Genomic DNA, 56513 nt, shown 5'->3' on the forward strand with positions numbered 1-56513 from the left:
GCGCCTGAAGGCATCGAAGTGGTGGAGAAAGCCCACCCGGACGTCCAGATCTACACCGCCTCGATCGACCAGCGCCTCAACGAACACGGCTATATCGTTCCGGGCCTGGGCGACGCCGGTGACAAGATCTTCGGCACCAAGCAGAAGGACGCCTGACCATGCAGGACGGCTTCAACGACCCGCTATGGCGCCAGGTCGTTTCGGGCGCGCAGATGCTCTTCGTGGCATTTGGCGCGCTGGTGCTGATGCCGCTGATCACCGGCCTGGACCCTAACGTCGCGCTGTTCACCGCGGGTATCGGCACCCTGCTGTTCCAGCTGGTCACCGGCCGTCAGGTCCCGGTATTCCTGGCCTCGAGCTTTGCCTTCATTACTCCGATCATCCTCGCCAAAGGCCAGTTCGGCCTGGCCGAGACCATGGGCGGCGTGATGGCCGCAGGCTTCGTGTACACCTTCATGGGCCTGATGGTGAAGATCAAGGGCACCGGCTTCATCGACCGCATGCTGCCACCCGTGGTGATCGGCCCGGTGATCATCTCCATCGGCCTGGCCATGGCACCGATCGCGGCCAACATGGCAATGGGCAAGGGCGGTGACGGCGCGGTACTTATGCCGTACAAGACCGCCATGCTGATTTCCATGCCGGCGTTGCTCACCACCCTGATCGTCGCGGTATTTGGCAAAGGCATCTTCCGCCTGGTGCCGATCATTTCCGGGGTGCTGGTAGGGTTTGCCCTGGCGTTCGCCTTTGGCGTGGTCGATACCGCCAAGATTGCCGCCGCGCCTTGGCTTGAGATCCCTAATTTCACCGCACCGGCGTTCAACTGGCAGGCCATCCTGTTCATCGTACCGGTCGCCCTGGCCCCGGCGATCGAACATATCGGCGGGGTGATCGCAGTCGGCAGCGTGACCGGTCGCGACTACCTGAAGAAGCCTGGCCTGCACCGCACCCTGCTGGGTGATGGCCTGGCCACCACGGCAGCCGGCCTGTTCGGCGGCCCGCCCAATACCACGTATGCCGAAGTGACCGGCGCCGTGATGCTGACCAAGAACTACAACCCGAAGATCATGACCTGGGCGGCGGTCTTTGCCATCACCCTGGCCTTCATCGGCAAGTTCGGTGCGTTGTTGCAGAGCATCCCGGTGCCGGTGATGGGCGGCATCCTCTGCCTGCTGTTCGGTTCGATCGCGGCGGTGGGCATGAACACCATGATCCGCCACAAGATCGACCTGGGCGAAGCTCGCAACCTGGTGATCGTGTCGGTGACCCTGGTGTTCGGTATCGGCGGCGTGCTGATCGGCAGCGGCGACGGCCCTGATGATTGGGGCCTGAAGGGCATCGCCCTGTGCGCTATCGTGGCCATTGCCCTGAACCTGATCCTGCCGGGCAACGATGGCTGGAAAAAAGAGAAGCTGGATGTATAAGAGCGGCCTTGCGTCGCTAAGGGGCCGCAAAGCGGCCCCTTCAATTCAAGCCTTTTCACACATCCGCGCCAGCACCCTCACCCACTCCGGGTGATCATTCAGGCACGGCACCAGCACCAACTCTTCGCCCCCTGCCTCGATGAACTGCTCCTTGCCGCGATCGCCAATTTCCTCCAGCGTCTCGATGCAATCGGCCACGAATGCCGGGCACATCACCAGCAGCTTCTTCGCCCCGGCCTTGGCCAGTTCATCCAGACGCGTCTCGGTATAGGGTTCGATCCACTTGTCTCGGCCTAACCGCGACTGGAACGAGACAGACCACTTGCCGTCCGGGATGCCCATCCTGGTGGCGAACGCCTTGGCCGACGCCAGGCACTGCCCCCGGTAGCACACCGCCCGCACTTCGGCACTGGCGTCCTTGCAGCAGTCCGCTGCCCGCAAATCATGCTTGCTGCCAGGCATGAGCTTCTTCAGGTGCCGCTCCGGCAAGCCATGGAAGCTCAACAACAGGTGGTCGTAGTCCTGCTCAAGATAGGGCCGTGCACTGGCCACCAGGGCATCGATGTATTCAGGGTGGTCGTAGAACGGTTGCAGCACACGCAACTGCAACGGCAAGGCGCGTTCGGCGACAGTCTGGTTGGCCAGTGCCACTACCGTAGTCACCGTGCTGTCAGCGAATTGTGGATAAAGCGGCGCCAGTGTCACCTTGCGCACACCTTGAGCGGCGAGGCGCTCAAGCACCTGCGCCAGTGCTGGCTCGCCATAGCGCATGGCGATTTCCACCGGACCATGGGGCCAGTGCTCGACCATCGCGGCCTGCAGGCGACGCGTCAACACCACCAAGGGTGAGCCTTCGTCCCACCAGATCGAGGCATAGGCATGGGCAGACTGCTCTGGGCGCTTGATCAGGATCAGCGACACCAGCAAGCGCCGCACCGGCCATGGCAGGTCGACCACGTAAGGGTCCATCAAGAACTGGTTGAGGTAGCGGCGTACATCGGCTACCGAGGTGGAAGCCGGAGAACCCAGGTTGACCAGCAACAGAGCGTGATCGGTCATGCAGCGTCCTATGTCAGAGGCGCCTGGACAGGTTGTCCAGGGCCGATTGCAGATCGTTGTAACGGAACGTGAAGCCCGCGGCCAGCAAACGCACAGGGCGTGCCCGCTGACCACCAAGCAACAACGTCGACAGCTCTCCGAGGCCCGCCTTCAGCAGCAGGCCAGGCACCGGCAGCAGCGCCGGCCGGTGCAGCGCCCGGCCCAGGCGCCGGGCGAATTCGCGGTTACGCACAGGCTCTGGCGCGCAGGCATTATAAGGACCGCTGGCGTCCTTGTGCCGCAAGAGAAAATCTATCAGGGCGACCTGGTCGTCTATATGCACCCAAGGCATCCATTGCCGACCATTGCCCAGCGGGCCGCCCAGCCCCAGCTTGAACGGCAGGCGCAGGCGCGACAGGAAACCGCCATCGCTGGCCAGCACCAGCCCCGTGCGCACCAACACCACGCGCAGCCCAAGGGCCTGCGCACGTTGCGCTGTTTCCTCCCAGGCAATGCACAGCTGGCTGGCGAAATCCTCGCGCACCGGCGGCGATGCCTCGGTCAATTCACGCTCACCGCCGTCGCCATACCAGCCCACCGCAGAACCCGAAATCAGCACTTCGGGACGTTGCTCACGGGTACCGAGCCAGCCCAGCAATTGCTCGGTAAGGCTGATACGGCTGGCCCAAAGCACATTACGCCGGGCGGCGGTCCAGGGCCGGTCGGCAATCGGCGCGCCAGCCAGGTTGATCACGGCGTCCACCTGCTCGTCAGCGGCCAGTTCCTCCAGTTGGGCAATCCCGCGCACTCCGCTGCCACAGAGGCGCGCAACCTGATCAGGGCGCCGGCTCCACACGGTCAGGCGATGACCCTGGGCGAGCCAGAACGGGCAAAGATGCTGGCCGATCAAGCCAGTGCCGCCTGTCAGCAATATATGCATGGCTGTGTCCTCACAGAGTGCGGCGATGGTCTATTTTTACAACAAGGCACTTTTTTAACCCAACGCTCTCAGATAAACATAGGCCAACCTGCCCTATGAAGCGGAATAACCTTATACAAATTTTAAGTATTGTACAGGTTTGCCTGACAGCGTAGTCTGCTTACAGCACGGTTCGAAGAGGCCATCATGACAGTACCTATTGCCATCATCGGTGCCGGTATCGCCGGCCTTTCCGCTGCCCAGGCCCTGCAAAAGGCCGGGCAGTCCGTTCACCTGTTCGACAAAGGCCACGGCAGTGGCGGGCGCATGGCCAGCAAACGCAGCGAGGCCGGTGCGCTCGATCTGGGTGCCCAATACTTCACTGCGCGCGACCGTCGCTTCGTCGAGCAGGTGCAGCAATGGGTAGCCGCCGGCTGGGCTGAACAGTGGAAGCCGCAGCTGTACAACTACCGTGACGGCGAACTGACGCCCTCGCCCGACGAGCAGACGCGCTGGGTCGGCGTGCCGCGCATGAGCGCGATCACCCGCGGCATGCTCAAGGACGTCACGGTGAACTTCGGCTGTCGCATTGCCGAAGTGTTTCGCGGCAAGCAGTACTGGCACCTTCAGGATACCGAAGGCTGCAGCCATGGCCCATTCAGCCGCGTTGTGATCGCCGTCCCCGCGCCCCAGGCCACGCCGCTACTGGCAGCCACCCCAAAACTTGCCGCCGTGGCAGCGGGCGTGGTGATGGAGCCTACATGGGCCGTTGCCCTGGCCTTTCAGACACCGCTGGACACACCGATGCAGGGCTGCTTCGTGCAGAACAACCCGCTCGACTGGCTGGCACGCAACCGCAGCAAGCCAGGCCGCGATGAGCAGCTCGATACCTGGGTGCTGCATGCCACTTCCACGTGGAGCAAGCAGCATATCGACCTGGCCAAGGAAGAAGTGATCGAGCAACTGTGGGGAGAGTTCGCCGAATTGGTCGGCTGCGTGGTGCCTGCAGCGTCCTTCTCCGTGGCACATCGCTGGTTGTATGCACGGCCGGCCGGCAGTCACGAATGGGGCGCGCTGGCCGATGCCGACCAAGGGCTCTATGCCTGTGGCGACTGGTGCCTGTCGGGCCGCGTGGAAGGCGCCTGGCTCAGCGGTCAGGAGGCGGCACGACGCCTGCTGGAGCATCTCGACTAAACAAAACTGCAAAACTATACAAAAATACTAGTTTGCATAAGTTTGTGGCTGTGCTGGAATAACCTTGTACACGCGCGAATCAATGTACAAGTTTTCGGAGACAGCCATGCACGATCCATCCGCCCACAGTAAGCCCCGCATTGCCATCAGCTCATGCCTGACAGGCCACAGTGTGCGCTACAACGGCGGGCACAAGTCGTCCGATCTGTGCCGCACCCAGCTGGAAGAACACTTCGATTGGCTACCGGTCTGCCCCGAAGTCGCCATCGGCCTTGGGGTGCCCCGCGACCCGATCCGGCTGGTCGGTGACCCCGAACACCCGGCCGTGGTCGGGACACGCAACCCTGGCATGGACGTCACCGGCCCGCTCGCCAGTTACGGCGAACAGATGGCCGCCGAGCTTGACGATATCTGTGGCTACATTTTCATGCAGAAGTCGCCGTCCTGCGGGCTGGAGCGGGTCAAGGTCTACCAGGATAACGGTCACCCGGCAGTACAGGGTGGCAGAGGTGCCTACGCAGCGGCTTTCTGTGCCCGTCGCCCGGACCTGCCGGTCGAGGAAGAGGGGCGCCTGCACGACCCGGTATTGCGCGAGAACTTCATCAGCCGCGTCTACGCCTATGCGGACTGGCAGCGCCTGCTGGCCAAGGGTTTGAGCCGTGGCGCACTGGTGCGCTTCCATTCACGCTACAAGTACCTGCTCATGGCCAACAACCCGCAGGCTTACCGACAGCTTGGGCGCCTGCTTGGCAGCATGAGCCGGGACGATGACCCTCAGGTGATCGGGCCCCGCTATTTCAGCCAGTTGATGCAGGCGCTGCGTCGCTGCGCCAGCCGCGGCACACATGGCAACGTACTGCAGCACCTCAGTGGCTACTTCAAGGACGCGCTGACGCAGCAGGACAAGGCCGAGCTGCAACACATCATCGACCAGTACCAGCAAGGGGTCGTACCGCTGGTAGTTCCGCTGACCTTGCTCAAACACCATTTGCGCAAGCACCCTGACCCCTACCTGCAGCAACAGACCTACTTACAGCCGCACCCCGATAGTCTGGGGCTACGCAATGCAGTCTGAAGCGCCCATGCCCATCGGTGAACTGGCACGCCGCACCGGTGTGAATCCGGTGACCCTGCGCGCCTGGGAGCGGCGCTACGGGCTGCTGAAGCCGCAACGTACCGCCAAAGGCCACCGCTTGTATGGCCGCGACCAAGTCGAACGTGTCGAAGCGATCCTGGCCTGGCTGGAACGCGGCGCATCGGTCGGCCAGGTGCGCGAGCTGCTCGACAAGCCACCCGGCGTTGCCCCGCAAGGCGACTGGCAAACCCGCCAGCAACAGTTGATAGAGGCCATCGCCAACCTGTCCCAGCGCAGCCTCGACCAGCAACTCAATCAAGCCATGGCGCTGTATCCGGCCATCACCCTGTGCGAGAAATTGCTGCTGCCATTGCTCGATAGCCTGGGGCAACGTTGGTGCAATTACTTCAATGCCAGGCTCGAACAGGTGTTCTTCCACACTTGGCTGCGCAGCAAGCTGGGCGCACGGGTCTATCACGACAATCAATCACTGCACGGCCCGGCCGTGTTGCTGGCCGAAGACAGTGAGCACGCCTTCGACCCCAGCCTTTGGCTGTATGCCTGGCTGCTGAGCAGCAGCGGCATCCCTGTCGAAGTGCTTGAAAACCCCGTGAGCGGAGTGGAGTTGCAACGTGCCGTCACCGCCCTGCAACCTCGCGCCCTGCTGCTGCACCTGGGCCCGCGCATCGATGGCCGGGCCCTGCTGCGTACCCTGCAGGGGATAGCAGGCACCAAGCTGCTGGGCGGCGCCACGATTTCCCTCCACAAAGCTCAACTGCACGGCTACGGTCTGCCCGAGCTTTTCCTGTTCGATACCCCGCAGGCGGCATTGCGCACGCTGCAAGGCAATGACCGCCCGCCTGTAGAGTAGATGCCCATGCAACTGATCTGGCTGCGCAGCGACCTGCGCGTCAACGACAACACCGCCCTGAGCGCCGCCTGTGAACGTGGCCCTACCGTGGCCTTGTGGCTTGCCAGCCCAGGCCAGTGGCAGGCGCATGACGACGCTGCCTGCAAGGTCGACTTCTGGCTGCGTAACCTGCGCGACCTGCGCCAGTCACTGGAGGGCCTCAATATTCCGTTGCTGGTCCGCAGGATCGACACCTGGGAGCAGGCGGCCCAAACGCTGCTCGACGTGTGCCGCCAGCACAACATCGAAGCGGTGCACTGGAACGATGAGTACGGCATCAACGAAAACAGCCGCGACCAGGCGACCCGCGCGTTACTGGAAGCCTCCGGCGTTCAGGCTCACAGTTACCTCGATCAGCTGTTGTTCCGCCCCGGCACCGTGCTGACACGCAGTGGTGATTACTTCCAGGTCTTCAGTCAGTTCAAGAAAGTCTGCCTGGAGCACCTGCACCGAAGCCTGCCGTCACAAGCAACTCGGGTAAAGCGCCAGGCCCCCGTGGACATCGCCAGCGACCCCATTCCCCAGCACATCGATGGCTTCGACAAACCATCGCGCACCCTGAGCGAATACTGGCCTGCGGGCGAGGACGAGGCACAAGCCCGACTGGCACGCTTCGTGGACGAAACCATCGAGGACTACCATCACCTGCGCGACCTGCCGGCAAAACCTGGCACCAGCCAACTGTCGGCCTACCTGGCGGCCGGGGTGGTCTCGCCCCGCCAGTGCCTGCACGCCGCACTGGCGAGCAACCGCGGCGAGTTCGACAGCGGTAGTACCGGCACCCAGACCTGGATCAACGAATTGCTCTGGCGCGAGTTCTACAAGCATATCCTGACCGGTTATCCACAGGTGTCACGCCACCGAGCATTCCGCACACACACCGAATCGCTGCCTTGGCGCGACGCCCCTGCCGACCTTGAGGCCTGGGAACAGGGACGCACCGGGTTCCCGATCATTGACGCGGCCATGCGCCAGTTGCTGCACACCGGATGGATGCACAATCGCCTGCGCATGATCGTCGCCATGTTCCTCAGCAAGAACCTGCTGATCGACTGGCGCCTGGGCGAACGGCACTTCATGCGCCACCTGATCGACGGTGATCTGGCCGCTAACAATGGCGGCTGGCAGTGGAGCGCCTCCACAGGCACAGACGCGGTGCCCTACTTCCGTATTTTCAACCCCGTTTCGCAGTCGCAACGCTTCGACCCACAGGGGCACTTCATTCGCCACTGGGTACCCGAGTTACGCGGGCTGGATGAAAAAAGTGTCCATCTGCCTACGCAAAACAAGGATCTTTTCGCCGAAAATTCGTACCATCGTCCTATAGTTGACCTCAGTAGTAGCCGCCAGCGTGCACTGGAGGCCTTCAAGGGGTTATCGCGCAGGTAGGGTGAGGGGTCCGCGTATTGAATCATCCGCGAATTTTCTGGGTTACGGGAGCAGGTAGTGGTCTGGGTTTGGCCTTGGTGGAGCAATTGCTCGGGCTAGGGCACCGGGTAGCGACAAGCGGGAAGGATTGCCAGGCGCTCGATACCTTGGCAGCGCACCACGGTAGCCGCCTGTTGCGCCTGCCATGGCAGTTGCATGACGAAGACCAGGCGGCCAGCGCCTGCCTTGAGCTTTGTCATGCCTGGGGCGCGCTGGACAGCCTGATCATCAATGCAGGGGCCACCGATTATCTGCCGGATGCGGTATCGGCCACAGACGTGTTCGAGACGATCGTAAGCAGTAACCAGCTGGCGGCCGAGCACTGCCTGGGCCAGGCTGTACCGTTGCTGTTGAAAGGCGAAAAGCCGCAGGTAATGGCAATCTTCAACCGTTATTCGGCCTTGCAGTTGTATGCGCCCACGCGCGTCACAGCAGGCTGGAACAACACACCGCAGTGGTTTCGCGAGGCGCGTCAGTCGCTGAAAAATCAGGGCATTGACCTGACGGTGGTGGCGCCACATTCGTTGAAGACACCGGTCACCTCAGCTACGGCCTTTCCTGAAGACTGGACGCCGCAGAGCGCCGCGCAGGAGCTGCTGCAACGCTTGCCACTGCGCGAGCCGGAGCTTGTGCTGGAGGTCACGAACCTGAGTAGCTTGTGGCCATTGTCACGCTAAGTGATGAGGAGGCATTGCCACCCGCTTCGCGGCCCCGCGAAGTGGGTGGCAATGGCAAACTCAGAGTGCCATGCGGTAATGCAGGCTGTAGCTCTCGACCCCATCGTTGGGCTGCTTGATGCCGGCGTTGGAATAGTGGATTGCCCGCACGCCAATCTCATGGCCACCTGCAAAGCGCAGCCCGAAACCGATTCGGTCTTCGAACTGGAACGACGAACCCAATTCGTTGCTTTCAAGCTCAGTGCTGGCAAATGCAGCCACGCCGATGCCCGCCTCAATGTAGGGCTTCACTGACTCACCAGCGAACTCATAGACGAATACCGGTGCGAAAGACAGGCTGTGGTTGCTCGCCGTCTCGTCGCCGTCCCAATAGGTGTAAGCCCCATCCCAATAACCGGTCAGCCGACCGACGCTCGTCCGCCACCAGCTGGCATCCCAGTTGGACTGAAGGCCCAGGCGGTAAACCTGGGTGGAGTCACCCGTCTGCCCTACCGATAACGAAACATCGGCAGCTTGCACTACCGCGATCTGTCCCAAAGTGACGGCGGCAGCCGCCGCCAAGCCAAGCAGTTTCCTCATGAGAAACATCCTTCTTTCCAATGCTGTTGTAAGTGTTCGCCTCATGGCAGGCAAAAAATAGAAATCAGGAGTGGGACGATAGTTCAGCTGTTTTTCACGTTTTTTTTACAACTGAAAACGTTGCACACTGCCCGACTTGTTCCACAGCACAGGGAGGATGTTTTCCAAAGATCGCGGATCGGCACTGGTCCAGAATGCAGCTTCGCGTGCCGGCCCCTCGGCCAGTAGTTCGCGCGCGGCCAGTAACCGTTGCAGTTGGCGCGCCACCGCCGCACCGGTATCGATGATAGCGACGTCGGCGGGCACCATCCCGGCCAGCAACGGGCGCAGGAACGGGTAATGGGTACACCCGAGAATCAGCGTATCGCAACCTGCCGCAAGCAAGGGCTGCAAGTAACCAAGCAACAGCTGGCGCAATTGCAGGCTGCCAAGGTCACCCGTCTCGATCAGCTCGACCAGCCCAGGGCAAGGCTGGGTGACCACGCGCACATCGTTGGCGAAGCGGTCGAGCAAGGCGGCGAACTTGGCGCTCTGCAAGGTGCCGGTAGTGGCCAGCACACCGACCACGCCGGAACGGGTGGCAGCAGCGGCAGGCTTCACCGCCGGCTCCATCCCTACCAGCGGCCAGTCGGGATACAGCTCACGCAGGTCGGCAACCGCTGCCACGGTAGCGGTGTTACAGGCCAGCACCATCGCCTTGGCGCCCTGCGCCTGGAAGAACTCGGCAATGCGCCGGCAGCGCTGGCGGATGTAGTCGGGGGTTTTCTCGCCATACGGCACATGCCCGCAATCGGCCACATAGAGCAGCGACTCGCTGGGCAGCAAGCGCTGGATCTCGGCCAGGACCGACAAACCGCCGACCCCGGAGTCCATCACGCCGACCGGTGCCGAGCGCTCAGCCATCGCGCTTGCCACATACCGCACAAGCCGGGTCACGCTTGACCCGCAGTTCCCGCAGGCGCGTGCCCAGTGCGTCGATCAGCAGCAAGCGGCCCACCAGCGGCTCGCCAAAACAAGCCAGCAGTTTCATGGCTTCCAGCGCCTGCAGGCTGCCGACCAACCCAACCAGCGGGCCAATCACTCCGGCTTCGCTGCAGGTCAGCTCGTCTTCGCTGCCATGGCCATACAGGCAATGGTAGCAAGGGCTGTAATCGCGCCGAGGGTCGAACACCGACAGCTGCCCTTCGAGGCGGATGGCTGCACCACTGACCAGCGGCTTGCCGTGGGCGAAGCAAGCTGCGTTGACCGCCTCCCGGGTACCAAAGTTGTCGGAACAGTCCAGCACCAGGTCGACGGCCGCCACTGCAACGGCCAGGGAGTCTTCATCCAGCGCCTGACGATGGGCGACCAAGGTAATTTCAGGATTGATGGCCTCAAGCCGTTGCAGCGCCGAGTCCACCTTGCTCATGCCAACGCTGCCACTGTCATGGATGACCTGGCGCTGCAGGTTGGTCAGGTCGACGGTATCGAAATCAGCCAGGTGCAGCTCACCTACACCGGCTGCTGCCAGGTAGAGCGCCACCGGTGAGCCCAGACCACCCAGCCCGATGATCAGCGCCTTGCTCTGCTTGAGGCGCAACTGGCCTTCGATGTCCACCTGTGCCAACAAAATCTGCCGGCTGTAACGCAACAATTCCTGATCGGTCAGCATGGCAAGCGCCCCAGGGAAATACGTTCATGACCGCCCAGGTCCTTGCGGCTGGCCACCTCGATGAAGCCTTGCCCGCTCAGCAGCGCGCGCACGGCAGGTGCCTGGTCGTAGCCGTGTTCGAGCAGCAGCCAGCCACCGGGCAGCAGATGCGCCGGCGCCTGGCCAACGATCAGCCGCAGGTCGTCCAGGCCATCGGCCCCGGCCACCAGTGCACTGCTGGGTTCGAAGCGCACATCACCGGCAGCCAGGTGCGGGTCTTCGGCAGCGATGTACGGCGGGTTGCTGAGGATCAGGTCGAAACGTTCAGCGTCCAAGGCACTGAACCAGTGGCTGGTGAGCACCTTGACGTTGCCCAGGCCCAAGCGCTGACGATTACGCTCAGCGAGCGCTACCGCTTCCTCGACCCGGTCCAGCGCCGTGACCTGCCAGGCCGGGCATTCGCTGGCCAAGGCCAGCGCTATCGCGCCGGTTCCGGTGCCCAGGTCGAGCACCTTGGCGGGCGTTGCAGGCTGCAACTCAAGCGCCGTCTCGACCAGAAGCTCGGTATCAGGGCGTGGGATCAACGTGTGGGGTGCCACTTCCAGGTCGAGTTTCCAGAAGCCCTGTTGGCCCAGAATGTAGGCAACCGGCTCACCGCCGCGGCGCCGATGCAGGTAGCCCGCGTAGGTCTGCGCATCCTCGCTGCTGACGATGCGTTCAGGCCATGTGTGCAGGTAGCTGCGCGACTTGCCGATGGCTGCCGCCAGCAGCAGTTCGGCGTCCAGGCGTGCGGTGGGCGAATCCGGCAGTTGCGCGTTGCGCAGCAGGCTGGCAATGATGGTCATCAGTCCCCCAATGCCGCCAGCTGATCAGCCTGGTATTCGGCCAGCAACGGTTCGATCACCGCGTCAACGCCCCCGGCAAGGATATCGTCGAGGGAATACAGGGTCAGGTTGATACGGTGATCGGTCACCCGCCCCTGTGGATAATTGTAGGTACGGATGCGCTCTGAGCGGTCGCCCGAACCTACCAGCAGTTTACGCTCGCTGGCGATGGCATTCTGCGCGGCGCTGGTCTGCATGTCATTGAGCTTGGCCGACAGCCAGGACATGGCTCGGGCCCGGTTCTTGTGCTGCGAGCGCTCCTCCTGGCACTCCACCACGATGCCGGTAGGCAAGTGCGTGATGCGGATGGCCGAGTCGGTCTTGTTGACGTGCTGGCCACCGGCGCCGGATGCGCGGTAGGTGTCCACGCGCAAATCAGCCGGGTTGATCTCGATTGCCACCTGTTCGTCCGGCTCGGGCAGTACCGCGACGGTGCACGCCGAGGTGTGGATTCGGCCCTGCGATTCGGTTTCAGGCACCCGCTGCACACGGTGCGCGCCAGACTCGAACTTGAGCTTGCCGTAAACGCTGTCGCCTTCGACGCGGGCGATGATCTCTTTATAGCCGCCGTGCTCGCCCTCGTTCTCGGAAAGAATCTCGAGGCGCCAGCCACGCCGTTCGGCATAGCGCGAATACATGCGGAACAGATCGCCCGAGAAGATGGCCGCCTCGTCGCCACCGGTGCCGGCGCGAATTTCGAGGAACACGTTGCGCCCGTCATTGGGGTCTTTGGGCAACAGCATGCGTTGCAGCTGCGACTCCAGCACCACCAGATGCTCCTTGGCTTCGCGCACTTCCTCCACGGCCATTTCGCGCATATCGGGGTCGGCGTCCTTGAGCAGCGCCTGGGCGCCTTCGAGGTCGTCCTGCACCTTGCGCCATTCTTTATAGGCGCCGATCACCGGCTCCACTTCAGCGTATTCGCGAGAATAGGCGCGAAAGCGCGCCTGGTCGGAAATGACTTCGGCATCACCGAGCAAGGCGGTGAGTTCCTCGAAGCGGTCCTGGAGCGTGTCCAGTTTGTTCAGCAGCGACGCTTTCATTGCAAGGATTTGTCCGTCGAGCCCTCGTTGAGGGCAAAGAGTTCCTGGGCCATGGCCAGCGCATCGAGGCGGCCCTCGGCCGAGAGCTTTTTCAGCTGCACGCTGGGCGCATGCAGGAGTTTGTTGGTCAGCCCCCGGGCCAGTTGCGCCAGTACGTCCTCGGGGTTGCCACCGTTGGCCAGCAGACGCTGGGCCTTTTGCAGTTCTTCGTCGCGCAGGCGCTCGCTTTGCTGGCGATAGGCGCGCAACACGTCGACCGCGGCCAGTTCGCGCAGGCGCACCATGAAGTCTTCGGCGCCCACCGAGACCAGCTCTTCGGCCGCCTGGGCTGCGCCCTGGCGGCTCTTGAGGTTTTCCGCGACCACTTCGTGCAGGTCATCGACGGTATACAGGTACACGTCGTCGAGCTCACCCACCTCGGGCTCGATGTCGCGCGGCACGGCGATGTCGACCATGAAGATCGGCTTGTGCCGGCGCTGCTTCAGCGCGCTTTCCACCGCGCCCTTGCCCAGGATGGGCAACTGGCTGGCGGTGGAGCTGATGACGATGTCGCTGTGCGCCAGCTCTTGTGGGATATCGGCCAGCAGCACGGCGTGAGCACCGAACTGCTCGGCCAGCAGGCTGGCCCGCTCCAGTGTACGGTTGGCCACGACGATACGGCGCACGCCCTGCTCATGCAGGTGGCGGGCAACCAGAGTGATGGTTTCACCGGCGCCGATCAGCAGCGCCTGGCTGCGGCCCAGGTCGCTGAAGATCTGCCGCGCCAGGCTAACCGCAGCAAACGCCACCGACACCGGGTTCTCGCCGATCGCGGTGTCGGTACGCACCTGCTTGGCGGCGCTGAAGGTGGCCTGGAACAGGCGCCCAAGCAGCGGGCCGACGGTGCCAGCCTCGCGCGCCACGGCATAGGCCGACTTCATCTGGCCGAGGATCTGCGGTTCGCCAAGCACCAGCGAGTCGAGGCCCGAGGCCACGCGCATCATGTGCCTGACGGCATCATGCTCTTCATGGATATAGGCGCTGGCCCGCAGTTCATCCAGGCTCAGGCGGTGATAATCGGCCAGCCACTGCAGGACCGCCTCGGCGGACAGCTGATCCTGCTCTATATAGAGCTCGCTGCGGTTGCAGGTCGACAGGATCGCCGCTTCACGGCTGGCGGTCAGTCGGCAGAGCTGCTGCAGGGCGTCGACCAGCTGCTCTGGGGTAAACGCCACGCGCTCGCGTACGTCTACCGAGGCAGTCTTATGGTTGATACCAAGTGCAAGAAAGGCCATGCAAGGTCGCTGGTTGTGACGAGAAGCCGATAATTGTCCTCTTTCGCAGGTTTTAGAACAACCACCGTTCGCTATTGAGGTGATAGCACCTGCTCGCCCGACCTGCTTTCGCGCGGGGAACACAGCCGGCAAGCACACCGGGCACCCTCTGGGAGCCGGCTTGCCGGCGATGCAACCCCCACGATCATGGCACCGGCTTCGCCGGTGAGCGCCGGCAAGCTGGCTCCCACAAAGTCGGTGCCGGGTTAGGGTATATCTCCTAACAAGATAAGGAGCGAAATGACAACTTTCGATACATTCAAAGCGGTTATTCCACAAACCTGTAGTCCGTTTCTGAAACACATCCTTAGGTATTGCCCCCTCTCAATTCGAAGCCTAGCCTAGCCCCTCACTGACCGGGCCAAGCTCCCGCCTGCGGATAAAACCTTAACACCCAATGACTGCCAAGGAGAGGTAAGCATGGCTTTTGACGCCTATTTGAAAATCGACGACATCCCGGCGAAGCACTGGATGAAAAGTACAATAAATGGATTGAAGTCACCGGCTACAACTTCGGTGTCAGCCAAACCACTTCAGCCACGGCCAGCTCCGCAGGCGGCGCCACCTCTGGCCGCACCGCCGTCAGCAACTTCACCTTCACCAAATTTCTCGACAGCGCCAGCTGCAAACTGATGGAGGCCAGTTGCGCTGGCCAGCACTTGAAAGAAGTCAGACTGGCACTGTGCCGAGCCGGCGGCGACAAGCTCAAATATTACGAAATCATCCTTGAAGAAGTGATCATCGCCGACTATACGCAGAGCGCAGACGATGGCATTCCAATAGAAGTGGTCCAGCTCGACTACGGCAGAATCAAGACCACCTACACCCAGCAGAAACGCATCGACGGCTCTGGCGGCGGTAACATCGCTGGCGGATGGGACCGGATCGGTAACAAGAAACACGCGTGAGGTCACTGCCATGTCTGAAGCACGTGCGTTTATCAACCCCAAGATGCAGAACTACCACACGATCAAAGCAGGCCTTGCGCTCAGTGGGCATTCGGCCAGCAAGTTCGATGTGTTGAATTCGCATATTTATAACACCGTGGTGAAAAGTGGCGAACTGGTTATCGTGGGCGATTGGTCTACGCCTACTTGTACCAGCCATGAGGCCTTCCTGATGTCGAAGGCCCACGTCATACATATCGGCCTGGCACGCAGCGGCCAGGGTGCTGATGAGTTTTTTCTGGAGAATTTCGAGCTACTTAAAAGCTTACTCACTCATGCCGCAACGGGCGCTGGGGTGGCGAGTGATGGTTGGAGCAGACAATTGAAAGCCATACAGGAGACGTTGCTTGAAATTGAAAAACTGCACAAGGAATATCTCAGTTCCGGCACCCTCAAGGCCCGTGACCAATTTTATGCGAGGCGGTCGACGCTCTTCATGAAACTTGATGAGCAACTGAGCAAAATGACGGCCTTCGGTGCTGGCCTGCGCAATAAAGGGTCGATCAAAAGGACGCTGGCGATTTCCACGAAGAGCTACCTGCATACGGGGGAGATTGCAGGATATGCAGATAAGGTTGCCGGGGTAGGCAAGGCTGCCAAGCTGATCAAAAAGGGCACGTATATAGGCATAGCACTTGAGGTTGCAGCTACTGGATTAGAGATTCAGAGGGCATGCACATTAGGACGTGAGGAGGCCTGCAGAAAAGCAAAATACATCGAGGGCGCTTCATTAGCGGGAGGTCTTAGCGGTACCGCTGGCGGAGCGATCCTTGGCGGGTACGCTCTCGGGCAAATATGCCTCGCCTTTGGTGTTCCAAGCGGCGGGGCTGGATCACTTGCATGCGTAATTATTGGAGGCGCCGCAGGGGGAGTACTGGGGGGCGAGTACGGCAAGGCCGAGGGCAAAAACCTTGGAGAGCTTGTTTACGAGGCTCTGAACAAATGACAAACATATTATCAATGGCAGCTTCACTCATCATAGTGACCTCACTATTAATTAGTGTAACCGCACTTACCTACATTGCCTACCGGCAGATCGAAACATTGGAATCCCAACTTACAAATTGCAGACTTGTACAAGGAAACCGCTCGCTCTTTGCCTCCGCAGGTATGCTTGGCAAAACCATGAGACTTTGCATGATCGCCGGCATGCTATCAACCCCCAACTTTTACTTGCGGCGCAATCTGGCAGACGCCAATGACATTCGCAACATCCCGCAAAAAACCAAACGAGTGATTTTATTCTTCTGGTACTACCTTATACTTTCCTGTTCATTGCTAGCCATATCCCAAGGCCTCACCTCATGCATTGACAGTCACTAACCAATTATGCAGGTAACATTGTTGGCGTGGCGGCTTGCGGCATAGTATCGGGCATTGCTACGGGTGGTCCCGGAGCCCTTACTTGCGGTGTAGCGGGTGGAGCTTTCGGAGGCATGGTAGGCGGCGAAATCGGAAGCAAGGGAGGAGCTATGCTGGCAGACCTATTATATGAGCGGGTGATGAAGTGACCACCTCTGACCAAATTCTCGGCGTAGCGTTCGCCATCATTATCACGGCGATTTTCGTGAGCATGTCGTTGACATTATATTTATCACATCGAATGATTGAACATATCGAATCGCTTTTACCTAACTCCAAGCTAATTAACGACAACATAAAATTATACGCCGGGCTTGGCCTGCCTGGCAAAGCTGCAAGGTTCGGGGCAATATCCTTCATGCTTATTTTCCCCAAAGCGTACGCACGCAGAGGATTGATAGACATCCACGAAGTAAGTCAACTACCCGATCACATCAAGAAACCACTTACCAGACTAGTCATTATCTGCCTGGCACTGGCCCTGGCATTACTAGCATTTGGCGCATGTCTTTATGCTGCAGAAAATTATACAACTTTGTAAAGATGGCGCCCTCTCGCGGCTACCGACAGTTGATACGGGCTGCTCACCTGTGCATTTCCTGAAGAGCTACGAAAACCAAAATGAGCACCGTGAAAACGGGAGTAGCAGCCCTTTCATTCCTGCCACATATCAATAACGCTAATCACACATCCTTCACGAGCGCCTGAGATGAACGCGACTGAGCCCGCCACGATAGTGTTTTCATCCTTGCTCTTATGGCAACTACATTCATCATTCGGTGTTACGTCGCTTACAGATACACTGGGATCCTTGAGTCGCACCTGCCAAACTGCAAATACATTTCAGACAATAAAACCACCTACAAGCATGCCGGCTTACCAGGCAAGCTGATGCGTACAGGCCCGATTTCAGTTACCTCGGTAATCCCCAGACTATTCATATAGAGAGAGGTGGGCCGAGCAGAGGAAATCAAAAAAATTACCGCCACAAAAACGGCGTATACTAGTTAGCCTTTTGACCCTGCACTTCACGCTACTCATAGCACTTATGCTTTCTGACTTCCTCTTTCCAACCCTGTAAAACGGCCAACGGCGGAGGAAAATTGTCACGAAACACTGCACCGAACCTCTGCCCTGCCCCGCTGTCCCACCTATCACCACCACGCTGTAAACCACGACCTTCGCAGGTGGGTTTGCATCCGCGCTTGTGTCATCATGCTCCGACCGCCGGTAAGTCCTTCTAAGCCTCTTTATATGAACAGACCCTACGCACTGCTGCTTGCCTTCGCCCTGCTCCAGGGCTGCCAGAGCCTGGCCCCGCAAAAGGCCGAGCCTCCCGTTGCCGAAGCCGGCAAGGCCGAGGCCGAGAAGCCCGTGGTGTATGGGTCGTTCAAGCAGGACACGCTCTACAGCCTGCTGGTGGCCGAGCTGGCCGGCCAGCGCAACCGGTTTGATATCGCCCTGGCCAACTACACCGACCAGGCCGAGAAAACCCAGGACCCGGGCGTGTCCGAGCGTGCCTACCGCATCGCCGAGTACCTCGGCGCCGACGAGCCGGCCCTGGACAGCGCTTTGATCTGGGCCCGCAACGACCCGCAGAACCTCGACGCCCAGCGCGCCGCGGCCATCCAGCTGGCCCGCGCAGGCCGCTATGACGACTCCATGACCTATATGGAGAAGGTGCTGCAGGGCCAGGGCGACACGCACTTCGACTTCCTCGCCCTGTCGGCCGCAGAGACCGACCAGAGCACCCGCGACGGCCTGATGCAGAGTTTCGACCGCCTGCTGGTCAAGTACCCCGACAACAGCCAGCTCGTGTTCGGCAAGGCCCTGCTGCTGAACCAGGACGGCAAGGCCGAAGAAGCCCTCGAACTGCTTGAATCACACCCGGCACAAAATGGCGAGATAGCCCCGACCCTGCTTCGTGCCCGCCTGCTCCAGGCCCTGGACCGCGGCCCGGAAGCCCTGCCGCTGCTGCGCGGGGCGATCCGCGACAACCCGGAAGACAAGCGCCTGCGCCTGACCTATGCGCGCACCCTGGTCGAACAGGACCGCATCGCCGATGCCAAGGCCGAGTTCATCAGCCTGGTCCAGCAATACCCCGACGACGACGAGCTACGTTACTCGCTGGCGCTGGTGTGCCTGGAGAACAAGGACTGGGACGAAGCCGAGAGCTACCTGCGTGAGCTGATCGAGCGCGACAGCAACGTCGACGCCGCCCACCTGAACCTGGGCCGCATCGCCGAAGAACGCCACGACCCGGCCGGCGCCCTGCGCGAATACGCACTGGTCGGCCCGGGCCCCGACTACCTGCCTGCACAATTGCGTCAGTCCGACATCCTCATCGCCAATGGTCGCGGCACCGAAGCGTCACGCCAGCTCGCCGAGGCGCGCGAGGCGCAGCCGGAACTCGCCATCCAGCTGTACCTGATCGAGTCTGAAAGCTACAGCAACAACAACAAGGACGCCCAGGCCAACCAGGTGCTGCAGCAGGCCATTCAGCGCTACCCGGACGACCTCAACCTGCTTTACACCCGCGCCATGCTGGCCGAAAAGCGTGACGACCTGCCGCAGATGGAAAAAGACCTGCGCGCCATCATCGCCCGCGAACCGGAAAACGCCATGGCGCTGAACGCCCTGGGCTATACCTTGGCTGACCGCACGACCCGTTACGCTGAAGCCAAGGCCCTGATCGAAAAGGCCTATCAGCTGACCCCGGACGACCCGGCAATCCTCGACAGCATGGGCTGGGTCGCCTATCGCCTGGGCAACCTCGAAGAGGCCGAGCGTTACCTGCGCCAGGCCCTGGAGCGCTTCCCCGACCATGAAGTGGCTGCTCACCTGGGCGAGGTTCTGTGGGCCAACGGCAAGCGCCGTGAAGCTCGCCAGGTCTGGGCCAAGGCCTTCGAGGCCCAGCCCGACAGCCCTATCCTGCGCAAGACCGTCTTGCGCCTGACCGGATCCGAGACCCTTTAACGCCATGTTTTTGCGCCATTGCATCACCTTTACCCTGATCGCCCTGCTGGCCGGCTGTGCCGGCTTCGGTAGCCGGGAGGCCCTGCAGGGCCACGGCGACCCACAGCAGTGGCGCGCCCATAAAGAGCAACTGAGCAGCCTTGACGGCTGGCAGATCAACGGCAAGGTCGGCATCCGCGCCCCGCGCGACTCCGGCAGTGGCACGCTGTTCTGGTTGCAGCGCCAGGACTATTACGACATCCGTCTGGCCGGCCCGCTGGGCCGAGGCGCAGCACGCCTGACCGGCCGCCCCGGCGGCGTGGTACTGGAAGTGGCCAATCAGGGCCGCTACGAAGCCGCCAGCCCCGAAGCGTTGCTGGAAGAACAGCTGGGCTGGCAATTGCCGGTGTCGCACCTGGTCTGGTGGGTGCGTGGCCTGCCCGCCCCCGACAGCAAGAGCAAGCTGACCCTCGATGGCGACAGCCGCTTGGCCAGCCTGGACCAGGACGGCTGGCAGGTGCAGTACCTGAGCTACACCGAACAGAACGGTTACTGGCTGCCCGAGCGCCTGAAGCTGCACGGCAAGGACCTCGACGTGACCCTGGTGGTCAAGGACTGGCAGCCACGCCAGCTGGGGCGCTGACCGATGCACAGGCTCACCCTGCCCGCCCCGGCCAAGCTCAACCTGTGGCTGCACATCATCGGCCGCCGCCCGGACGGTTACCACGAACTGGAAACCGTCTTCCAGTTCCTCGATCACGGCGACGAGCTGACTTTCGCCCTGCGTGAAGACGGCGCGATCCGCCTGCACACCGAGATCGAAGCGGTGCCCCACGACAGCAACCTGATCGTGCGCGCCGCGCGCAAGCTGCAGGAACAGTCCGGCACCGGCCTTGGCGCCGATATATGGCTGACCAAGGTGCTGCCCATGGGCGGCGGCATCGGCGGCGGCAGTTCGGATGCAGCGACCACACTGCTGGCGCTGACGCACTTGTGGCAACTGGATTGGGACAAAGATCGCCTGGCTGCCCTGGGCCTGACACTGGGTGCCGACGTGCCGGTGTTCGTGCGTGGCCATGCAGCATTCGCCCAAGGAGTGGGTGAGCAATTGACCCCGGTCGACCCGGCCGAACCCTGGTACGTCGTGCTGGTGCCGCAAGTGTCTGTCAGCACAGTAGAAATTTTTTCACATCCACAGTTGACACGTGATTCCCTCCCCCTTAAGATGCGCCCCGTTCCCGAGGGAAACAGTCGAAATGACTGCCAACCGGTGGTAGAGCAGAGTTACCCGGAAGTTCGCAACGCGTTGAATTCACTGGGTAAATTCACTAAAGCTCGATTAACCGGCACTGGAAGTTGTGTGTTTGGGGCCTTCCCAAGCAAAGCCGAAGCTGATAAAGTTCTGGCCCTTCTTTCAGCGACCCAAACAGGGTTTGTGGCGAAAGGAAGCAATGTTTCGATGTTGCATCGTAAGCTGCAAAGTCTGGTCAAGAAGTCGAGTGCCTAGCGCTCGCAGCAACAGATACAGGGGCGTCGCCAAGCGGTAAGGCAGCAGGTTTTGATCCTGCCATGCGTTGGTTCGAATCCAGCCGCCCCTGCCATTTTCCTTATACTCATCCAGGTATACCCTCAGCCTCCAGGTACTGCGCGTGTCCAAGATGATGGTCTTTACGGGGAACGCTAACCCCGATCTGGCTCGGCGTGTCGTACGTCAGCTGCATATCCCTCTCGGTGACGTCTCTGTCGGTAAATTCTCCGACGGTGAGATCAGCACTGAGATCAATGAAAATGTCCGCGGTAAAGACGTCTTCATTATTCAGCCGACCTGTGCCCCGACCAACGATAACCTGATGGAACTGGTAGTGATGGCCGACGCCTTCCGCCGCTCCTCAGCATCCCGAATCACCGCCGTGATTCCTTACTTCGGATACGCCCGCCAGGACCGCCGTCCGCGTTCGGCACGTGTAGCCATCAGCGCCAAAGTCGTCGCTGACATGCTCACTGTCGTGGGTATCGACCGTGTTCTCACCGTCGACCTGCACGCTGACCAGATCCAGGGTTTCTTCGATATCCCGGTCGACAACATCTACGGTTCGCCCGTACTGGTCGACGATATCGAAGACCAGCGTTTCGAGAACCTGATGATCGTCTCCCCGGACATCGGTGGTGTCGTGCGCGCACGTGCCGTCGCCAAGTCCCTGGGTGTCGACCTGGGTATCATCGACAAACGCCGTGAAAAGGCCAACCACTCCGAAGTGATGCACATCATCGGCGACGTCGAAGGGCGCACTTGCATCCTGGTAGACGACATGGTCGATACCGCCGGCACCCTGTGCCATGCGGCCAAGGCACTGAAAGAACACGGCGCGGCCAAGGTTTATGCCTACTGCACGCACCCTGTCCTCTCGGGCCGTGCGATCGAGAACATCGAGAAGTCGGTACTGGACGAGCTGGTGGTGACCAACACCGTTCCGCTGTCCGCCGCTGCTCAAGCCTGTGACCGTATCCGCCAGCTGGATATCGCACCGGTAGTCGCTGAAGCGGTGCGCCGCATCAGCAATGAAGAATCGATCAGTGCGATGTTCCGCTAAGCGGAATACGTGTTGATATGAAGCGCCCCGCCCCAGCATGTGTTGGGGCGGGGCTTTTTTGCCATCCCCGTTGGCGCTGGTCGCAAACGCCCTCGGGGGGCTATTTTGGAGAAACAAAATGACTGATTTCACTCTGAACGCCCAAGTGCGTAGTGACCTGGGGAAAGGTGCGAGCCGCCGCCTGCGTCACTCGCTGAACATCCCGGCCGTTGTATACGGTGGCGATAAAGAAGCTCAATCCCTGACCATCGTGGCCAAGGAAATCGCCAAACTGTTCGAAAACGAAGCTGCCTTCAGCCACGTTATCGAGCTGAACGTCGACGGCGCCAAGCAGAACGTCGTAGTCAAGGCCATGCAGCGCCACCCGGCCAAAGGCTTCATCATGCACGCCGACTTCGTTCGCGTCGTTGCTGGCCAGAAGCTGACCGCTGTTGTTCCAGTGCACTTCATCAACGAAGAAGCCCCGGTCAAGAAAGGCGGCGAGATCTCGCACGTTGAATCGCAGATCGAAGTTTCCTGCGAAGCCAAAGACCTGCCTGAGTTCATCGAAGTCGACCTGGGCAACGCTGAAATCGGCACCATCATCCACCTGTCGGACCTGAAAGCTCCGAAAGGCGTAGAGTTCGTCGCTCTGGCCCACGGTGATGACAAAGCTGTTGCCAACGTTCACGCGCCACGCGTTGCTCCAGAAGCTGAAGAAGGCGCCGCTGAGTAATCCACTCGCGCGCCGGTGTTGATCGGGTTACAGTGCCGCGCACCGTAACCCACCAACTCCAAGGAAGAGCCCCTACGTGACCGCCATCCAGTTGATCGTCGGCCTGGGTAACCCCGGCCCCGAATACGAACAGACCCGGCATAACGCAGGGGCTCTTTTCGTTGAACGCATTGCCAGCGCCCAGCGCGTCTCCTTGACCGCTGACCGCAAGTATTTCGGCCTGACGGCTAAATTCAGCCATCAGGGCAACGACGTTCGTCTGCTCATCCCCACCACCTACATGAACCGTAGCGGCCAGTCCGTGGCGGCTTTGGCCAATTTCTTCCGCATCAAGCCGGAAGCGATCCTGGTGGCGCATGACGAACTCGACCTGCCTCCAGGCGTCGCCAAGCTCAAGCGCGGCGGTGGCCATGGTGGGCACAACGGCCTGCGCGACATCATCGCGCAGCTCGGCAACCAGAACGACTTCCACCGCCTGCGGCTTGGCATCGGCCACCCGGGTGACGCCAAACTGGTCTCCAACTTCGTCCTGGGCCGCGCGCCGCGCGCCGAGCAGGAGAAGCTCGACGCCAGCATCGATTTTGCCCTCGGCGTGCTGCCGGACGTGCTTGCCGGCGACTTCGCCAAGGCAATGCGCGAGCTGCACAGCCAGAAGGCCTGATTTCCTAGAGAGGGGAATACCCATGGGTTTCAATTGCGGCATCGTCGGCCTGCCCAACGTCGGCAAGTCCACCCTGTTCAACGCCCTGACCAAGTCTGGCATCGCGGCGGAGAACTTCCCTTTCTGCACCATCGAGCCGAACAGCGGTATCGTGCCGATGCCAGACGCGCGCCTGGCTGCGCTGGCGGAAATCGTCAAGCCTAATCGCATCCTGCCGACCACCATGGAGTTCGTCGACATCGCCGGCCTGGTGGCCGGTGCCTCCAAAGGTGAAGGCCTGGGCAACAAGTTCCTCGCCAACATCCGCGAGACCGACGCCATCGCCCACGTGGTGCGCTGCTTCGAAGACGAAAACGTGATCCACGTTTCCAACAGCGTCGATCCCAAGCGCGACATCGAGATCATCGACCTGGAGCTGATCTTCGCTGACCTGGACAGCTGCGAGAAGCAACTGCAGAAGGTCACCCGCAACGCCAAGGGCGGCGACAAGGAAGCCCTGGCGCAAAAGGCAATCCTGGAAAAGCTGATCCCGCACTTCACCGAAGGCAAGCCGGCACGCAGCCTGATGAAGAACATGGCCGACGACGAGAAAGCCGTCATCCGTGGCTTCCACCTGCTGACCAGCAAGCCGGTGATGTACATCGCCAACGTGGCTGAAGACGGCTTCGACAACAACCCGCACCTGGACGTGGTCAAGGCCATCGCCGAAGAAGAAGGCGCTGTCGTGGTGCCGGTGTGCAACAAGATCGAAGCCGAGATCGCCGAACTGGACGACGGTGAAGAGAAGGACATGTTCCTCGAGGCCCTGGGCCTGGAAGAGCCTGGCCTGAATCGCGTGATCCGCGCCGGTTACGAGCTGCTCAACCTGCAGACCTACTTCACTGCCGGCGTGCAGGAAGTGCGTGCCTGGACCGTCCGCATCGGCGCCACCGCGCCTCAGGCAGCGGGTGTGATCCACACCGACTTCGAAAAAGGCTTCATCCGCGCTGAAGTGGTGGCCTATGACGACTTCATCCAGTTCAAGGGTGAAGGCGGTGCCAAGGAAGCCGGTAAGTGGCGCCTGGAAGGCAAGGACTACATTGTCAAAGACGGCGATGTCATGCACTTCCGCTTCAACGTCTGAGTTGTAAGCACGGGCTTGATACAAGCCGAGTAAAAAACCCTTGAGCCTCGCGGCTCAAGGGTTTTTTTTGGGATGTTCACAGGGCTTTGCTGATACGCCTGGGCGGATGTCTGCATTGATGGGGCCTGCGCAGGACAATTCCCAAGCTATCTTGAATTGAAGCATTCGGTTTCAAGTTGGTAATTGGCTTACATCTGGGGGCTGCGCAGTGGCGCCCATTCGGGCCAGCCCACTAAAAGCACTTTCATGCGACCTCCGCCCAGGAGCCACCACCATGCATGAAACACCGCCCCGCCCCAGCTTCGACTGGCAACGCTGGCTTCCTGGGCTGGCCACCCTGATGCACTACCAGCTCGCCTGGCTGCCCAAGGACATCGCTGCCGGGCTGGTGCTCACCACCATGCTGGTGCCCGTGGGCATCGCCTATGCCGAAGCCTCCGGTGTGCCGGGCATCTACGGCTTGTATGCGACCATCATTCCATTGCTGGCCTACGCCTTGTTCGGCCCCAGCCGAATCCTGGTGCTCGGCCCGGACTCGGCGCTGGCCGCGCCGATCCTCGCCGTGGTGGTGCAGTACGCCGCCAGCGACCCACAGCGAGCCATTGCCGTCGCCAGCCTGATGGCCCTGGTGGCCGGCGCCTTCTGCGTGATCGCCGGCCTGCTGCGCCTGGGCTTCATCACCGAGTTGTTGTCCAAGCCTATCCGCTATGGCTACATGAACGGCATCGCGCTCACCGTGCTGATCAGCCAGTTGCCCAAGCTGTTCGGCCTATCGATCGACAGCCAGGGGCCCCTGCGCGACTTGTGGTACTTGGCGAAGACCTTGATCGCCGGCCAGGGGCACTGGCCCAGCTTTGCAGTCGGCGGCGCCAGCCTGGCGTTGATTCTGCTGCTCAAGCCCTACAAGCGCCTACCGGGCATCCTCATCGCCGTGGTGCTCGCCACCCTGGCGGTAAGCCTGTTAGACCTCGACCAGATGGGCGTGAAAGTACTCGGTGAACTACCCCAGGGCTTGCCCAGCTTCGTCTTTCCCTGGGTAACCGACATCGACCTGGTCGAGGTACTGCTGGGTGGTATCGCCGTGGCGCTGGTGTCGTTCGCCGATACCAGCGTGCTGTCACGCACCTACGCGGCGCGCCTGAAAACACCGGTCAACCCGAACCAGGAAATGTTCGGCCTAGGCGTGGCCAACCTGGCCTCCGGGCTGTTCCAGGGCATCCCGATCAGCAGCAGCTCGTCGCGTACTCCGGTGGCCGAGGCGGCCGGCTCAAAGACCCAGCTTACCGGCATCATCGGTGCGGTGGCTGTGACAATCCTGTTGTTGGTCGCGCCCAACCTCCTGCAACACCTGCCCAACAGCGCACTGGCCGCAGTGGTGATCGCGGCGGCACTGGGGCTGTTCGAGTTTGCCGACCTCAAGCGCATCTTTCGCATGCAGCAATGGGAGTTCTGGCTGTCGTTCACCTGCTTCGTGGGGGTTGCGGTGTTCGGCGCCATCCCCGGCATCTGCATTGCCGTGGCGATTTCGGTGATCGAGTTCCTGTGGGATGGCTGGCGACCGCATCATGCGGTGCTCGGGCGGGTGGACGGCACCCGCGGCTATCATGACGTGCAGCGTTATCCACAGGCTCGCAGAGTACCGGGGCTGGTACTGCTGCGCTGGGATGCGCCGCTGTTCTTCGCCAATGCCGAGCAGTTTCAGGCCACGGTGCTGGCGGCGGTGGATGAGTCGCCTACCCCCGTGCAGCGGTTGGTGATCGCAGCGGAACCGGTGACCAGCATCGATATCACTTCGGCGGACATGCTGGCCGAACTCGACCGGGCGCTGGAGGCCCGGGGAGTCGAGTTGCAGTTCGCCGAGATGAAGGACCCGGTGAAAGACAAGATGAAACGGTTCGAACTGTTCCAGCACATGGGCGAGACGGCGTTTCACCCCACTGTCGGTGCTGCGGTGGATGCTTATCTGCAGGACACCGGGGTGGACTGGAAGCCATGAGCCGCTAAACGGCGCTGAGCCGACGCCGGTCAAGCCATATCAGCAGGGCACTGGCATACAGCGACACGGCCAGAAACAACGCCATGCGCACCGCAAACGCCCGGTAGACGTCCTGGCCGGCTGCACTGTCCTGCACTGACTGCCCCAGCAGGATAAGCAGCGTGGTCAGGCAACTCACCCAGTACGCCGGGCTGTGCCGCGTGCTTACCACGCGGTAGAGCCTGCGCCCCTGCCACAGCGTGAACAGCAGCACCCACAGGAAAAACATCCACACGTGCACGAACACGCTCAATGCCGCCCACATGAGCATCGCCAACACCCCCGCCAGCACCGTCGAGCCTATCAGCTCACGGCTGGCATGCCGGGCCCGGGTCTCGCCAGCCTGCTGCCCAAGGCTCACCGCCTTCATGATAAGCGGCATGAACGCGTCGGGCGCGATCAGCGCCAGCAGGAACGCCGGCATGACGATCAGCGTGGCACGCAAGGCTATCCAGCCGACATCGGCGCGATCGGGCAATGGCGGCGCAGGTTGCGCAGGCGCGTGCGCAGGTTCTGGAACCAGCACATGGGCCAACGCCGTCCCCAGCACCGCCAGCAGCATGCCCTTGGCCATCGCCTCGACCACCACGAGCGCCAGGGTGAAATCGCTGGTACCGGCAGCCGCGATCATGGTCAGGCCAACCACCAACAGGTTGGCCAGCAGGCCGTTGCCACCCTTGAGTGCATAGCGCAACACCAGAAATACCCCCACGCCGACCAGCAACACGCCACTCACCGGCGCATGGCGCAACAGGGGTATCAGCAAAAGGCCGCTACCACAGCTGAGCAACACCAGTATCGCCAACATCGGTGCGGCCTTGATCGGCAACGGCTCGCTGCGCATGGCCAACAACAGCACTGCGAACACCGGCGCAAGTATGGGCACCGGCAGGCCCAGGCCAAAACTCGCCACCAGGCATAGCGCCACGCCCAAGGCCAGGCGCAGCGCGCGCAGGCGTCGCAGCTCAATAGGCATAGGACAGCCAGCTCATCAGCCACATGAACACACGCCCCAGAAGGTTCAAAGGGTTACCTTCGCCGGGCAGGGCCATGACTTCGGCCTGACCGCCCACACGCAGCCCGGACCTGTCTGCAAGTTGGTCTCGGTCGAGCTCGACGATCACCGGGAAGCGCTGCGCCGAGCGTAGCCATTCGCGGCTGTTCTGTACGGTCGGCAAGGCGCCCGGCGGCGTACCCTGCCCCACACTCACGCCATAGCCGATGCTGCGGATATGCCCTTGCAATACCTTACCGGGCATGGCGTCCAGCACCACCAGCACCGGTGTACCAGGGCGCAGACGACCGAGGTTGTTCTCGGTCATGTCGGCGCTTATCCACACGTCGTGGATGGCGATCAGGGTCATCATCGCACTGCCGGCGGGAACATAGTGGCCCACGTCAGTGCGCAGGTCAGTGATCAGCCCATTGGCATCGGCGCGCACCACGGTGCGGGCCAGGTCCAGGCGGGCCTTTTCGACATTGGCCGCCGCACTGCGCAATTGCGCGTTGTCCGCCTCCACCCCGCCTTGCTGCTCCCGCGCCCGTTCGACTTCCGCACGGGCTGCCGCCACCTGGCTGATGGCCTGGTCGCGGGTCGCCTGCGCCCCTTCAAGGCGACGGACAGACACTGTACCTGGGTCTTCTTCGATCAGCCGTTTGAGCCGCTCGGCATCCTGGCGGGCCTTGCGCTCGTTGGCCTGGGCCGCCACCAAGGCGGCCTTGGCCGAGTCAATGCCGGCGGTATTGGCGCCGATCTGCCGGCGTACCGTATCCAGATCTGCCTGGGCGCGGGTCAAGGCAATGCGGTACTGCTCCTGATCCAGCTCGAACAGCACATCACCCTGGCGCACTTGCTGGTTGTTGCCCACCGCCACGCGCTTGACCTGCCCGGCAACTTCAGCGGCCACGGGCACCACATAGGCTTGCAGACGAGCCTGCTGGGTGTAAGGCGTGAACCGGTCGGCAAGCAGGTACCAGACCAGGCTCACGATGATCAGCACCAACACCCAGTGCATGGCGCGGTCAGGGGGCGTGTCCACGGCGTCACTCATCAGGGCTCACCTTGTTCAGGGTCGGCGGGGGCCGGCTCGTCCAGCAGGTCACCCCAATCGGTACGGTTTTCCATCTGCTGGCGGGTGGCCGGGTCAACGGGCTTGCGCTGGTTGTCCCAACCACCGCCCAGCGCTTTGTACAGCGTCACCAGGCTGCTCACTGCGTTGCCCCGGCTGACCAGGTAGCCGTCCTGCTGCTGCAACAGCAGTTGCTGGGCATCGAGCACGCGCTGGAAATCGGCAAAACCTTCCTGGTACTGGGCGCTGGCCAGGCTCAGCGAGCGCTGGGCGGCCTGCGAGGCCTCCTGGCGAATGCTGGCGCTCTGCAGCGAACGCACCAGGCCACTGGCGGCGTCATCGGCCTCACGCGCAGCTTCACGCACCCCTTGCTGGTACAGCTCGATCAACTGCTGCAGGCGCGCATCCTCGACACGCACGGCATTCTTGCGGCGGCCGTAGTCGAAGGGGCTCCATAGCAGGCTTGGCCCGGCAGCCAGGTCGAAGGTGTTGGGCAGTTGATTGGCCGATACGAAAGTCCAGCCGATGCTGCCCAGCAGGCTCAGCTGTGGATAAAGATCCGCGGTGGCCACCCCGACGAGTGCCGACTGCGCCGCCACGGCTTGCTCGGCGGCACGAATGTCGGGGCGCCGCTGCAGCAGGCTGGCGGGCACGTCCTGCAACACAGCCCGGTCCGGCAGTGGTAACTGGCCGTACCGCGCAGCCAGCTGCGGCAACGGCCCGGGCGGCCTGCCGAGCAATGCGCAGAGCACATTGCGCAAGGCATTGAGCTGGTTTTCGAACTCGGGAATCGTGGCCTGAGTTGCCAGATACTGGGTACGCGCCTGCTGCCAGTCGAGCTCGTCGTTCTCGCCGTGGCGGAACAGCCGCTCGGTAATTTCCAGGCTACGCGCCTGGCGCCTGGCGTTCTCCGTTGCGATCTGCAGCCGCGCCTCGGCGGTGCGCAGGGCAAAGTAGGTGTCGGCCACCTGCGCACGCATCAGCAGCATGGCGTCGGCGTAATTGGCCTGGGACGCGAAATAAGCGGCATCGGCGCTTTCGATGGCGCGGCTGAAACGCCCCCAGAAGTCGATCTCCCACCCGATATCGAAACCCACGCTGGACTGCCAGAACACCGAATCGCGGGCGCTGTCGGTGCCGGACTGGTCCTGTTTGAGGTACAGGCTCTGCCCACGCAGTTGCTGCAACTGTGGATAACGCCCGGTCTGGACGATGGCCAACTGCGCCCTGGCCTCGGCGACGCGCAGGCCGGCCAGGCGCAGGCTGGTGTTATTGGCGTCGGCCTCGGCGATCAGTGCGTCCAAGGCCGGGTCGGCAAACACTGCCCACCACTGGCGCAGCTCCGGCTGCTCAGCCCTGCGCTGGGCCTGCTCGAGCAAGGGCGTGCTCCAGCTGTCCAGCCACGGGTGCCGGGGCGTCTCATAGTCCGGGCCGACCTGGGTGCAACCGGCCAGCACCATCAGCAGGCTCAACCTACAGCAGCGCCTGGGCATGGCAGGCCTTGGCTCAGGCTGCCGGCGGCGCGGGTTGCTCCGGCACCTGCAAGGCCACCCATTGCCAGAACAGCACGTAGGTCACAGCGAGGATCACCGGGCCGAGGAACAGCCCGATGATGCCCTTGACCACCATGCCGCCCAGCGCACCGATCAACACCACCGGCATCGGCACATCCACCCCGCGGCCCAGCAACAAGGGTTTGAGCACGTTGTCGGCAAGCCCGGCGACGAAGGTGTAGACAGCGAACACGATAGTGACCACGGTGAAGCCCTCGACGTTGAGTACGTAGATGATCACCGGCAACGTGATCAACGTCGCCGGGGCCTGAGCGATGCCCAGCATGAGGATGAGAATGGCCAGCATGCCGGCACCTGGGACGCCTTTGATCACGAAGCCCACACCGATCAGCAGCATCTGGATGAAGGCGATGCCGATCACCCCTTGCGCCACTGCACGAATGGTCGCGGTGCACAACGTGGCAAGCGGCTTGCCCCGCTCTTGACCAGAAATCCGCATAGCGATGCGCTGTGCTGCGATTTCGCCACGATCACCAAAAGCCATGATCACGCCGGAAATGATGATCGCGCCGACGAACAGCAGGAAGGCCCCGCCGGCACTGGCCGCCGCACCCAATGCCGTACGCCCGGCGCTCTTGAGCTGGGGCATCCATTGCGCAATCACATCGGCCAGGTTCTGGGAGGCTGACAGCCACAGCGCATGGACTTTCGGCCCGATCAGTGGCCAGTTGGCCACAGAGTCGGGCGGCACCGGCACGCTCCAGCTGTCGCTTCTGATCAGCGACACCAGATGGTCCACCGATTCACCGATGGACATCACCACCAGGTAGATCGGTACCAGCAACACCACCAGCACCAGCAGCACCACCAGTGTCGCCGCATAGCCGTCCTTGAAACCTGAACCACGCTTGATGCGTTGGTACAGCGGATACAACGTCACCGCCAGGATCACCGACCACAGCATCAACTCCAGAAATGGCTGGAAAACCTGAAAGGCAAAAAGCACCAGGGCAGCCACCAGGCCTGCCTTGATGAGCACATCGAGCAGGCCCCGTGACCGGGCGCTGTCCAGTTTGATACTCGGCTGCATGACTCATCTCCTCGTGCTCAGTGCGCCAGGCGGGCGCGATTCAGTGGTCCGTTCTGGGTGCAGGGTGCGAGGTATCGCGCTCAGGCAGCTGTCGCGCCAGGGCCATCATCACCAGCGGCACCACCGCCATCGAGAGGGTGATCGCGAGCACCAGCAGGTCGTGCACCTGTCGAGTCAGAACGTGATGTTCGAGCGCCATTTTGAATACGACGAACGCAAACTCGCCGCCCGATGCCAGCACCACCCCCAGGCACAGCGCCTGCGGGTGAGTGAGCCCACCCGCCAGCCGGCCCAACCCCCAGAGCAGCGGCAACTTGATGCCCACCAACAACAACGTCAGCCCCAGCACGGCCAGGGGCATGCCGATCAGCAGACGCAAATCGGCGCTCATTCCCACCCCGACGAAAAACAACCCCAGCAACAGGCCCTTGAGCGGCTCGATCTGGGCTTCCAGTTCGTGGCGAAACGGTGACTCGGCCATCAGCACACCAGCAAGAAAGGCGCCCAGGGCCATGGATATGCCCACGTGCTCCATCACCCAGGCCGTGCCCAGCACCACCAGCAAGGCTGTGGCGGTCGACAGCTCCGGCAGGCCCGACCCGACTGTCCATTTGAACACCGGTGTCATCAGGTAGCGGCCGCTGACGATCACCAGGCCAATGCCAAGTGACACCGCCAGTAGCGGCCAGGCGCGCTCATCGGCAGTGCTGACATCACCGCCAAGCAACGGCACCACGGCAATCAGCGGTATGGCGGCGATGTCCTGAAACAGCAGGATGGCCACGGCCAGGCGGCCGTGCGGTTTGCCCAGGTCCTTGCGTTCGGCCAGGACCTGCAGGCCGAACGCGGTGGACGACAGGGCAAGGCCCAGCCCCAGAACGATCGACGCCGGTTTCGATTGGCCGAACACTGCATACGCCAGCAAGCCAAGCACCAGGGCAGTCAGCCCGACCTGCAGCGCCCCGACACCGAACAGCGCCCGACGCATGGTCCACAAGCGCTGTGGTGATAGCTCCAGGCCAATCACGAACAGCAACATGACCACACCGATCTCTGAAATCCGTGCCACGTTGCCTGGGTTATCAAGCAGCCCCAATACCGAAGGGCCGATCAGGATGCCGGCCAGAAGATAGCCAGGCACCGCCCCCATCTTCAGACGCTGCGCCAGTGGCACCAGAAGCACCACGGCCAGCAGGAAGACCACTGTAGCCTGCAGCAGGCTGCCGTCATGTGGCATAGGTTCGTACCCTTGCGACCATGCGCAGTGAGGGAATCAGAAACGCTCTTCGACCACTTTGAAGGGATAGGCTACCGCTTTGTACTTGCCGATCTTGCCGCGTTTGGGCAGCTTCACCACCTTGTCGCCAGTGACGTCCTTGTAGGGAATGCGCGAAAGCAGATGGCTGATGATGTTCAGGCGAGCACGGCGTTTGTCGTCGGAATGGGCCAGGAACCACGGCGCCCACGATGAATCGGAAGCAGCGAACATTTCATCGCGGGCGAGGGTGTATTCGTCCCAGCGGGTGTAGGACTTGAGGTCCATGGGAGAAAGTTTCCACACCTTGCGGCCGTCATTGATGCGGTCCTGCAGGCGGCGGGTCTGCTCCTGGGCACTGACTTCGAGCCAGTACTTGATGAGGATGATCCCCGACTCGACCTCAGTTTCTCCAGCAAGGGCACCACCGCGAGGAACTTGCCGGCCTGCTCGTCGGTGCAAAAGCCCATCACCCGCTCAACGCCTGCGCGGTTGTACCAGCTGCGATCGAAGATCACTACCTCCCCCGCTGCCGGCAGGTGGTTGAGGTAGCGCTGGGCATACATCTGGGACTTTTCCCGTTCAGTCGGCGCCGGTAGCGCCACCACGCGGAACACCCGTGGGCTGACCCGCTCGGTGATGGCCTTGATGGTGCCGCCCTTGCCGGCACCATCACGGCCCTCGAATACGATGCACACCTTCAGGCCCTTGGCCACGACCCATTCCTGCAGCTTCACCAATTCCACATGCAGGTCTTTCAGCTGTTTGTCATAGGCCTTGCCGCCCAGCTTCTCGGCGGGCGCCTGCAAGTCTTTCTTCCTGGACGGCTTGGCCATGACACGCTCCTTGGTGCGAATGAACAGTCAGTATGGTCGATCCCTGCCGTTTTACTTGGCCAACTTGCTGTAACTGGTCATCAGGTTGCGGTAATCGGGAATATGGTTGGAGAACAACGTGCCCAGGCCTTCAACATCATTGCGCCAATCACGGTGCAGCTCGCAGGCCACGCCGAACCAGGTCATCAGTTGCGCCCCGGCTGCCTCCATCCGCCGCCAAGCCGAATCACGGGTCAGCTCATTGAAGGTGCCGGAGGCATCGGTGACCACGAACACCTCGAAGCCCTCCTCCAGCGCCGACAACGCCGGGAAGGCCACACAGACTTCCGTGACCACGCCGGCGATCAGCAACTGCTTCTTGCCGGTGGCCTTCACCGCCTTGACGAAATCTTCGTTGTCCCAGGCGTTGATGTTGCCCGGCCGGGCGATGTAGGGGGCGTCGGGGAATTGCTCCTTGAGTTCGGGCACCAGCGGCCCGTTGGGGCCGGTTTCGAAACTGGTGGTGAGGATGGTGGGCAGCTTGAAGTACTCGGCCAGGTCGGCAAGCGCCAACACGTTGTTCTTGAAACGGTCGGGGTCGATATCCCGGACCAGCGACAACAGGCCGGTCTGGTGATCGACCAGCAGAACCGCGGCGTTGTTCTTGTCCAGACGCTTGTATTGGAAGGCCATGACCGATCTCCTTGCTAACGTTGGGGTGGGAGTTTCAGCGTAGGCAAGGATGGGGGGTGAGTAAGACCGCCAGTCGGATCCAAGGCGGCGGTGCAGAACCGATGACAGCGCGGTCCCAGCCTGCGTGCAAAGATCTTGATTTATGCTCAAATTGTGCAAAAATTGTGCTTGTGAGAAGCGAACCCCCTCAGGAGGTCAATCATGGCCAGCAATGCAGTATTGGAACTTCAACCCACAAGTTTCGAGGGGCTGATGGAAGCGCTTCGGGAAGTCAATCGGGTCATGTTCTCCCCTGAGCGGTTCCTGAAGGTGTTCTCGATGGACCAGCAGACATTCGCAACCCGCGCCCATGTCCATCGCAACACCGTGCGCAACGCCCCCGAGTCGGAGAAGATCCAGGCGTACATACGTGATGCCGTGCGGGTCTTGCGTGCTGTAACTGACATGGGCACGGACATGACCAAGGCCATTTTCTGGTTCAAGAACGAACCGCTGTCGACATTCGACTACAGAACGCCAGAAGAGGTTGTCAGCGACGGCCGAACTGAACAGTTGATCGCCTTCCTGCAGTCGTGGGAAGCCGGTTCTCAAGGATGAAAATCATCGCGTTGAAGAACCTGCCCTGCTACCGGCTGCACACACCGAAATGGGCAATAACACCAACATCCGGCACCGGCGCGGCTACCCAAGGTGGCCGCGCCAATCGCAAAGGGCTTGAGGCGCTTTACCTATCCCTGGAGCCGGCCACTGCCGTGGCCGAGTTCCAGCAGGGTAGTTCGTTTTTACCGCCGGGATTGCTGGTGAGTTACTCCCTGACATTGGACCGAGTGATCGACTTTACCGGCGGCTACCAAGCAGACTGGCCACCCATCTGGAAAGACTTCTTCTGTGACTAGCGCAAGATTCGCTTCAACGAGGGTGTCGAACCGCCCAGTTGGCTCATAGGGGATCTTGTTCTGGAAGCTGATTGCGCGGGCATCATTTTTGAATCCGTTGCGCATGCTGGCGGCAAGAATCTGGTGCTCTACACCGATCAACTCCCCGCGCATGGTTCTATCATCGTTAATGACCCCAGAGGCGACTTGCCTCGCGACCAATCTTCCTGGAGTGATTCCTGAGTCAGGCTAAGCGCCTGGTTCATCGCACTTCACTTCACAAATTCCTGAACTAATTATTTCCCCCCAGCGATTTGTTCACCCGCCAACCCCCACCAGAATCGCTTCACCACAATCACAATAACCGTGAGGCCACTCCCGTGGACCAGACACTTCAGGTACGCCAGGCCGCCGCCGACCTTGTAGCCGCCTTCGCCAGCAACGACACCGCCCGCTACTTCGCCTGCTTCAGCGAAGACGCCACCTTTCTTTTCCACACCCTGGCGCAACCGCTGCTGTCGCGCGGCGCCTACGAAGACCTCTGGGCCCAATGGCAGGCCGAGGGTTTTGCCGTGCTCGGCTGCGTTTCGAGCAATGCGCAGGTGAGCCTGCAAGGTGATGTGGCGATCTTCATGCACGATGTTGCCACGCACATCCGCATCGCCGGCGAGCAGCACCAACTGGCCGAGCGCGAAACCATCGTGTTCCGCCGCCACGGCGAACGCTGGCTGGCCTGCCATGAGCACCTGTCGGTCGTCACCGTCGCCTGATTCACCTTTACGCGGCCCTGCCGCCCTGCCATCGCACCCACAAGAGGGCCCGCGCACCGCGCCGGCCTACAACAACCGCGCTGGAGCATCACCATGAGCCACTCGACCGGTATCGAGACCAATGGCGTCGAACAGATCCCTGACGATCAACGCGACGCCTCCCCGCTGGACCTGTTCCGCCTGATCTTCGGCGGTGCCAACACCTTTGCCACCGCCGTGCTGGGCAGCTTCCCGGTACTGTTCGGGCTGTCGTTCCAGGCCGGGGTCTGGGCGATCCTGCTCGGCGTCGGCGTGGGTGCGCTGATCCTTGCGCCCATGGGCTTGTTCGGCGCGCTCAACGGCACCAACAACGCGGTGTCGTCGGGCGCGCACTTCGGCGTGCATGGGCGCATCGTCGGCTCGTTCCTGTCGCTGCTCACCGCCGTGGCGTTCTTCTCGCTGTCGGTATGGAGTTCCGGCGATGCCCTGGTCGGCGGCGCCAAGCGCCTGGCCGGGCTGCCCGAAACCGACCTGACCCTGGGCCTGGCCTACGGCCTGTTCGCCATCCTGGTGCTGGTGGTGTGCATCTTCGGCTTCCGCTTCATGCTGTGGGTCAACAAGGTTGCCGTGTGGGCCTCGAGCCTGCTGTTCCTGCTGGGCATCTTCGCCTTTGCCGGCCCGTTCGATGCGGGCTACGCCGGGAGCGTCAACCTTGGCCAGGCCGGATTCTGGGCAGCCTTCGTCGGCGCGGCGATTCTGGCCATGAGCAACCCGGTATCGTTTGGCGCCTTCCTCGGCGACTGGTCGCGCTATATCCCGCGGCAAACGCCCAAGGCGCGCATCATGCTGGCGGTGATCGCCGCCCAGGCCGCCACGCTGATCCCGTTCCTGTTCGGCCTGTGCACCGCCACCCTGGTGGCCACCCACGCCGCGGACTACATCGCCGCCAACAATTACGTGGGTGGCCTGCTGGCGATTTCGCCTAGCTGGTTCTTCCTGCCGGTGTGCCTGATCGCGGTGATCGGTGGCATGTCCACCGGCACCACTGCGCTCTACGGCACCGGGCTGGACATGTCGAGCGTGTTCCCGCGGCTGCTCAGCCGCGCAGGCGCCACCGTGCTGATCGGGGTAATGGCCATTGCCTTCATCTTCATCGGCCGCTTCACCTTCAACCTGGTGCAGAGCGTTTCGACCTTCGCCGTGCTGATCATTACCTGCACCAGCCCGTGGATGGTGATCATGATTCTCGGCTTGATCACCCGCCGCGGCTTCTATCACGCCGACGACCTGCAAGTGTTCACCCGCGGCCAGCGCGGCGGTCACTACTGGTTCCTGCATGGCTGGAACTGGCGCGGCATGGGCGCGTGGATCCCCAGCGCGGTGGTAGGCCTGAGCTTCGTCAACCTGCCTGGGCAGTTCGTCGGCCCGCTGGGCGACCTGGCTGGCGGCATCGACGTGAGCCTGCCGGTAACCCTGGGCATGGCTGGTGTGCTGTACCTGCTGCTGCTCAACCTGTTCCCTGAACCTGCTGGCGTGTATGGCCCCAACGGCCCGCGCTGGGTGCGTTGCAAAAGCACCGCGCACACGCCGGTGCTGAAACCTGCCGAAATGGCCTGACTGGATAACGACCATGACCACTTCCCACTACATCGCTGGCCGCTGGGTCGAAGGCCAGGGCAGCGACTGCATCAGCGTCAATGACCCTGCATTGGGCCAACCTTTTGCCGAACTGATGGCCGCCAGCGTTGCCCAGGTCGACCAGGCCGTGGCGGCGGCGCGCAATGCCCTGCCCACTTGGAAGCAGGTCAGCGCCAACGAGCGTGCGGCGTACCTGCGCGGTTTTGCCGAGCAGCTTGGGCAACGCCGTGAAGCACTGATCAGCCTGCAAATGCGCAACAACGGCAAGCCTCGCCATGAGGCCGAAATCGACCTGGACGATGCCATAGCCACCTTCGCTTATTACGCCGACCTGGCCGAGCAACTGCCGGAAAGGAATCGCGAAGTGGCGTTGGCCGCACCGGGTTTTACCGCCCGCACCCGGCTGGAGCCGGTGGGTGTGGTCGGCCTGATCGTGCCGTGGAACTTCCCGTTGGTGACCAGCGCCTGGAAGCTCGCCCCGGCCTTGGCGGCAGGCTGCACCGTGGTGCTCAAGCCCTCGGAAGTCACCCCGCTGATCGAGCAGGCCTACGGCCAGATCGCCGATACCCTGGGCCTGCCTGCGGGCGTGCTGAACATTGTCAACGGCAAAGCCGAGACCGGCGCGGCACTGAGCAGCCATAGCGGCCTGGACAAGCTGTCGTTCACCGGCAGCAACAGCGTCGGCAGCCAGGTGATGCGCAGCGCATCGGCACAGTGCCGGCCCGTGACCCTGGAGTTGGGCGGCAAATCGGCGATCGTGGTGTTCGATGATTGCGATGTGGACCAGGCAGTGGAGTGGATCGTCGCCGGTATCACCTGGAACGCCGGGCAAATGTGCTCGGCCACCTCGCGCTTGCTGGTACACGATGGCATTGCCGATGCGCTGCTGCCACGCCTGCAACAGGCACTGGAAACGCTGCGCGTCGGTAACCCACTGACTGAAGAAGTGGACATGGGCCCGCTGACCAGCCAGGCGCAATGGTTGAAGGTTGCCAGCTACTTTGCCACCGCCCGTGAAGAGGGCCTGCAGTGCCTGGCCGGTGGCAAGGCGCTGGACCGCGACGGCTGGTTTGTCAGCCCGACGCTGTATGCCGACGTCCCCGTGGACAGCCGCCTGTGGAATGAAGAAATCTTCGGGCCGGTGCTGTGCGCGCGTCGATTCTCGACCGAAGCACAGGCAATTACCGAGGCCAACGACAGCCGTTTCGGCCTTGTCGCCACCGTTTGCTCAGCGGACCTGGAGCGCGCCGAGCGGGTGGCCGATGCGCTGGAAGTCGGGCATGTGTGGATCAACTCGGTACAAGCGGTGTTCGTCGAAACGTCCTGGGGCGGCACCAAGGGTAGCGGGATCGGGCGGGAGCTCGGGCCTTGGGGGTTGTCGGGCTACCTGTCGGTCAAGCATGTGACGCGGTGCCTGGGCTGATTGCCCCAGGGGCCGCCAGGCGGCCCAATCGCCGGCGGCCGTCTTGCGCGCCAGGGTATTACGCCGGCTCGTCAGCCGGACGCGCGCCCTCCTGCACCAGCACCATGCTCTGCGGTGAAGACAGGGGAATGCCCTCATCACGCAAGCGCCCCAGGATGGTGAACAGCAGGTCGCTGCGCGCCCCTGACACCTGCCGCGGCCCCGCCACATAGCCGCTGACACTGATCACCATGCCGCTGGTCGTCAGGTCCTTGAAGGTTACCGAAGCAGCCGGCGCGTCCAGGATCGCCTCATGCTCGTGAAAGGCAGTCAGCAGCAGGTCGCGCACCTGGTTGGCATCGGTCTCCAGCGGTAAGGTCAGGGTGATGCCCACCACGCCCAAGGCATTGCCCATGGTCACGTTGCGCACGTTCTGCGAGATGAACTGCGAGTTGGGCACGATCACCGTGGAGCGGTCGGACATCTGGATCTCGGTGGCGCGCACGTTGATCCGGCGAATGTCACCCTCGACGCCCGCCAGGCTCACCCAGTCGCCCACCTTGACCGGGCGCTCGGTGAGCAGGATCAGACCGGAAATGAAGTTCTGCACGATCTGCTGCAAGCCGAAACCGATACCCACCGACAGCGCACTGACCACCCAGGTCAGGCTGGTGAGGTTGATGCGCAGGGTCGACATCACCAGCATGGCCAGGAACAGGAAGCCCAGGTAACCGACCAGGGTTACCAGCGAGGCACGCATGCCGGCGTCCATGTCGGTTTCCGGCAGCAGGCGCTCGCTCAGCCAGCGCTTGAGCACACGGATACCGAGCATGCCGCCTAACAGCATCGCCACGGCCAGCAGGATGTCTTGCGGCACGATGTTCAGGTTGCCAAGCAACTTGCCACCGGTGCCGTCCCAATCGCCCAGGCTCAGCAGCAGCTCGCCGGGGCTGGTGCCCGACGGCATCAACGCCAGCATCACGGCCAGGAACAGCAGGACCGTGCGGCTGACACCGGTCAGGATGGTGCTGGCCTGGGCCTGATGGCGTGGTGCCAGGCCCAGCGACGACGCCAGCGCCAGGCCGCCGGGTTGACGCGGCGACAGCAGGGTTTCGCACAGATCAGCCAGGAAGGTGGTCAAAAGGTAGGCGCAGGTGGCGACCATGCTGATCCACAGCAGCTTGGCAGTGAGGAAGTAAGCCAGGGTGAGGTAGCCGGCCAGCAGCGTCAGCAAGATGAGCCCGACCCACACCACGATCACGAACGGGATCAGCCCTGCCAGGCCGGTCGGGCGCGCCAGCTCATGTTTGCGCAAGGTCCGGCGGTAACGTATGAGCGCCGCGGAGAAGATGGCGGCCACCACCAGCGCGGTCAGGCCGTTGGTGGCGACAGTCAGCGCCAGGCTGGTGCCGATCACACTGTTGATGCGCTCGAAGGTCAGCATCACCATCAGTGCCAGGGCCAGCAACTTGGGGAACCAACCCAGAGCACTGGCCACTTCGTCGGGGATCGGCGGCAAACGCCAGGAAGGCCGTTGCAGCATCAACATGGCCCGGCCAAGGCCGGTGATGAAGGCACTGAACACCACGAGCATGAGGAAGTGGTTGGTCAGGCTGGCCATGTCCGAGCCCAGCATGGCACTGCTTTGAAGGCCCCAACGCAGCAGCGACACGGCGCCGGCGATAGTGCCCAGGGTGGCCAGGCTCACGCTCAAGGCCAATGCGCTTCGGCGCAGGCGGCCTTCGGGCAGCCAACGAATCATGGCGGCAGCGAGCAGGCGCTCAAGGACCAGGCGGACCAGTGTCCAGACCAGGATCGCGGCCACCAGGCTAGTGATGAAGAACCCGCGGTGTTCAGCGCTCAAGGCACTGGCGACGGCATCGGCCGCCTCGCCGCGCAAGTCACGCAGGCGCATCACATCGTCCTCGGTAGGACGGATCAGCGACTGCCAGAAAGCCGGGCTCAGCGGGGTGGCCGCCCGGCTGGTCACTTGCGAGTTGAACTGGCTACGGCGCAGGTTGACGATTTGCGTGGACAGGTCGCGCGCCGACTGAGTCAGCTTGGTGGCCTGATCCTGCTCGGCGAGCACGGACTTTTTCTGCGCCTCCAGCTCCTTGCGCTGCAAGGCCAGGGTCGCGGCTTCATCCTTCTGTACCGGGCCGATGACCTTGAGCTTGTCGTCGAGCTTCTGCACGTCAGCAGCGCGCAAGGTGCTCAACGCATCGGCCTGTCGCTGGACCTGCACGGTAGCCATGCGCAGTTGCGAGAGCAGGTCGTCGTTGGCGTTGCTGGTCACGCCCTGACGAATCTGGTCGAGCCTGTCGCTCAACTGCTCGATACTTGCGTTTTCATCCAGCACCGGCAGCTCGCTGGCAACCAGGTTGGCAACCGGCACGGAAGCCGACCAGGCCGGCGACGCAAGCGCCAGCATCAGGGCCATTACACCCAGGTAAAATCGGGCAAGGCAGACACGCCTCATCGAACGTTCCTCATCACAAGGCTATTTGGCGGTGGATTCTACGCGGCTTGCGGCCTTCAGGAGAGTGCCGTTTCTCGCTCCAACAGTTGCCGCTTGCGCTCCACCCCCCAGCGGTAGCCGCTGATGTCGCCGTCTCGGCGCACCACCCGATGGCAAGGAATCGCCACGGCGATACGGTTGGCCGCACAAGCCATGGCCACGGCACGCACCGCTTTGGGCGCGCCAATGCGCTCGGCAATCTCGGTATAGCTTACCCGGCCGCCCAGCGGGACTTCGCGCAGGGCTTGCCAGACCCGCTCCTGAAACGCGGTGCCCTGCACATCCAGAGGCAAGTCCAGGCCCAGGGCGGGCGCCTCGACGAAGCCCACCACCTGCGCCACCAGTCGTTCGTACTCGGCATCGCCGCCGATCAGGCGAGCGTTAGGGAATTGATCCTGCAATTGCTCGAGCAGCGCTTCAGGTGCATCACCCAACAGGATTGCGCAGATGCCTTTTTCGCTTTGCGCCACCAGGATCGCCCCCAGTGAACACTGCCCTACGGCGAAATGAATGGCCATACCCGCGCCACCGGCGCGGTACTGGCGCGGGCGCATGCCCAAGCGCTGATCGGCGCTTTCGTAGAAACGGCTATTGGAGTTGTAACCGGCATCAAAGATGGCTTCGGTCACCGATGTTTTCCCCTCGCCCAGCCGCTCGCGCAGGCGCCGGGCGCGGAAGGCTGTGGCATAGGCCTTTGGCGTGAGGCCGGTTTCAGCCTTGAACAGGCGGTGCAAGTGGTACGGGCTGGCACCCAGTTGTGCCCCGAGCTGGCCGAGGCCGGGTGGATTGTCCGGGGTTTCGAGCAGGCGGCAGGCGCGGGCTACCAGTTCGCAGCGGCGAATGCTCGACGGCTTGGCCTGGCAGCGCCGGCAGGGACGATAGCCTGCGGCCTGCGCGGCGGCGGCAGCGGTGAAGAATTCGACGTTCTCGCGTTTGGCCATGCGCGATTTGCAGCCGGGTTGGCAATAAATGCCGGTGGTGCGCACGGCGTAGACGAAATGGCCTGCTGCTGCCGCGTCGCGGGTGTAGACAGCTTGCCAGCGTTGTTCGTCAGTGATGTAGGGGGTCATTGCGGTATGCCTCAACCAAGCTGATTCGTCTCAGGCCCGCCACAGATACCAGGCTGCCACCGTGCGGTGCGGACGCCACCCGGCGCCCAGCGACCGCATCTGCGCCGGCGTCGGCGCCTTGCCCAGCCCCTTGAGGCGACGATACCCCTCACGCACCGCAAAATCGTCCACCGGCAACACATCCGAGCGCTCCAGGCTATAGATCAGCAGCATCTCGACGGTCCAGCGGCCCACGCCGCGCAAGGCAACCAGGCGCTCGATCAAGGCCTCATCGCTCATGCCCAATGCCTCTTCCCGGCACGGCACCGCCCCGTCCAGCGCGGCCTGGGCAATCCCGTGGATTGTCGCCAGCTTGCTCGCGGAAAACCCACAGGTACGCATCGTTTCCGGCGCCACCTCAAGCAACTGCCTCGGCGCGGGAAACCCATCGTCAGGAAACAGCGCCAGCAATCGCCCCAGTATCGCTTCGGCCGCTCGGGCATGCAGCTGCTGGTAGGCAATCGCCCGTACCAGCGCCTCATAGGGCTCGCGCCCCGGTGTCGCCCGGTGCAGGCACGGCCCGGTCGCAGCAATGTGCCGCGCCCAGTCAGGGTCCAGCGCGGCCAGGTAATCGGTGGCTTCGCGATAGGCTTCAGGCGAGAGGTCGGCCAGGATCATCCATAGCTCCAGTGGGTTCAAGGCAGGACCAGCTTAGCCCAGCCACTGATCGTGGAAACGCCGAATCTTGCGCAGCTAATTCCGGGCAACCATTGCCCCGTGCCATCATCCATGCATAGAATTGAGAACTATTCACAGTCACGCATGCTTCCTGGGATCAGCCGCTACGATGCAGCTCAACGACACGCTCAAACCGGCCGAAGTCGCCCTGCTCTATCAGTCCCATCACGCTTGGCTACGTGGCTGGCTGCGCAGCCGGGTCGGCTGCCAGGAACACGCTGCAGACCTTGCGCAGGACACCTTCGTGCGCCTGCTGCGTGCACGCCAGGTTTCGCCGATCAAAGAACCGCGGGCTTACCTGAGCAGCATCGCTCGCGGCCTGATGATCGACCAGTTCCGCCGTCGCGCCCTGGAGCGCGCCTACCAGGAAAGCCTGGCCCATGTACCCGAAGGCGAAGTGCCCAGCGAAGAACATCGCCTGGTGATTCTGGATGCCCTCGAGCGCCTTGACCGTGCCCTGCACCAGCTCAGGCCCCGCGCCCGCCAGGCCTTTTTGCTGGCCCAGCTCGATGGCCTGAGCATCGCGCAGATCGCCCTTCGCCTTGGCGTTTCGCGTGCCACCGTGGAACGCGACCTGGCCAAGGCCCTGGGCGTCTGCTACCGGTTGCGCTATGCCGAGCTCTGATCAAGTACCCGCGCAGGCCCAGGTCGACCAGGCCATCGAATGGCTGGTGAAGCTGCGCTTCGACACCCCAAGCCCGGCTACCGAACAGCAGTTCCAGCAATGGTTGGCCCACCACCCGCACAACGCCCAGGCCTGGCAGCGGGTGAGCACCCTCAGCGACGAACTGGCGGGGCTCCCCAGCGACCTTGGCCGGCGCACCCTCGATGGCCGCCAACGCCAGCGCATCAACCGCCGTGACCACCTTAAACTGCTGGCGGTGCTGGCGATCGGCGGCACCGCCGGTTGGGCCGCGCGCGAGCCGCTCGGCCTGCCCGCCCTGATGGCCGACAACAGCACCGGCACTGGCGAACGTCGCCGGTTGCAGGGTAGTGATGGCAGCCAGATCCAGCTCAACACGGCCAGCGCCATCGACCTGCACTACAGCGCCGAGCTGCGCGAACTGACCCTGCTGCGCGGCGAAGTCAGCCTGGCCAGCAACCCTGGCGACAACCGCCCGTTCCGCATCACCACCCGGGTCGGCGCCCTGGCTACCCAGGACGGCCAACTGCTGCTGCGCGAAAACGATCAGGGCCTGTTGCTGGCCGTGCGCCGCGGCAAAGTCACCTTGTTCCCGGCCTCCCCTTCACCACGCGTGGTGCAGGCGGGCGAGGTGTTGCAAGTATCGCCGCACGGGGCTCACGCGCTTGCCTCGTTGCATGGCGACCCGTGGGGCTGGACCGACGGTGTGCTCAGCGTGCAACAGATGCCACTGGGCGAGTTCTGCGCCGAACTGGCCCGTTACCGCCCGGGGCTGCTGCGCTGCGCTGGCGAGGTGGCCGCGCTGAAGGTATCCGGTACTTACCAGCTGAACGATACCGAGCAGATTCTGCAACTGCTCACCCGCAGCCTGCCGGTACGTGTCGATTACCGCACACGCTATTGGGTCAGCGTCGGGGCAGCCTGATCTTTTTTGAAAAAGAATGAGGTGGAATCTCATTCTCGTCCGGCCTGAAGGAACAAAGCCCGAAAAGTGGTCTACGAAACCTTCAGGAGCGGTCCATGATCCACCCGTGTTCCCCCCGCAACGACAGGCTGCGCCATGCCGTGCGCGCCGCCGTGTTCGGCCTCGGCCTGGGCAGCGCCCTGGCACTGCCCGCACAGGTCGCGGCTGCACCCGCCAGCCAGCACCGGCAAATCGACTGGAGCATCCCCGCAGGCCCTCTGGCCCCGGCACTGGACCAGGTGGCCCGGCAAGGCGGCCTGAGCCTGTCGTTCGATGCGAACAGCCTGCAGGGCAAGACCACCCAAGGCGTGCAGGGGCGCCACGAGCCGGCCCAAGCATTGACCCTCGTGCTGATGGGCAGCGATGTGCAAGTGCAACAGGAAGGCGATAACAGCTTTCTGCTGATACCCGCACTGGACGCCGGTGGCGCACTGCAACTGGGTGCCACCAGCATTTCCAGCGATCGCCTGGGGGAAACCACCGAGCACAGTGGCTCCTACACGACCGGTGCGGTCACCATCGGCAAGACCGCACAAAGCATTCGCCACACCCCGCAGTCGGTGACCGTGGTCACCCGCCAGCGCATCGACGACCAGAACATCACCAACCTGACCAACCTGCTGGAGCAGACGCCTGGTGTGGTGGTGAACCTCACCGACAGCGAACGCGTGCAGTACTACTCGCGCGGCTATGCGATCGATGCCATCCAGTACGATGGCGCCACCGTGGTACAGGGCAGCGGCGGTGGTTCATTCATCCAGAGCGATTCGGCCATCATCGACCGGGCCGAGATCTTGCGCGGGGCCACCGGCATGATTCGCGGCGCGGGTAACCCGTCAGGCACCGTCAACCTGGTGCGCAAACGCCCGACGCACGAATTTCAGGGCGAAGGCAGCGTCACCCTCGGCTCCTGGGATGCCCAGCGTTATGTCGCCGATATCTCCGGCCCGCTAACAGAAACCGGCAACGTGCGAGGCCGGGTGATCGCCGTGCACGATGACAAGGACCATTTCCAGGACTCGCGCCAGGAGCGCAAAGAGGTGTTCTACGGTGTGCTGGCCTTCGATCTGAATGAAAGCACCACCCTGACCACTGGCCTTGAGTGGACCAAGCTCGATGCCACCGGCGCCTGGGGCAACCTGCCCGCCGACTATGATGGCTCGCCCCTTGCGTTTGGCCGCAGCACTTACCTGGGTGCCGACTGGAACCGCTGGGACCGCAGCAACCTGCAGACCTTTGCCGAGCTCGAACACCGTTTCGACAACGACTGGTCGCTCAAGCTGATGGCCCAGCGCACGCACTTCGAGCTGGATGACCACGGTTTCAAGCAGACCTACTTCACCCGTGCCAGCGGCGCTGCCAACCCCAGCAACAACCCCTACCTGATGAACTATCAGGTTACCGAGGGCGACGGCGGCGAGAGCCTGCAGAACAACCTGAGCGCCACCCTCAACGGGCCGTTCGAGCTGCTCGGTCGCAGCCATGACCTGATGCTGGGTGTCGAGCGCATTCGCAATGACTCCTACGCCTCGGCCACCAACTTCGTATCCTCCGGTGTTTTCGACATCCGCGAGTGGGACCCAAAGACCAGCCTGGCCGAACCGGACATCAACATAACCGCCCATCCGGTGCGCACGCGCACCACCCAGGAAGCGGCCTACGCCACCTGGCGCATTTCCCTGGCAGACCCGCTCACGGCTATCATCGGGGTACGGGCCAACTGGTATGACTACGAGCAGGAAAACAACGTCAAGTCGAACGGCAAGTTCAGCGTCGACAACAAGATCGTGCCGTATGCGGCGCTGATCTACGACCTCAACGATAACTTCAGCACCTACGCCAGCTACACCGAAATCTTCAACCCGCAGACCGCCACCGACGTCAGCGGCTCGGTGCTGGAGCCCACCACAGGCGAAGCTTACGAGACCGGAATCAAAGGCGAGTTCTACGAGGGGCGGCTGAACACCTCGCTGGCGTTCTTCCGCATCTACCAGGTGGGCAACGCCCTGGATGACCTGAGCGGCCCCAACCCCTGCCCGCCCAACTACACCTCGGGCTATTGCAAGGTGGCTGCTGGCAAGAACCGCAGCCAAGGCTTCGAGCTGGAGATTTCCGGCGAAGTATTGCCAGGCTGGAACGTGACCGGTGGCTACACCTACAACACCACCAAGCAACTCAAGGACACCATCAGCAACACCGGCAACGCCATCCGCACCACCGACCCCAAGCGCATGCTGCGCCTGTTCACCAGCTATCGCCTGCCGGGCGAGCTGCAAGCGTGGACGGTTGGCGGCGGCGTGCAGGCGCAGAGCGACATCTACAACCGCAGCGGCAGCGCCGAGGCCTCGCAGGCGGGGTATGCGGTGTATAACGCGATGGTCAATTACCGGTTCAACGAGCATTACTCGTTGCAGCTCAATGCCAACAATATCTTCGACAAGAAGTACTACCGCCAGGTGGCGCCGACGCCGACCGGGTATTACTGGGGTGACCCGCGCAATGTGTCAGTGACCTTGCGTGGCAGCTTCTGACCCAGGTTGCCAGGCACCCACTACCCTCAAGGCCTCAGGTGCACCTGTAGAAGCCGGCTTGCCGGCAATAGGGCCAGCACTGGCAACAACAATCCTCAGTCCGCCACTGCCCGCAGCTTACCGGCCCGCCGGTACGACTGCCGGGCAAAGCACACGAACAGCCCCGCCATGATCGCCAGCGCCATCGGCAGCCCATGCGGCGCCACATCCATCGCCGCGCCGCTGACCAGCGGCCCGACCAGGCTGCCCACGCCCCACAAAAGGCCAACGCTGGCATTGGCGGTGACCAGGTCCTGGCCCTTGAAACGCTGCCCGATCAGCACCAGCGCCAAGGTATAGATACCCCCTGCCACAGCGCCAAGCACCACCAGCAGCGGCCATAGCAGCCAGGTCATGTCCAGCAGCCATGGCAAGGCAATACCGATCGCCATCGCCACCAGCCCGCACACCAGGTGCAGCCCGGTGCGCTCGACCCGGTCGGCCAGCCAGCCCAACGGCAACTGGAAAACCATGTCACCGGCGAACACCACCGTCACCATCAGCGCCGCCACGCCCACGGCAAAACCATGGCTGGTGGCATACACCGGCAGCAACGACAGCACGACCGCATCGAAGAAGGAGAAGAACAGCACAGCCACGCACAACGCCGGGGCGACGCGGAAGAAGCCCGCCAGGCCGAAGCTTTTCTCGCCCTCTTCACCATGCTCCACATGATCGTTGGGCACGGTCAGCACAATGCACAGCAGCGCCAGGCCATAGCAGAAGGTCACCACACCGGTGATCCACGGGCTGTTGGCGCCAATCACTGCGAGCATCGCCGGGCCGAGTACCTGGAAGCCGGTGAAGCTGGTGGCGTAAAGCGCCATGATCTTGCCGCGGTTGTGATCGGGGCACAGTTCGTTGACCCATGACTCGCCCAAGATGATCGCGATGCCCATGCCGATACCCAGGCCCAGGCGCAGCAGGGCCAGCATCCAGACCGAATCGAATGCCCATTCCAGCAAGGCGATGCTCACGGTGCACAGGCTGAAGCAAAGCAGGTAGATGGTGCGCCGGGTCAGGTACCGGCAACAGGCATCGACCATGAACGCCGAAAGCATCATCCCCGCAGCGGGGATGGCCGAGATGATGCCGATCTGCAAGGTGCCGGCACCGGCCTCATGCAGACGCAACGACACCAGCGGCAGGCTGGCCCCCAGGCTGAAGCCGACCACAGACACGGCGAACAGAAGGCCCGCCAGCAAACGCATGTTCATGTACCACTCCCAGCAAACTGAAAAGACGCGCAGATACAGGCGCCCAGGCGCACGCCGGGACGGCGGACGACGCAGGGGCGCAGGTCAGTTCAGGGCGAGGTGTGGCGAGAAGGTAAAGGCAAACAGCACACTGCGGCGACGCTTGAGCACCGTATCGCTCGGCCACGCGCGACGCATGGCCTGGAGGGCAGGCTGGCGGGCGTGTGGGAGGGACTGGGTACGGCGCATTGCTTTGGCTACTACGCAGGTTGGAGAAAAGAGGCGGCACTCTAGGCCAAGCCAGGCTGAGCCGTCAATTGCCGGCGATTCAGCCGCTGCGGTCCATGCCACCGGCTTGCCGGCGATTGGGCTGCAAAGCAGCCCCTACGCTGTCAGCGCTTACCGGTATTGGGCAGAAACACGGCCAACAGGCCGAACAACGGCAGGAACGAACACACGCCATACACGTACTCGATACCGCGCAAATCCGCAACGTACCCCAGCAGCGCTGCGCCAATCCCGCCAAAGCCGAACATCAGCCCGAAGAAGACCCCGGCAATCATGCCCACACTGCCCGGTACCAGCTCCTGGGCGTACACCACGATCGCCGAGAACGCCGACGCCAGAATGAAGCCGATGACCACGCTCAGCACGGTGGTCCAGAACAGATCGGCGTACGGCAGCGCCAGGGTGAACGGCGCCACACCAAGGATCGAGAACCAGATGACCGCCTTGCGCCCGATGCGGTCACCGATCGGGCCACCAAAGAAGGTGCCGGCCGCGACCGCGCCAAGGAACAGGAACAGGTGCAGTTGCGAGCTGGCCACCGACAGGTCGAACTTCTCGATCAGATAGAAGGTGAAGTAGCTGGTGAAGCTGGCCATGTAGAAGTACTTGGAGAACACCAGCAGGCCCAGCACGACCAACGCCGCGATCACACGCTTGCGCGAGATGCCATGGGTGGCCTGCACCACCTTGCGCGCCTTGGCCTGGTTGAGATGCTCGGTGTACCAGCGGCGCAGCATCAGGGTCACGGCAAAGAACAGCAGGCCAGCCACGCCGAACCAGGCCACATGGGTCTGGCCGAACGGGATGACGATGGCTGCCGCCAGCAGCGGGCCGAAGGCCGAGCCTGCGTTGCCACCGACCTGAAAGGTCGACTGCGCCAGGCCGAAACGCCCACCTGAGGCCAGCCGCGCAATCCGCGAGGTCTCCGGGTGGAAGGTCGACGAGCCGATACCCACCAGCGCAGAAGCCAGCAAGATCATCGGGAAGCTGCCGACGAAGGCCAGCATGACGATACCTACCAACGTGCACAGGGTGCCGAGCGGCAACAGGTTCGGTGTCGGCCGGCGGTCGGTGAAGAAGCCGACCCAGGGCTGCAGCAGCGACGCCGTTATCTGGAAGGTCAGTGTGATCAGGCCGATCTGGGTGAAGCTCAGGTCGTAATTGGCCTTGAGCATCGGGTAGATCGCCGGCAGCACCGACTGGATGAGGTCATTGATCAGGTGCGCCAGCGCGCAGAAGGCGATGATGCGCATCACCAGTGGGTTGGCTTGGCTTGCCGAACCGGTGCTGGCGGTGGAGGTGCTGCTGATGGCCATGAGCTTGAGTTCCGTCCGCAGGTTTGGGATCCGATTATCAGGAAACAAATGGATACATAGCTACCTTTTTATCCCTCTATTACTGCGTACTTGCAAATGGTTCTCAATATATTTAGCATCCTCGCACCAAATCCCCCGCAATTGTTGGGCGCAAACGCCCTTTAGCGAGCACATTTCAGCATGAGCCCGATGCCCGCCACGCAGATTCAGGCCGACGCCCAACAGGAAGCACTGGCGTGGTTCTCCCGCCTGCGCCAACCAGGCTGCGATGACCGGGAACGCCAGGCCTTCGCCCGCTGGTGCCAGGCCCCGCTCAATGCCCATGCCTACGCCGAGCTCGAAGCCTGCTGGCAGCAATTGCAAGCGCCACCAGCACGGCCTCGCCCGCGCCAGGTCACCGTGCGACGCAGCCACCTCGGCAAAGGGCTGGCATTGCTGTTCCTGCTGGCGCTGGCCGTGTTGGCGTACCTGTATTGGCCACTGATGCAGCGCCTGGGCAGCGAGCTGCACACTGGCGCTGGCGAGCGGCGCAGCGTACGCCTGGCCGATGGCTCAACCCTGCACCTGGACAGCGCGAGTGCACTGAATGCCGACCTGCGCGGGCGTACCCGCCTGCTGCAGGTTGTGCAGGGCCAGGTCGAGCTGCACGTGATGCTCGACGGCCGCGCCCTTGAACTGCAGGTGGACGATGCGCGTATCCAGGTATTCGGCACTCGCCTGATGGTGGGGCGCCATGCCGGGCATGACGAACTGGTGGTGCTCAATGGCAAGGCCATGATCGCCCAGGGTAGCGACCAGCGCATGGTGTCGGCGGGTGAGCGGGTGACCTTCACCGATGCCCGGATCAACCCCGTGCAGAAGGTCGATGTCAAAAACGCGAACGCCTGGCGCAGCGGCCACCTGCGCGCCATCGACATGCCGTTGGGCCAAGTCATCGAACGCCTGGCCAGCTACCAGGGCCGCCGCGTATGGATGATGGACGAACAGGTGGCTGATCGGCGGGTAAGTGGCGACTTCAACCTCGACCGCGCCGGAGAAACCCTCGACGCCCTGATTGCCGAGCAGCGCCTGCAGGTGTACAGCATTCTCGGTCAATGGCTGATCGTGCGCTGAAAACAGGCTGGGCGGCTAAGTTTTTGAAAGCGTGCAAATTTTTTTTGAAATGAGTGTTGACACAGGGGCATCACAAGGGAATAATGCGCGCCATCGGCTACATAGCTCAGTTGGTTAGAGCATAGCATTCATAATGCTGGGGTCCGGGGTTCAAGTCCCTGTGTAGCCACCAAACTTGAAAAGGGCTTACCGCAAGGTAGGCCCTTTTCTTTTGCCCGCAAAAAAGTTTGCACCCTTCTCTATCGCTTTCAGCGCCCCCCCGACACCACCACTGCCAAGCCGAGCCCTATCAGCGCTACACCAATCAGGCGGTCGACCAGCCGCTAGATGACGGCGGCAAGCGCCAACGCTTTGCCGATTGGGTAATGGGCCTCGCTCACCTGGGCTTGCTGCAGAACGACGACGCCGCACTGCCATCACCGCCCCAGGTGCGATAACCCGCGGTATCGATATGGATGCGGCCTGTCGGGTAGCGCCCCAGCCCCATGCCCCAGGCCTGGCCATGCTGCTGCCAGAAGCGGCACAACGGGTTGGGGTCGGCCCAGGCCGGCAGGAGGATATCGACTGCGAAAGCACGGGTATGGGCACTGCCCGCGGCCCCACCTGCGCACCTGTTCAAGGCGGGGTCACGGTAGGCGGAGACCACTTCGAACTGGCGCAGGATGCCTTGCTTTTCCAGCGTATTGATCAGCGCCAGCGTAGAGCGCACCGCCGGCCAGTTGCCAGGCGGCGGCACGGCAAACGGTGAAGCCTTGCACAGCCGCCAGTCCGACGCCGAGCGCAGCAATTGATGAATCGGCACCACGCCATACAGGCGGGCGTCCACCAGCATCTCCCGAAAAGGGCGGGTGTGATGATCCCCGGCCCATTGCGCGAACATCCACAGGTCACGCTCATCGGCCTGAGCCACGCCACCCAGCATCACGCTTGCGGCCATCAGCAGCCATTTCGTCCTTCTCATCCCCGCTCCCTCTGCCCCAGCATGAGCACGGCCGCCAACCGGGGCGGCCATTACAAGGAGTTAAGCATGCACAAATTACTGGCAACAGAGCAGGAAGGATTGAAAGTCAGTCTTCGAGCAACGTACAAGCCATCACCAGCGCATCCTCGCGCCCGCCAGCCACCGGGTAGTAATCACGCCGACGGCCGATCTCGTTGAAGCCGTACCGCTCATACAAGCGATAGGCCGACTGGTTGCTGGCCCGCACCTCCAGGAAACACTCGCGCCCATTGAGCTGATAGGCCCGAGCCATCAGGTGCTCGAGCAAGCGCAAACCCAGGCCACGCCCCTGGTTCTCCGGCTTGACGGTAATGTTCAGCAGGTGCGCTTCGTCGATGATCACGTTGATCACACCATGGCCGACCTGCTGCTGACCATCGAACATCAACCACACTTCGTAGGACTTGAGCGCATCCTGGAAAATCCCGCGGGTCCAGGGATGGCTGAACGCGGCATATTCGATCTTAAGCACGGCATCCAGATCCGCCTCGGTCATGGGGCGGAAACTGATCGATTCACTCATTCAACGCTCTTCCAGCGCGCCATCAGCTGGCGCATCGCTTTCCAGACGTCCGCCTTGCGCTGCGGCTCGTCCATCAACAGTTCAAGGCCCGGCAAGGCCCAGGCATCGCCCAGACCGTCGAGCTTGAGTACTTGGTAATAGGCCTGGGCGTCGGTATTGGCGGCAAAGCGCAAGGCCGGCATGCCGATCAGCCAAAGGCAGGTACAAGGGGCTTCTTCAAGGCGCGCCTGGATGAAACCCTGGACGAAATCACGCGCGGCATCCGGCCCCTGGTCCATGTTGCCACGCACCAGCAGCGGCCAGCGCACCGGCTCGCCGATGATCTGCGGGGCATCTGGCAGGCCTGCGGCGCGCAGCATGTCCTTGAGCAGCAGGTAGGATGGGTCGCGGCTCTGGAAGGGTTGGCCGGTGGCCAACTCCACCAGCAGCAGGCAGTTGCCGGCGCGCAGCAGTTGCAGCGAAAAACGCGGTGGCGGCACGGGGGCCGGGCGTGGCGCAGGGGCTTGTTCCTCGGCCTCGACCGGTTTGGCGGCGGGCTTTGGCGTGTTGCCCGGGCGCGGAATTTCGATTTTCGGCCGTTCGCCGGAGCGCGCCTGGGGTGCGACCGGCGCTTCGTTGGCAGGGGCTGGCGAAGGCCTGACCTCGAACGCGGCGTGCTCGACCGGAACCTGCGGCAACAGCAGCTCGGGCCGCGACGGCGCAGCGAACGGCAGTTCGGCGCGCGGCAGCCAATGCACCACTTGCATGGCGGAAAGGTAGGCGCGGCGGCGGGACTCGGTCAGCAAGGCACGGGTATCCGGGGGGCTTGAACAATCGGGCATTCTAACGCTGTTGGCTGCCGAGCGCCGCAACTGGTCGGCAGAAAATTGCTGCCTGTACCGCCGAGGGGCCAGGGAAACCCCCAGCCAATCCGGGGTTATCCCTCATTACAGACCAAGGGGTGAAATCCTCCCCCCCGGATGCAGTACAATCGCCCCCTTTTTACTTGGCAACGAGTAGACGCCAATGATCGAACCCAAGCGCGTCCTGCGCGCCCTAGCCGAACACTGGGCCCTCATCGAGCCGCTGTGCGAGCGTTTCGACCAAGGCACCCTGAGCCTGGTCGAACTGCGCCAGCAGCTGGGCCGCCAGCAAGTGGAAAGCACGCCGCAGGACATCACCCAGCTGCTCGACGTGTGGATCCGCCTGGATATCCTGGTCCCGGTGGCCAAGAGCCCGAACCGTTTCGAGCTCAACGCCCAGATCCACGACTTCCTCGCCTACCTGCGCCGCGAGCACCGCCTGGGCCTGTGCCTGGAGATCGAGGCCTACCTGCGCCACCTGGAGCGCCTTGCCGGGCACATTCAGGATGCCTTCGACAACCGCGACAGCGATGACCTGGCGCGCCAGCTGCGCCTGCTCGACATGCGCGTGCGCGACGTGCTGAAAAAGCTCGACAACGACGAACAGGCGCTGGTCGCCGTGGCCGAACGGGCCAAGACCAGCAACCGCCAGATCCCGCTACGCCAGCGTTATGCCGAAGTCCTGGCGACCTGGGACGAATACGTCGAGCCGATGATCCAGCTGGTCAATGCCGACGGCGCCTTCGAACAGGGCGTGCGCAAGGTCGAGACCGTGCTGCTGAAACTGCTCGGCGAACAGGCGCGCCTGGGCCACCTGGTCGACGACGACATGCTGCTGCGCACCCATGCGCGCATCCTCGAGATGCAGACCAGCGCCCAGCTGACCCTGCGCCACGCCCGTGAACTGCTGCTGCCGCTGCGCGAAGAGGCGCGCCGGCACAATGCCGTGACCCGCGGCGCCGCCCTGGCCCTGTCGGTGATCCGGCGCAAGGGTATCGACGCCGTGCCGCAGGCCGCCATGCCATTGTTCACCCGGCCGCAGAGTACCTTCCTGGGCAGCGCCAGCCAGGTCGAGGCGTACGTCTATGCCCTCGCCCGCTTCGAGCCGAAACCGGCCAAGTTCCCCAAGGCGCACAAGACCCAGACTGGCCCGCTGCCGCGCGCGCCACGCACGGTCAAGGAAATGCTCGAACGCTGCGAGGATGCCCTGCCACTGCCTGACCTGATGGTCTGGCTGCTGGACCAGGAGCCCGAAGGCGCCACCGACGAACTGTTGTACTGGTTCTCGCGCCTGTCGCGTGAGAAGCGTTTCAAGCGCGAACGCCTCGAACGCCGCGAGTACACCACCCACGAACACCTGGTCAGCCTGCGCTCGTTCGCCCTGACATCCAGCCGCGAAGCGCAACCTGAAACCAACGCGAGCCCAGCCAATGCATCTTGATCTTTCCGAACTGTCCCAGCTCGCGCCGATCTTCCGCGAGCTGTTCAAAGGGTTCCACGTCAGCCGCCGCGACCCGGAGCTGTACGCCCAGCTGTCGAACTTCCAGGACCAGTACCGCACCCTGTTCAAGGCTTTGGGCTTCGAGCTGGTGTGCGATACCCGCGGCTTCTATTACTTCGTCCCCGAGCAGGCCGCCGCGCAGGTCAACAAGACCGCCCAACGCCTGTCGCTGTTCACCTTCATCCTGGTCGAACACCTGGCCGACCAGGGCCGCGACCCGATGGCGGTGCTCGACGGCGGCAGCATCGGGCGCGACGAGCTGCCCTCGCTGCTGGAAAAATACCGTGACCTGTTCCTGCAGGCTGAAGTGCAGACTGTCGACGAGCTGGAAGAAAAGATCATGCGCCGCATGACCCAGCTCGGCTTCGCCCACGAAGAAGGCGGGATCTACCGCTTCCTGCCGCCGATGCACCGTTTCCTCGATGTGTGCCTGTCGGTGCAGCAGGACCGCGACCTGGCCGCCAGCCTGCACAGCGACCTGCCGCTGCCAACGCCGGTGCTGGTCGAGGAAGAAAGCCCCGAAGCGCTGGCCCGCACCGACGACCCGCTCGACCTCACCCCGTTCGAGGGCGAAGAAAGCGAAGAAGAGGCCCTGGCCCGGGCCATCCGCGAAGAGCAACAGGAGATTGACGCATGAGCCAGGAACGCTACGGCATCCGCCGCTTCGCATTGCTCAACACCGCCGGCTACAGCCTGGGCCTGTTCCCGCTGGAGCACCCGCTGTCGGTCTACGGCGCCAACAACCTGGGCAAGTCCGCCTCGATCAACGCCCTGCAGTTCCCGATCCTGGCGCGCATGTCCGACATGAGCTTCGGCAAGTACAGCCTGGAGCAATCGCGCCGTTTCTACTTCGCCAGCGACACCTCGTACATCCTCTGCGAACTGAACCTGCCCCACGGCCCCCACGTGATCGGCGTGGTCGGTCGCGGGCCGGGCGGCGGTTTCGGCCACCAGTTCTTTGCCTACAAGGGTGAACTGGACCTGGATCACTACCAGAAGAACGACACCTGCCTGCGCCAGAAAGAGCTGTTCACCAACCTCGAGCGCCTGGGCCTCAAAGCCTACGAGCTCAAGCCGGACGAACTGCGCCGGTTGCTGGTCGGCGGCCACACCTCGGTGCCGCTGGACCTGACCATGATCCCGCTGCGCTCGACCAGCGAGCAGAGCCTGAAAACCTTCCGCGCACTGTTCATCAACCTGCTGCACATGCGCGAAATCACCGCCGCCAAGCTCAAACAGCTGTTCCTCGACGCGTTCGAGCACAGCCTGCGCTCGGGCAGCGTCGACTACATCGCCGCCTGCGAAGAAGCCTTCCGCGACGTACGCCGCATGGAGCAGGACTACAACGCCCTGGTTGCCGCCGGCCCCCTGGTCGAAGCCCTGGCCGGCGGTGTGGCCCAGCGCGACATCCTGCGCGGCAAGCTGCACCGCCTCTCGCCACTGCTCGACAACCTGCTGGGCACCTGGCAGGAATACGCCATGGCGCGCAAGGAAGAGCTGGTAATCCAGGCCGAGCACTACCGGGGCGAGCAGGACCGCCTGCAGAACGACCAGCGTGGCGGCACCCAGGAGCTGATGCGCCTGGAGCGTGAAATCACCGGTATCCAGCGCTGGCTCGGCGAGCTGTCGGTACTCAAGCACCGCTTCGC

51 protein-coding genes, 2 tRNA genes and 3 pseudogenes (2 of these 56 only partly in view) are annotated in these 56513 nt (G+C 62.7%); 32 read left to right on the forward strand and 24 right to left on the reverse strand.

All coding sequences use genetic code 11. From position 1 onward, the window contains the following. Nucleotides 1–156: the 3' end of a uracil phosphoribosyltransferase gene (gene upp / locus ACEWE8_RS01825; protein WP_011532223.1), read on the forward strand. 483 nt of this gene lie to the left of the window's left edge; only the last 156 of its 639 coding nucleotides appear in the window; its start codon lies off the left edge, out of view; its stop codon occupies nt 154–156. Nucleotides 157–158: 2 nt separating this feature from the next. Continuing rightward, a complete protein-coding gene (locus tag ACEWE8_RS01830) occupies nt 159–1424 on the forward strand; it encodes a uracil-xanthine permease family protein (protein ID WP_046784552.1) in 1266 nt (421 codons plus the stop codon). Between the two features lie 45 nt (nt 1425–1469). Here ACEWE8_RS01830 and hemH read toward each other — a convergent pair whose 3' ends face one another. Together hemH and ACEWE8_RS01840 are read right to left on the reverse strand one after the other, a co-directional pair. Further along, nucleotides 1470–2483 carry a ferrochelatase gene (gene hemH / locus ACEWE8_RS01835; protein WP_046784553.1) on the reverse strand — a complete coding sequence of 338 codons (1014 nt, stop codon included), beginning with the start codon at nt 2481–2483 and terminating at the stop codon, nt 1470–1472. Nucleotides 2484–2496: 13 nt separating this feature from the next. After that, the gene (locus ACEWE8_RS01840) at nt 2497–3402 is read right to left on the reverse strand and encodes a TIGR01777 family oxidoreductase (protein ID WP_046784554.1); all 906 of its coding nucleotides are present in this window, start codon (nt 3400–3402) and stop codon (nt 2497–2499) included. Between the two features lie 186 nt (nt 3403–3588). Between ACEWE8_RS01840 and ACEWE8_RS01845 the strand changes: the two genes are divergently transcribed. The 5 genes from ACEWE8_RS01845 (at nt 3589) to ACEWE8_RS01865 (ending at nt 8665) form a co-directional block, all read left to right on the forward strand. After that, on the forward strand, nt 3589–4575 hold the full coding sequence (locus tag ACEWE8_RS01845; protein WP_046784555.1) for an NAD(P)/FAD-dependent oxidoreductase: 987 nt from the start codon (nt 3589–3591) through the stop codon (nt 4573–4575). A gap of 106 nt (nt 4576–4681) precedes the next feature. Beyond that, nucleotides 4682–5650, forward strand: coding sequence for a DUF523 and DUF1722 domain-containing protein (locus tag ACEWE8_RS01850; protein ID WP_046784677.1), 969 nt, complete (start codon nt 4682–4684; stop codon nt 5648–5650). Continuing rightward, a complete protein-coding gene (locus ACEWE8_RS01855; protein ID WP_046784556.1) occupies nt 5640–6521 on the forward strand; it encodes a MerR family transcriptional regulator in 882 nt (293 codons plus the stop codon). Before ACEWE8_RS01850 ends, ACEWE8_RS01855 begins: the two co-directional genes overlap by 11 nt. A gap of 6 nt (nt 6522–6527) precedes the next feature. Continuing rightward, nucleotides 6528–7949 carry a deoxyribodipyrimidine photo-lyase gene (gene phrB, locus ACEWE8_RS01860; protein ID WP_046784678.1) on the forward strand — a complete coding sequence of 474 codons (1422 nt, stop codon included), beginning with the start codon at nt 6528–6530 and terminating at the stop codon, nt 7947–7949. Between the two features lie 17 nt (nt 7950–7966). Next, complete coding sequence (locus tag ACEWE8_RS01865) at nt 7967–8665, forward strand: SDR family oxidoreductase (protein ID WP_046784557.1); 699 nt, start codon at nt 7967–7969, stop codon at nt 8663–8665. Nucleotides 8666–8725: 60 nt separating this feature from the next. On the opposite strand, the gene ACEWE8_RS01870 is transcribed toward ACEWE8_RS01865, so the two are convergent. The 6 genes from ACEWE8_RS01870 to hemA form a co-directional block, all read right to left on the reverse strand. Continuing rightward, nucleotides 8726–9244, reverse strand: a complete 519-nt coding sequence (locus tag ACEWE8_RS01870; protein ID WP_395589209.1) for an acyloxyacyl hydrolase — start codon at nt 9242–9244, stop codon at nt 8726–8728. Nucleotides 9245–9349: 105 nt separating this feature from the next. After that, on the reverse strand, nt 9350–10147 hold the full coding sequence (murI, locus tag ACEWE8_RS01875; protein ID WP_046784558.1) for a glutamate racemase: 798 nt from the start codon (nt 10145–10147) through the stop codon (nt 9350–9352). After that, nucleotides 10140–10895, reverse strand: a complete 756-nt coding sequence (locus ACEWE8_RS01880; protein ID WP_046784559.1) for a molybdopterin-synthase adenylyltransferase MoeB — start codon at nt 10893–10895, stop codon at nt 10140–10142. The genes murI and ACEWE8_RS01880 overlap by 8 nt, the downstream gene beginning before the upstream one ends. Further along, the gene (gene prmC / locus ACEWE8_RS01885; RefSeq protein WP_046784560.1) at nt 10889–11719 is read right to left on the reverse strand and encodes a peptide chain release factor N(5)-glutamine methyltransferase; all 831 of its coding nucleotides are present in this window, start codon (nt 11717–11719) and stop codon (nt 10889–10891) included. Before prmC ends, ACEWE8_RS01880 begins: the two co-directional genes overlap by 7 nt. Beyond that, nucleotides 11719–12801, reverse strand: coding sequence for a peptide chain release factor 1 (gene prfA / locus ACEWE8_RS01890; protein WP_046784561.1), 1083 nt, complete (start codon nt 12799–12801; stop codon nt 11719–11721). The genes prmC and prfA overlap by 1 nt, the downstream gene beginning before the upstream one ends. Further along, the gene (hemA, locus tag ACEWE8_RS01895; RefSeq protein ID WP_012316263.1) at nt 12798–14075 is read right to left on the reverse strand and encodes a glutamyl-tRNA reductase; all 1278 of its coding nucleotides are present in this window, start codon (nt 14073–14075) and stop codon (nt 12798–12800) included. The genes prfA and hemA overlap by 4 nt, the downstream gene beginning before the upstream one ends. 459 nt (nt 14076–14534) lie before the next feature. Between hemA and ACEWE8_RS01900 the strand changes: the two are divergent. The 12 genes and pseudogenes from ACEWE8_RS01900 (at nt 14535) to ACEWE8_RS01955 (ending at nt 26464) form a co-directional block, all read left to right on the forward strand. Then, nucleotides 14535–15022: pseudogene (locus ACEWE8_RS01900) on the forward strand (Hcp family type VI secretion system effector). A gap of 10 nt (nt 15023–15032) precedes the next feature. Further along, nucleotides 15033–16007 (forward strand): hypothetical protein, encoded by a 975-nt coding sequence (locus ACEWE8_RS01905; RefSeq protein WP_046784562.1) that lies wholly within the window; start codon nt 15033–15035, stop codon nt 16005–16007. Between the two features lie 561 nt (nt 16008–16568). Continuing rightward, on the forward strand, nt 16569–16964 hold the full coding sequence (locus tag ACEWE8_RS01910; protein ID WP_052750391.1) for a hypothetical protein: 396 nt from the start codon (nt 16569–16571) through the stop codon (nt 16962–16964). Nucleotides 16965–17677: 713 nt separating this feature from the next. Beyond that, nucleotides 17678–19399, forward strand: coding sequence for a tetratricopeptide repeat protein (locus ACEWE8_RS01915; protein ID WP_046784564.1), 1722 nt, complete (start codon nt 17678–17680; stop codon nt 19397–19399). Nucleotides 19400–19403: 4 nt separating this feature from the next. After that, entirely contained in the window at nt 19404–20021 is a 618-nt protein-coding gene (lolB, locus tag ACEWE8_RS01920; protein ID WP_046784565.1) for a lipoprotein insertase outer membrane protein LolB, read from the forward strand. Nucleotides 20022–20024: 3 nt separating this feature from the next. Then, nucleotides 20025–20885: a 4-(cytidine 5'-diphospho)-2-C-methyl-D-erythritol kinase gene (gene ispE, locus ACEWE8_RS01925; RefSeq protein ID WP_046784566.1), complete on the forward strand. Its 861-nt coding sequence runs from the start codon at nt 20025–20027 to the stop codon at nt 20883–20885. 19 nt (nt 20886–20904) lie between these two features. After that, nucleotides 20905–20979, forward strand: a tRNA-Gln gene (locus tag ACEWE8_RS01930). Nucleotides 20980–21027: 48 nt separating this feature from the next. After that, on the forward strand, nt 21028–21969 hold the full coding sequence (locus ACEWE8_RS01935; protein ID WP_003247410.1) for a ribose-phosphate pyrophosphokinase: 942 nt from the start codon (nt 21028–21030) through the stop codon (nt 21967–21969). A gap of 118 nt (nt 21970–22087) precedes the next feature. Further along, nucleotides 22088–22684, forward strand: coding sequence for a 50S ribosomal protein L25/general stress protein Ctc (locus ACEWE8_RS01940; protein WP_012316267.1), 597 nt, complete (start codon nt 22088–22090; stop codon nt 22682–22684). A gap of 76 nt (nt 22685–22760) precedes the next feature. Further along, nucleotides 22761–23345, forward strand: a complete 585-nt coding sequence (gene pth, locus ACEWE8_RS01945; RefSeq protein ID WP_008099045.1) for an aminoacyl-tRNA hydrolase — start codon at nt 22761–22763, stop codon at nt 23343–23345. 22 nt (nt 23346–23367) lie between these two features. Beyond that, nucleotides 23368–24468 carry a redox-regulated ATPase YchF gene (gene ychF / locus ACEWE8_RS01950; protein WP_046784567.1) on the forward strand — a complete coding sequence of 367 codons (1101 nt, stop codon included), beginning with the start codon at nt 23368–23370 and terminating at the stop codon, nt 24466–24468. Nucleotides 24469–24742: 274 nt separating this feature from the next. Beyond that, the gene (locus tag ACEWE8_RS01955; RefSeq protein ID WP_046784568.1) at nt 24743–26464 is read left to right on the forward strand and encodes a SulP family inorganic anion transporter; all 1722 of its coding nucleotides are present in this window, start codon (nt 24743–24745) and stop codon (nt 26462–26464) included. A gap of 4 nt (nt 26465–26468) precedes the next feature. Here ACEWE8_RS01955 and ACEWE8_RS01960 read toward each other — a convergent pair whose 3' ends face one another. From ACEWE8_RS01960 to ycaC, 7 genes and pseudogenes are all read right to left on the reverse strand, one after another. Next, nucleotides 26469–27479: a DUF2955 domain-containing protein gene (locus ACEWE8_RS01960; RefSeq protein ID WP_046784569.1), complete on the reverse strand. Its 1011-nt coding sequence runs from the start codon at nt 27477–27479 to the stop codon at nt 26469–26471. Next, nucleotides 27469–28554, reverse strand: coding sequence for an HlyD family secretion protein (locus ACEWE8_RS01965; RefSeq protein ID WP_046784570.1), 1086 nt, complete (start codon nt 28552–28554; stop codon nt 27469–27471). Before ACEWE8_RS01965 ends, ACEWE8_RS01960 begins: the two co-directional genes overlap by 11 nt. Then, nucleotides 28554–30065: an efflux transporter outer membrane subunit gene (locus ACEWE8_RS01970; protein WP_046784571.1), complete on the reverse strand. Its 1512-nt coding sequence runs from the start codon at nt 30063–30065 to the stop codon at nt 28554–28556. Before ACEWE8_RS01970 ends, ACEWE8_RS01965 begins: the two co-directional genes overlap by 1 nt. A gap of 13 nt (nt 30066–30078) precedes the next feature. After that, the gene (locus tag ACEWE8_RS01975; protein WP_046784572.1) at nt 30079–31176 is read right to left on the reverse strand and encodes an AI-2E family transporter; all 1098 of its coding nucleotides are present in this window, start codon (nt 31174–31176) and stop codon (nt 30079–30081) included. 40 nt (nt 31177–31216) lie between these two features. Then, the gene (locus ACEWE8_RS01980) at nt 31217–32413 is read right to left on the reverse strand and encodes a monovalent cation:proton antiporter-2 (CPA2) family protein (protein ID WP_046784573.1); all 1197 of its coding nucleotides are present in this window, start codon (nt 32411–32413) and stop codon (nt 31217–31219) included. A gap of 36 nt (nt 32414–32449) precedes the next feature. Then, a pseudogene (gene ppk2 / locus ACEWE8_RS01985) lies at nt 32450–33267 on the reverse strand (polyphosphate kinase 2). 51 nt (nt 33268–33318) lie between these two features. Next, nucleotides 33319–33939: an isochorismate family cysteine hydrolase YcaC gene (gene ycaC / locus ACEWE8_RS01990; RefSeq protein ID WP_046784574.1), complete on the reverse strand. Its 621-nt coding sequence runs from the start codon at nt 33937–33939 to the stop codon at nt 33319–33321. Between the two features lie 201 nt (nt 33940–34140). On the opposite strand from ycaC, the gene ACEWE8_RS01995 reads away from it, so the two are divergent. The 5 genes and pseudogenes from ACEWE8_RS01995 to ACEWE8_RS02015 all read left to right on the forward strand — a co-directional run bounded on the left by ACEWE8_RS01995 (nt 34141) and on the right by ACEWE8_RS02015 (nt 38624). Next, entirely contained in the window at nt 34141–34536 is a 396-nt protein-coding gene (locus ACEWE8_RS01995) for a hypothetical protein (protein WP_046784575.1), read from the forward strand. Further along, a pseudogene (locus ACEWE8_RS02000) lies at nt 34533–35057 on the forward strand (RES family NAD+ phosphorylase). The gene ACEWE8_RS01995 and the pseudogene ACEWE8_RS02000 overlap by 4 nt, the downstream one beginning before the upstream one ends. A 137-nt stretch (nt 35058–35194) precedes the next feature. Beyond that, nucleotides 35195–35584 (forward strand): nuclear transport factor 2 family protein, encoded by a 390-nt coding sequence (locus ACEWE8_RS02005; RefSeq protein WP_039601730.1) that lies wholly within the window; start codon nt 35195–35197, stop codon nt 35582–35584. Between the two features lie 93 nt (nt 35585–35677). Further along, nucleotides 35678–37180 carry a cytosine permease gene (locus tag ACEWE8_RS02010; RefSeq protein WP_367903838.1) on the forward strand — a complete coding sequence of 501 codons (1503 nt, stop codon included), beginning with the start codon at nt 35678–35680 and terminating at the stop codon, nt 37178–37180. A 13-nt stretch (nt 37181–37193) separates the two neighbouring features. Next, the gene (locus ACEWE8_RS02015; RefSeq protein WP_046784578.1) at nt 37194–38624 is read left to right on the forward strand and encodes an aldehyde dehydrogenase family protein; all 1431 of its coding nucleotides are present in this window, start codon (nt 37194–37196) and stop codon (nt 38622–38624) included. 58 nt (nt 38625–38682) lie between these two features. On the opposite strand, the gene ACEWE8_RS02020 is transcribed toward ACEWE8_RS02015, so the two are convergent. The 3 genes from ACEWE8_RS02020 to ACEWE8_RS02030 are packed head-to-tail and all read right to left on the reverse strand — an operon-like array spanning nt 38683 to nt 42848. Beyond that, on the reverse strand, nt 38683–41082 hold the full coding sequence (locus ACEWE8_RS02020) for a DUF3772 domain-containing protein (RefSeq protein WP_046784579.1): 2400 nt from the start codon (nt 41080–41082) through the stop codon (nt 38683–38685). Nucleotides 41083–41138: 56 nt separating this feature from the next. After that, complete coding sequence (gene ada, locus ACEWE8_RS02025; protein WP_395589210.1) at nt 41139–42191, reverse strand: bifunctional DNA-binding transcriptional regulator/O6-methylguanine-DNA methyltransferase Ada; 1053 nt, start codon at nt 42189–42191, stop codon at nt 41139–41141. A gap of 30 nt (nt 42192–42221) precedes the next feature. Further along, nucleotides 42222–42848, reverse strand: coding sequence for a DNA-3-methyladenine glycosylase (locus ACEWE8_RS02030; protein WP_046784581.1), 627 nt, complete (start codon nt 42846–42848; stop codon nt 42222–42224). Nucleotides 42849–43017: 169 nt separating this feature from the next. Between ACEWE8_RS02030 and ACEWE8_RS02035 the strand changes: the two genes are divergently transcribed. The 3 genes from ACEWE8_RS02035 to ACEWE8_RS02045 all read left to right on the forward strand — a co-directional run bounded on the left by ACEWE8_RS02035 (nt 43018) and on the right by ACEWE8_RS02045 (nt 47046). Continuing rightward, complete coding sequence (locus ACEWE8_RS02035; protein ID WP_046784582.1) at nt 43018–43533, forward strand: sigma-70 family RNA polymerase sigma factor; 516 nt, start codon at nt 43018–43020, stop codon at nt 43531–43533. Continuing rightward, the gene (locus tag ACEWE8_RS02040) at nt 43520–44476 is read left to right on the forward strand and encodes a FecR domain-containing protein (RefSeq protein WP_046784583.1); all 957 of its coding nucleotides are present in this window, start codon (nt 43520–43522) and stop codon (nt 44474–44476) included. The genes ACEWE8_RS02035 and ACEWE8_RS02040 overlap by 14 nt, the downstream gene beginning before the upstream one ends. A 95-nt stretch (nt 44477–44571) precedes the next feature. After that, on the forward strand, nt 44572–47046 hold the full coding sequence (locus ACEWE8_RS02045) for a TonB-dependent siderophore receptor (protein WP_046784584.1): 2475 nt from the start codon (nt 44572–44574) through the stop codon (nt 47044–47046). Nucleotides 47047–47141: 95 nt separating this feature from the next. Here the strand turns inward: ACEWE8_RS02045 and ACEWE8_RS02050 are convergent, their stop codons facing one another. The 3 genes from ACEWE8_RS02050 to ACEWE8_RS02060 all read right to left on the reverse strand — a co-directional run bounded on the left by ACEWE8_RS02050 (nt 47142) and on the right by ACEWE8_RS02060 (nt 49885). Next, on the reverse strand, nt 47142–48302 hold the full coding sequence (locus ACEWE8_RS02050) for an MFS transporter (protein ID WP_046784585.1): 1161 nt from the start codon (nt 48300–48302) through the stop codon (nt 47142–47144). An 84-nt stretch (nt 48303–48386) separates the two neighbouring features. Beyond that, nucleotides 48387–48530 carry a hypothetical protein gene (locus ACEWE8_RS02055; RefSeq protein ID WP_176512188.1) on the reverse strand — a complete coding sequence of 48 codons (144 nt, stop codon included), beginning with the start codon at nt 48528–48530 and terminating at the stop codon, nt 48387–48389. A gap of 143 nt (nt 48531–48673) precedes the next feature. After that, a complete protein-coding gene (locus ACEWE8_RS02060; RefSeq protein ID WP_115273844.1) occupies nt 48674–49885 on the reverse strand; it encodes an MFS transporter in 1212 nt (403 codons plus the stop codon). Between the two features lie 180 nt (nt 49886–50065). On the opposite strand from ACEWE8_RS02060, the gene ACEWE8_RS02065 reads away from it, so the two are divergent. Then, a complete protein-coding gene (locus ACEWE8_RS02065) occupies nt 50066–50998 on the forward strand; it encodes a FecR domain-containing protein (protein ID WP_080952056.1) in 933 nt (310 codons plus the stop codon). Nucleotides 50999–51093: 95 nt separating this feature from the next. After that, nucleotides 51094–51170 (forward strand) — tRNA-Met (locus ACEWE8_RS02070). Nucleotides 51171–51374: 204 nt separating this feature from the next. On the opposite strand, the gene ACEWE8_RS02075 is transcribed toward ACEWE8_RS02070, so the two are convergent. From ACEWE8_RS02075 to ACEWE8_RS02085, 3 genes are all read right to left on the reverse strand, one after another. Next, nucleotides 51375–51959, reverse strand: coding sequence for a D-Ala-D-Ala carboxypeptidase family metallohydrolase (locus ACEWE8_RS02075; protein WP_177010242.1), 585 nt, complete (start codon nt 51957–51959; stop codon nt 51375–51377). Nucleotides 51960–52065: 106 nt separating this feature from the next. After that, complete coding sequence (gene rimI, locus ACEWE8_RS02080) at nt 52066–52521, reverse strand: ribosomal protein S18-alanine N-acetyltransferase (RefSeq protein ID WP_012316291.1); 456 nt, start codon at nt 52519–52521, stop codon at nt 52066–52068. Continuing rightward, complete coding sequence (locus ACEWE8_RS02085; RefSeq protein ID WP_046784589.1) at nt 52518–53306, reverse strand: hypothetical protein; 789 nt, start codon at nt 53304–53306, stop codon at nt 52518–52520. The genes rimI and ACEWE8_RS02085 overlap by 4 nt, the downstream gene beginning before the upstream one ends. Nucleotides 53307–53526: 220 nt before the next feature. Here ACEWE8_RS02085 and mksB point away from each other — a divergent pair, with 220 nt between their 5' ends. The 3 genes in view from mksB to mksF are tightly spaced (each overlapping or abutting the next) and all read left to right on the forward strand, a layout consistent with a single transcriptional unit that may run on beyond the window. Beyond that, complete coding sequence (mksB, locus tag ACEWE8_RS02090) at nt 53527–54804, forward strand: Mks condensin complex protein MksB (RefSeq protein WP_012316293.1); 1278 nt, start codon at nt 53527–53529, stop codon at nt 54802–54804. Further along, nucleotides 54794–55501 (forward strand): Mks condensin complex protein MksE, encoded by a 708-nt coding sequence (mksE, locus tag ACEWE8_RS02095; protein ID WP_046784590.1) that lies wholly within the window; start codon nt 54794–54796, stop codon nt 55499–55501. The genes mksB and mksE overlap by 11 nt, the downstream gene beginning before the upstream one ends. Then, nucleotides 55498–56513, forward strand: the 5' end (the start) of a protein-coding gene (gene mksF / locus ACEWE8_RS02100) for an Mks condensin complex protein MksF (RefSeq protein WP_046784591.1). Its footprint extends 1816 nt past the window's final position; 1016 of the gene's 2832 nt are visible here — the first part of the coding sequence; it begins with the start codon at nt 55498–55500; its stop codon lies off the right edge, out of view. The genes mksE and mksF overlap by 4 nt, the downstream gene beginning before the upstream one ends.

It is taken from the genome of Pseudomonas sp. TR47 (genome assembly GCF_044143025.1).
Lineage (GTDB): Bacteria > Pseudomonadota > Gammaproteobacteria > Pseudomonadales > Pseudomonadaceae > Aquipseudomonas > Aquipseudomonas putida_E.

Bases quoted from the DNA above. Each gene is read 5' to 3' on its own strand.
- ACEWE8_RS01850 (WP_046784677.1), top strand. From the start codon at position 4,682: ATGCACGATCCATCCGCCCACAGTAAGCCCCGCATTGCCATCAGCTCA.
- ACEWE8_RS02055 (WP_176512188.1), bottom strand. From the start codon at position 48,530: ATGCGCCGTACCCAGTCCCTCCCACACGCCCGCCAGCCTGCCCTCCAG.
- lolB (WP_046784565.1), top strand. From the start codon at position 19,404: ATGTTTTTGCGCCATTGCATCACCTTTACCCTGATCGCCCTGCTGGCC.
- ACEWE8_RS01940 (WP_012316267.1), top strand. From the start codon at position 22,088: ATGACTGATTTCACTCTGAACGCCCAAGTGCGTAGTGACCTGGGGAAA.
- ACEWE8_RS01915 (WP_046784564.1), top strand. From the start codon at position 17,678: ATGAACAGACCCTACGCACTGCTGCTTGCCTTCGCCCTGCTCCAGGGC.
- ACEWE8_RS02030 (WP_046784581.1), bottom strand. From the start codon at position 42,848: ATGATCCTGGCCGACCTCTCGCCTGAAGCCTATCGCGAAGCCACCGAT.
- ACEWE8_RS01880 (WP_046784559.1), bottom strand. From the start codon at position 10,895: ATGCTGACCGATCAGGAATTGTTGCGTTACAGCCGGCAGATTTTGTTG.
- ada (WP_395589210.1), bottom strand. From the start codon at position 42,191: ATGACCCCCTACATCACTGACGAACAACGCTGGCAAGCTGTCTACACC.
- ACEWE8_RS01995 (WP_046784575.1), top strand. From the start codon at position 34,141: ATGGCCAGCAATGCAGTATTGGAACTTCAACCCACAAGTTTCGAGGGG.
- ycaC (WP_046784574.1), bottom strand. From the start codon at position 33,939: ATGGCCTTCCAATACAAGCGTCTGGACAAGAACAACGCCGCGGTTCTG.
- ACEWE8_RS02020 (WP_046784579.1), bottom strand. From the start codon at position 41,082: ATGAGGCGTGTCTGCCTTGCCCGATTTTACCTGGGTGTAATGGCCCTG.
- murI (WP_046784558.1), bottom strand. From the start codon at position 10,147: ATGGCTGAGCGCTCGGCACCGGTCGGCGTGATGGACTCCGGGGTCGGC.
- ACEWE8_RS02035 (WP_046784582.1), top strand. From the start codon at position 43,018: ATGCAGCTCAACGACACGCTCAAACCGGCCGAAGTCGCCCTGCTCTAT.
- prfA (WP_046784561.1), bottom strand. From the start codon at position 12,801: ATGAAAGCGTCGCTGCTGAACAAACTGGACACGCTCCAGGACCGCTTC.
- ACEWE8_RS01965 (WP_046784570.1), bottom strand. From the start codon at position 28,554: ATGAGTGACGCCGTGGACACGCCCCCTGACCGCGCCATGCACTGGGTG.
- ACEWE8_RS01960 (WP_046784569.1), bottom strand. From the start codon at position 27,479: ATGCCTATTGAGCTGCGACGCCTGCGCGCGCTGCGCCTGGCCTTGGGC.
- ACEWE8_RS01955 (WP_046784568.1), top strand. From the start codon at position 24,743: ATGCATGAAACACCGCCCCGCCCCAGCTTCGACTGGCAACGCTGGCTT.
- ACEWE8_RS02065 (WP_080952056.1), top strand. From the start codon at position 50,066: ATGAGCCCGATGCCCGCCACGCAGATTCAGGCCGACGCCCAACAGGAA.
- ACEWE8_RS02040 (WP_046784583.1), top strand. From the start codon at position 43,520: ATGCCGAGCTCTGATCAAGTACCCGCGCAGGCCCAGGTCGACCAGGCC.
- mksB (WP_012316293.1), top strand. From the start codon at position 53,527: ATGATCGAACCCAAGCGCGTCCTGCGCGCCCTAGCCGAACACTGGGCC.
- ispE (WP_046784566.1), top strand. From the start codon at position 20,025: ATGCACAGGCTCACCCTGCCCGCCCCGGCCAAGCTCAACCTGTGGCTG.
- rimI (WP_012316291.1), bottom strand. From the start codon at position 52,521: ATGAGTGAATCGATCAGTTTCCGCCCCATGACCGAGGCGGATCTGGAT.
- ACEWE8_RS01980 (WP_046784573.1), bottom strand. From the start codon at position 32,413: ATGCCACATGACGGCAGCCTGCTGCAGGCTACAGTGGTCTTCCTGCTG.
- ACEWE8_RS01840 (WP_046784554.1), bottom strand. From the start codon at position 3,402: ATGCATATATTGCTGACAGGCGGCACTGGCTTGATCGGCCAGCATCTT.
- ACEWE8_RS01830 (WP_046784552.1), top strand. From the start codon at position 159: ATGCAGGACGGCTTCAACGACCCGCTATGGCGCCAGGTCGTTTCGGGC.
- ACEWE8_RS02060 (WP_115273844.1), bottom strand. From the start codon at position 49,885: ATGGCCATCAGCAGCACCTCCACCGCCAGCACCGGTTCGGCAAGCCAA.
- mksE (WP_046784590.1), top strand. From the start codon at position 54,794: ATGCATCTTGATCTTTCCGAACTGTCCCAGCTCGCGCCGATCTTCCGC.
- ACEWE8_RS02050 (WP_046784585.1), bottom strand. From the start codon at position 48,302: ATGAACATGCGTTTGCTGGCGGGCCTTCTGTTCGCCGTGTCTGTGGTC.
- ACEWE8_RS01970 (WP_046784571.1), bottom strand. From the start codon at position 30,065: ATGCCCAGGCGCTGCTGTAGGTTGAGCCTGCTGATGGTGCTGGCCGGT.
- ACEWE8_RS01855 (WP_046784556.1), top strand. From the start codon at position 5,640: ATGCAGTCTGAAGCGCCCATGCCCATCGGTGAACTGGCACGCCGCACC.
- hemA (WP_012316263.1), bottom strand. From the start codon at position 14,075: ATGGCCTTTCTTGCACTTGGTATCAACCATAAGACTGCCTCGGTAGAC.
- ACEWE8_RS01870 (WP_395589209.1), bottom strand. From the start codon at position 9,244: ATGAGGAAACTGCTTGGCTTGGCGGCGGCTGCCGCCGTCACTTTGGGA.
- ACEWE8_RS02010 (WP_367903838.1), top strand. From the start codon at position 35,678: ATGAGCCACTCGACCGGTATCGAGACCAATGGCGTCGAACAGATCCCT.
- hemH (WP_046784553.1), bottom strand. From the start codon at position 2,483: ATGACCGATCACGCTCTGTTGCTGGTCAACCTGGGTTCTCCGGCTTCC.
- ACEWE8_RS01845 (WP_046784555.1), top strand. From the start codon at position 3,589: ATGACAGTACCTATTGCCATCATCGGTGCCGGTATCGCCGGCCTTTCC.
- ACEWE8_RS02015 (WP_046784578.1), top strand. From the start codon at position 37,194: ATGACCACTTCCCACTACATCGCTGGCCGCTGGGTCGAAGGCCAGGGC.
- phrB (WP_046784678.1), top strand. From the start codon at position 6,528: ATGCAACTGATCTGGCTGCGCAGCGACCTGCGCGTCAACGACAACACC.
- ACEWE8_RS02075 (WP_177010242.1), bottom strand. From the start codon at position 51,959: ATGAGAAGGACGAAATGGCTGCTGATGGCCGCAAGCGTGATGCTGGGT.
- ACEWE8_RS01905 (WP_046784562.1), top strand. From the start codon at position 15,033: ATGTCTGAAGCACGTGCGTTTATCAACCCCAAGATGCAGAACTACCAC.
- prmC (WP_046784560.1), bottom strand. From the start codon at position 11,719: ATGACCATCATTGCCAGCCTGCTGCGCAACGCGCAACTGCCGGATTCG.
- ACEWE8_RS02045 (WP_046784584.1), top strand. From the start codon at position 44,572: ATGATCCACCCGTGTTCCCCCCGCAACGACAGGCTGCGCCATGCCGTG.
- ACEWE8_RS01975 (WP_046784572.1), bottom strand. From the start codon at position 31,176: ATGCAGCCGAGTATCAAACTGGACAGCGCCCGGTCACGGGGCCTGCTC.
- ychF (WP_046784567.1), top strand. From the start codon at position 23,368: ATGGGTTTCAATTGCGGCATCGTCGGCCTGCCCAACGTCGGCAAGTCC.